This is a genomic window from Flagellimonas sp. 389, assembly GCF_018449435.1.
Classification (GTDB): domain Bacteria; phylum Bacteroidota; class Bacteroidia; order Flavobacteriales; family Flavobacteriaceae; genus Flagellimonas.
Window position 1 is genome coordinate 57,672 of sequence record NZ_JAHCMU010000013.1, and the last position, 57,671, is coordinate 115,342.

62 protein-coding genes (2 of these 62 cut by a window edge) are annotated in these 57,671 nt (G+C 37.4%); 37 read left to right on the forward strand and 25 right to left on the reverse strand.

The features are described 5' to 3' along the window. The 5 genes from KIM67_RS12310 to KIM67_RS12330 all read left to right on the forward strand — a co-directional run. Positions 1–162: the 3' portion of a phosphoribosylanthranilate isomerase gene (locus KIM67_RS12310; RefSeq protein WP_213831764.1), read on the forward strand. The gene continues 537 nt to the left of window position 1, outside the view; 162 of the gene's 699 nt are visible here — the last part of the coding sequence; its start codon lies off the left edge, out of view; it ends in the stop codon at positions 160–162. Further along, positions 159–1,340, forward strand: coding sequence for a tryptophan synthase subunit beta (gene trpB, locus KIM67_RS12315; RefSeq protein ID WP_213831765.1), 1,182 nt, complete (start codon positions 159–161; stop codon positions 1,338–1,340). Before KIM67_RS12310 ends, trpB begins: the two co-directional genes overlap by 4 nt. A gap of 192 nt (positions 1,341–1,532) precedes the next feature. Next, positions 1,533–2,294 carry a tryptophan synthase subunit alpha gene (trpA, locus tag KIM67_RS12320; protein WP_213831768.1) on the forward strand — a complete coding sequence of 254 codons (762 nt, stop codon included), beginning with the start codon at positions 1,533–1,535 and terminating at the stop codon, positions 2,292–2,294. 32 nt (positions 2,295–2,326) lie between these two features. Next, on the forward strand, positions 2,327–3,820 hold the full coding sequence (locus KIM67_RS12325; RefSeq protein WP_213831770.1) for a M20/M25/M40 family metallo-hydrolase: 1,494 nt from the start codon (positions 2,327–2,329) through the stop codon (positions 3,818–3,820). A gap of 183 nt (positions 3,821–4,003) precedes the next feature. Further along, positions 4,004–4,429 (forward strand): LytTR family DNA-binding domain-containing protein, encoded by a 426-nt coding sequence (locus tag KIM67_RS12330; RefSeq protein ID WP_213831772.1) that lies wholly within the window; start codon positions 4,004–4,006, stop codon positions 4,427–4,429. Between the two features lie 4 nt (positions 4,430–4,433). Here KIM67_RS12330 and KIM67_RS12335 read toward each other — a convergent pair whose 3' ends face one another. The 5 genes from KIM67_RS12335 to KIM67_RS12355 all read right to left on the reverse strand — a co-directional run bounded on the left by KIM67_RS12335 (position 4,434) and on the right by KIM67_RS12355 (position 10,328). Next, positions 4,434–6,992, reverse strand: a complete 2,559-nt coding sequence (locus tag KIM67_RS12335; protein ID WP_213831773.1) for a phosphoenolpyruvate carboxylase — start codon at positions 6,990–6,992, stop codon at positions 4,434–4,436. A gap of 122 nt (positions 6,993–7,114) precedes the next feature. Further along, positions 7,115–7,804 (reverse strand): uracil-DNA glycosylase family protein, encoded by a 690-nt coding sequence (locus KIM67_RS12340; protein WP_213831775.1) that lies wholly within the window; start codon positions 7,802–7,804, stop codon positions 7,115–7,117. A gap of 55 nt (positions 7,805–7,859) precedes the next feature. After that, a complete protein-coding gene (gene yaaA, locus KIM67_RS12345; protein WP_213831776.1) occupies positions 7,860–8,621 on the reverse strand; it encodes a peroxide stress protein YaaA in 762 nt (253 codons plus the stop codon). A gap of 88 nt (positions 8,622–8,709) precedes the next feature. Beyond that, positions 8,710–9,738, reverse strand: a complete 1,029-nt coding sequence (locus tag KIM67_RS12350) for an RluA family pseudouridine synthase (protein ID WP_213831778.1) — start codon at positions 9,736–9,738, stop codon at positions 8,710–8,712. Positions 9,739–9,740: 2 nt separating this feature from the next. Next, entirely contained in the window at positions 9,741–10,328 is a 588-nt protein-coding gene (locus KIM67_RS12355; RefSeq protein WP_163416124.1) for a PASTA domain-containing protein, read from the reverse strand. A gap of 79 nt (positions 10,329–10,407) precedes the next feature. Between KIM67_RS12355 and KIM67_RS12360 the strand changes: the two genes are divergently transcribed. The 5 genes from KIM67_RS12360 (at position 10,408) to KIM67_RS12380 (ending at position 16,121) form a co-directional block, all read left to right on the forward strand. Further along, positions 10,408–11,382 (forward strand): D-alanine--D-alanine ligase, encoded by a 975-nt coding sequence (locus KIM67_RS12360; protein WP_213831780.1) that lies wholly within the window; start codon positions 10,408–10,410, stop codon positions 11,380–11,382. 32 nt (positions 11,383–11,414) lie between these two features. After that, a complete protein-coding gene (gene coaD, locus KIM67_RS12365; RefSeq protein WP_163416127.1) occupies positions 11,415–11,873 on the forward strand; it encodes a pantetheine-phosphate adenylyltransferase in 459 nt (152 codons plus the stop codon). A 198-nt stretch (positions 11,874–12,071) separates the two neighbouring features. Further along, positions 12,072–13,898, forward strand: a complete 1,827-nt coding sequence (locus tag KIM67_RS12370; protein WP_213831781.1) for a PAS domain-containing protein — start codon at positions 12,072–12,074, stop codon at positions 13,896–13,898. Beyond that, on the forward strand, positions 13,891–14,304 hold the full coding sequence (locus KIM67_RS12375; RefSeq protein ID WP_213831783.1) for a two-component system response regulator: 414 nt from the start codon (positions 13,891–13,893) through the stop codon (positions 14,302–14,304). Before KIM67_RS12370 ends, KIM67_RS12375 begins: the two co-directional genes overlap by 8 nt. 71 nt (positions 14,305–14,375) lie before the next feature. After that, a complete protein-coding gene (locus KIM67_RS12380) occupies positions 14,376–16,121 on the forward strand; it encodes a M14 family metallopeptidase (RefSeq protein WP_213831785.1) in 1,746 nt (581 codons plus the stop codon). 11 nt (positions 16,122–16,132) lie between these two features. Here the strand turns inward: KIM67_RS12380 and KIM67_RS12385 are convergent, their stop codons facing one another. Continuing rightward, on the reverse strand, positions 16,133–16,741 hold the full coding sequence (locus tag KIM67_RS12385) for an NUDIX hydrolase (RefSeq protein ID WP_213831787.1): 609 nt from the start codon (positions 16,739–16,741) through the stop codon (positions 16,133–16,135). Between the two features lie 7 nt (positions 16,742–16,748). On the opposite strand from KIM67_RS12385, the gene pyrE reads away from it, so the two are divergent. Next, the gene (gene pyrE / locus KIM67_RS12390; protein ID WP_213831788.1) at positions 16,749–17,387 is read left to right on the forward strand and encodes an orotate phosphoribosyltransferase; all 639 of its coding nucleotides are present in this window, start codon (positions 16,749–16,751) and stop codon (positions 17,385–17,387) included. A gap of 7 nt (positions 17,388–17,394) precedes the next feature. Then, a complete protein-coding gene (locus KIM67_RS12395; protein ID WP_213831790.1) occupies positions 17,395–17,790 on the forward strand; it encodes an SRPBCC family protein in 396 nt (131 codons plus the stop codon). Here KIM67_RS12395 and KIM67_RS12400 read toward each other — a convergent pair. Continuing rightward, positions 17,787–18,530: a biotin--[acetyl-CoA-carboxylase] ligase gene (locus KIM67_RS12400; RefSeq protein WP_250149254.1), complete on the reverse strand. Its 744-nt coding sequence runs from the start codon at positions 18,528–18,530 to the stop codon at positions 17,787–17,789. The two genes, KIM67_RS12395 and KIM67_RS12400, sit on opposite strands and share 4 nt — an antisense overlap. An 81-nt stretch (positions 18,531–18,611) precedes the next feature. Between KIM67_RS12400 and rsfS the strand changes: the two genes are divergently transcribed. From rsfS to KIM67_RS12430, 6 genes are read left to right on the forward strand one after another with little or no spacing between them, the layout of a single operon-like run. Beyond that, positions 18,612–18,989, forward strand: a complete 378-nt coding sequence (rsfS, locus tag KIM67_RS12405) for a ribosome silencing factor (protein WP_213831792.1) — start codon at positions 18,612–18,614, stop codon at positions 18,987–18,989. A 5-nt stretch (positions 18,990–18,994) separates the two neighbouring features. Continuing rightward, positions 18,995–20,935 (forward strand): ATP-dependent zinc metalloprotease FtsH, encoded by a 1,941-nt coding sequence (ftsH, locus tag KIM67_RS12410; RefSeq protein WP_163416158.1) that lies wholly within the window; start codon positions 18,995–18,997, stop codon positions 20,933–20,935. A 54-nt stretch (positions 20,936–20,989) separates the two neighbouring features. Then, a complete protein-coding gene (locus tag KIM67_RS12415; RefSeq protein ID WP_213831794.1) occupies positions 20,990–21,598 on the forward strand; it encodes an LUD domain-containing protein in 609 nt (202 codons plus the stop codon). Between the two features lie 4 nt (positions 21,599–21,602). Continuing rightward, positions 21,603–22,406 (forward strand): phosphatidate cytidylyltransferase, encoded by an 804-nt coding sequence (locus tag KIM67_RS12420; protein WP_213831795.1) that lies wholly within the window; start codon positions 21,603–21,605, stop codon positions 22,404–22,406. Further along, on the forward strand, positions 22,396–23,064 hold the full coding sequence (locus KIM67_RS12425) for a phosphatidylserine decarboxylase family protein (protein WP_213831797.1): 669 nt from the start codon (positions 22,396–22,398) through the stop codon (positions 23,062–23,064). Before KIM67_RS12420 ends, KIM67_RS12425 begins: the two co-directional genes overlap by 11 nt. Further along, positions 23,054–23,317: an acyl-CoA-binding protein gene (locus KIM67_RS12430; protein WP_213831799.1), complete on the forward strand. Its 264-nt coding sequence runs from the start codon at positions 23,054–23,056 to the stop codon at positions 23,315–23,317. Before KIM67_RS12425 ends, KIM67_RS12430 begins: the two co-directional genes overlap by 11 nt. A gap of 80 nt (positions 23,318–23,397) precedes the next feature. Here the strand turns inward: KIM67_RS12430 and KIM67_RS12435 are convergent, their stop codons facing one another. The 7 genes from KIM67_RS12435 to KIM67_RS12465 form a co-directional block, all read right to left on the reverse strand. Further along, positions 23,398–24,666 (reverse strand): sterol desaturase family protein, encoded by a 1,269-nt coding sequence (locus KIM67_RS12435; RefSeq protein WP_213831801.1) that lies wholly within the window; start codon positions 24,664–24,666, stop codon positions 23,398–23,400. A 51-nt stretch (positions 24,667–24,717) separates the two neighbouring features. Next, positions 24,718–25,557, reverse strand: coding sequence for a sugar phosphate nucleotidyltransferase (locus KIM67_RS12440; protein WP_250149255.1), 840 nt, complete (start codon positions 25,555–25,557; stop codon positions 24,718–24,720). A gap of 2 nt (positions 25,558–25,559) precedes the next feature. Next, a complete protein-coding gene (locus KIM67_RS12445; protein WP_213831802.1) occupies positions 25,560–26,615 on the reverse strand; it encodes a GHMP kinase in 1,056 nt (351 codons plus the stop codon). Between the two features lie 7 nt (positions 26,616–26,622). After that, positions 26,623–28,011, reverse strand: a complete 1,389-nt coding sequence (locus KIM67_RS12450) for a Gfo/Idh/MocA family protein (RefSeq protein WP_213831803.1) — start codon at positions 28,009–28,011, stop codon at positions 26,623–26,625. Positions 28,012–28,051: 40 nt separating this feature from the next. Beyond that, complete coding sequence (locus KIM67_RS12455) at positions 28,052–30,373, reverse strand: FdhF/YdeP family oxidoreductase (protein WP_313788440.1); 2,322 nt, start codon at positions 30,371–30,373, stop codon at positions 28,052–28,054. A gap of 231 nt (positions 30,374–30,604) precedes the next feature. Beyond that, positions 30,605–31,120, reverse strand: a complete 516-nt coding sequence (locus tag KIM67_RS12460) for a PepSY domain-containing protein (RefSeq protein ID WP_213831804.1) — start codon at positions 31,118–31,120, stop codon at positions 30,605–30,607. Between the two features lie 161 nt (positions 31,121–31,281). Continuing rightward, positions 31,282–33,906 carry a valine--tRNA ligase gene (locus tag KIM67_RS12465; RefSeq protein WP_213831807.1) on the reverse strand — a complete coding sequence of 875 codons (2,625 nt, stop codon included), beginning with the start codon at positions 33,904–33,906 and terminating at the stop codon, positions 31,282–31,284. 197 nt (positions 33,907–34,103) lie between these two features. Between KIM67_RS12465 and KIM67_RS12470 the strand changes: the two genes are divergently transcribed. After that, a complete protein-coding gene (locus KIM67_RS12470; protein ID WP_371815745.1) occupies positions 34,104–34,490 on the forward strand; it encodes a DUF1573 domain-containing protein in 387 nt (128 codons plus the stop codon). Between the two features lie 57 nt (positions 34,491–34,547). On the opposite strand, the gene KIM67_RS12475 is transcribed toward KIM67_RS12470, so the two are convergent. Next, positions 34,548–35,849: an aspartyl protease family protein gene (locus KIM67_RS12475; protein WP_213831809.1), complete on the reverse strand. Its 1,302-nt coding sequence runs from the start codon at positions 35,847–35,849 to the stop codon at positions 34,548–34,550. A gap of 186 nt (positions 35,850–36,035) precedes the next feature. Between KIM67_RS12475 and KIM67_RS12480 the strand changes: the two genes are divergently transcribed. The 9 genes from KIM67_RS12480 (at position 36,036) to KIM67_RS12520 (ending at position 44,842) form a co-directional block, all read left to right on the forward strand. Next, positions 36,036–37,226 (forward strand): pyridoxal phosphate-dependent aminotransferase, encoded by a 1,191-nt coding sequence (locus KIM67_RS12480; RefSeq protein WP_213831811.1) that lies wholly within the window; start codon positions 36,036–36,038, stop codon positions 37,224–37,226. After that, positions 37,226–38,242, forward strand: a complete 1,017-nt coding sequence (murB, locus tag KIM67_RS12485; RefSeq protein WP_213831814.1) for a UDP-N-acetylmuramate dehydrogenase — start codon at positions 37,226–37,228, stop codon at positions 38,240–38,242. Before KIM67_RS12480 ends, murB begins: the two co-directional genes overlap by 1 nt. Positions 38,243–38,446: 204 nt before the next feature. Then, positions 38,447–39,013, forward strand: a complete 567-nt coding sequence (locus KIM67_RS12490) for an RNA polymerase sigma factor (protein WP_213831816.1) — start codon at positions 38,447–38,449, stop codon at positions 39,011–39,013. Beyond that, the gene (locus KIM67_RS12495) at positions 39,010–39,768 is read left to right on the forward strand and encodes an anti-sigma factor (protein WP_213831818.1); all 759 of its coding nucleotides are present in this window, start codon (positions 39,010–39,012) and stop codon (positions 39,766–39,768) included. The genes KIM67_RS12490 and KIM67_RS12495 overlap by 4 nt, the downstream gene beginning before the upstream one ends. 75 nt (positions 39,769–39,843) lie before the next feature. Beyond that, entirely contained in the window at positions 39,844–40,029 is a 186-nt protein-coding gene (locus KIM67_RS12500) for a membrane or secreted protein (protein WP_163416191.1), read from the forward strand. Positions 40,030–40,086: 57 nt separating this feature from the next. Then, entirely contained in the window at positions 40,087–40,647 is a 561-nt protein-coding gene (locus KIM67_RS12505; RefSeq protein ID WP_213831819.1) for an RNA polymerase sigma factor, read from the forward strand. Positions 40,648–40,710: 63 nt separating this feature from the next. Then, a complete protein-coding gene (gene lipA / locus KIM67_RS12510; protein WP_213831820.1) occupies positions 40,711–41,586 on the forward strand; it encodes a lipoyl synthase in 876 nt (291 codons plus the stop codon). A 26-nt stretch (positions 41,587–41,612) separates the two neighbouring features. Continuing rightward, positions 41,613–42,623 carry a type I glyceraldehyde-3-phosphate dehydrogenase gene (gene gap, locus KIM67_RS12515; RefSeq protein ID WP_213831821.1) on the forward strand — a complete coding sequence of 337 codons (1,011 nt, stop codon included), beginning with the start codon at positions 41,613–41,615 and terminating at the stop codon, positions 42,621–42,623. 38 nt (positions 42,624–42,661) lie between these two features. Beyond that, on the forward strand, positions 42,662–44,842 hold the full coding sequence (locus KIM67_RS12520) for a response regulator (protein ID WP_371815747.1): 2,181 nt from the start codon (positions 42,662–42,664) through the stop codon (positions 44,840–44,842). Here KIM67_RS12520 and lpxK read toward each other — a convergent pair. Further along, complete coding sequence (lpxK, locus tag KIM67_RS12525; RefSeq protein ID WP_213831822.1) at positions 44,839–45,834, reverse strand: tetraacyldisaccharide 4'-kinase; 996 nt, start codon at positions 45,832–45,834, stop codon at positions 44,839–44,841. The two genes, KIM67_RS12520 and lpxK, sit on opposite strands and share 4 nt — an antisense overlap. Positions 45,835–45,891: 57 nt before the next feature. On the opposite strand from lpxK, the gene KIM67_RS12530 reads away from it, so the two are divergent. From KIM67_RS12530 to KIM67_RS12555, 6 genes are all read left to right on the forward strand, one after another. Further along, positions 45,892–46,986, forward strand: a complete 1,095-nt coding sequence (locus KIM67_RS12530) for a Nif3-like dinuclear metal center hexameric protein (RefSeq protein WP_213831934.1) — start codon at positions 45,892–45,894, stop codon at positions 46,984–46,986. 3 nt (positions 46,987–46,989) lie between these two features. Next, positions 46,990–47,769, forward strand: coding sequence for a zinc ribbon domain-containing protein (locus KIM67_RS12535; protein WP_213831823.1), 780 nt, complete (start codon positions 46,990–46,992; stop codon positions 47,767–47,769). A 67-nt stretch (positions 47,770–47,836) separates the two neighbouring features. Then, positions 47,837–48,220, forward strand: a complete 384-nt coding sequence (locus KIM67_RS12540; protein WP_213831824.1) for a DUF4174 domain-containing protein — start codon at positions 47,837–47,839, stop codon at positions 48,218–48,220. Between the two features lie 140 nt (positions 48,221–48,360). Continuing rightward, complete coding sequence (locus tag KIM67_RS12545) at positions 48,361–48,855, forward strand: DUF2391 family protein (protein ID WP_213831826.1); 495 nt, start codon at positions 48,361–48,363, stop codon at positions 48,853–48,855. A 172-nt stretch (positions 48,856–49,027) separates the two neighbouring features. Continuing rightward, positions 49,028–49,360, forward strand: a complete 333-nt coding sequence (locus tag KIM67_RS12550; protein WP_213831828.1) for a YtxH domain-containing protein — start codon at positions 49,028–49,030, stop codon at positions 49,358–49,360. A 5-nt stretch (positions 49,361–49,365) separates the two neighbouring features. Continuing rightward, entirely contained in the window at positions 49,366–49,704 is a 339-nt protein-coding gene (locus KIM67_RS12555; RefSeq protein WP_213831831.1) for a phage holin family protein, read from the forward strand. 123 nt (positions 49,705–49,827) lie between these two features. Here the strand turns inward: KIM67_RS12555 and KIM67_RS12560 are convergent, their stop codons facing one another. From KIM67_RS12560 to KIM67_RS12575, 4 genes are all read right to left on the reverse strand, one after another. Continuing rightward, positions 49,828–50,193, reverse strand: a complete 366-nt coding sequence (locus tag KIM67_RS12560) for a phosphatidylserine/phosphatidylglycerophosphate/cardiolipin synthase family protein (RefSeq protein WP_213831839.1) — start codon at positions 50,191–50,193, stop codon at positions 49,828–49,830. Between the two features lie 34 nt (positions 50,194–50,227). After that, complete coding sequence (locus tag KIM67_RS18805) at positions 50,228–50,434, reverse strand: PLDc N-terminal domain-containing protein (RefSeq protein WP_213831841.1); 207 nt, start codon at positions 50,432–50,434, stop codon at positions 50,228–50,230. A 103-nt stretch (positions 50,435–50,537) separates the two neighbouring features. After that, positions 50,538–50,753: a hypothetical protein gene (locus tag KIM67_RS12570; RefSeq protein ID WP_213831842.1), complete on the reverse strand. Its 216-nt coding sequence runs from the start codon at positions 50,751–50,753 to the stop codon at positions 50,538–50,540. Positions 50,754–50,767: 14 nt separating this feature from the next. Further along, a complete protein-coding gene (locus tag KIM67_RS12575; RefSeq protein WP_213831844.1) occupies positions 50,768–50,929 on the reverse strand; it encodes a DUF1328 family protein in 162 nt (53 codons plus the stop codon). Positions 50,930–51,225: 296 nt separating this feature from the next. On the opposite strand from KIM67_RS12575, the gene KIM67_RS12580 reads away from it, so the two are divergent. From KIM67_RS12580 to KIM67_RS12590, 3 genes are all read left to right on the forward strand, one after another. Further along, a complete protein-coding gene (locus KIM67_RS12580; protein WP_213831845.1) occupies positions 51,226–51,735 on the forward strand; it encodes a Dps family protein in 510 nt (169 codons plus the stop codon). A gap of 46 nt (positions 51,736–51,781) precedes the next feature. Further along, positions 51,782–52,261 carry a hypothetical protein gene (locus KIM67_RS12585; RefSeq protein WP_213831848.1) on the forward strand — a complete coding sequence of 160 codons (480 nt, stop codon included), beginning with the start codon at positions 51,782–51,784 and terminating at the stop codon, positions 52,259–52,261. Positions 52,262–52,450: 189 nt separating this feature from the next. Beyond that, positions 52,451–53,089 carry a helix-turn-helix transcriptional regulator gene (locus tag KIM67_RS12590; RefSeq protein ID WP_213831850.1) on the forward strand — a complete coding sequence of 213 codons (639 nt, stop codon included), beginning with the start codon at positions 52,451–52,453 and terminating at the stop codon, positions 53,087–53,089. Between the two features lie 129 nt (positions 53,090–53,218). On the opposite strand, the gene KIM67_RS12595 is transcribed toward KIM67_RS12590, so the two are convergent. From KIM67_RS12595 to KIM67_RS12615, 5 genes are all read right to left on the reverse strand, one after another. After that, entirely contained in the window at positions 53,219–53,737 is a 519-nt protein-coding gene (locus KIM67_RS12595) for a hypothetical protein (protein ID WP_213831851.1), read from the reverse strand. 242 nt (positions 53,738–53,979) lie between these two features. Then, complete coding sequence (locus KIM67_RS12600; protein WP_213831852.1) at positions 53,980–54,327, reverse strand: porin family protein; 348 nt, start codon at positions 54,325–54,327, stop codon at positions 53,980–53,982. A 132-nt stretch (positions 54,328–54,459) separates the two neighbouring features. Then, the gene (locus KIM67_RS12605) at positions 54,460–55,128 is read right to left on the reverse strand and encodes a hypothetical protein (protein ID WP_213831853.1); all 669 of its coding nucleotides are present in this window, start codon (positions 55,126–55,128) and stop codon (positions 54,460–54,462) included. A gap of 566 nt (positions 55,129–55,694) precedes the next feature. Further along, positions 55,695–57,038, reverse strand: coding sequence for a DUF3526 domain-containing protein (locus tag KIM67_RS12610; protein ID WP_213831854.1), 1,344 nt, complete (start codon positions 57,036–57,038; stop codon positions 55,695–55,697). A gap of 2 nt (positions 57,039–57,040) precedes the next feature. Beyond that, positions 57,041–57,671: the 3' end of a DUF3526 domain-containing protein gene (locus tag KIM67_RS12615; RefSeq protein ID WP_213831855.1), read on the reverse strand. Its footprint extends 821 nt past the window's final position; only the last 631 of its 1,452 coding nucleotides appear in the window; its start codon lies off the right edge, out of view; it ends in the stop codon at positions 57,041–57,043.

Sequence of the window (57,671 nt, forward strand, 5' to 3'; positions counted from 1 at the left end):
TCCCTTCGATTATTTCTAGATAGTCCAGCATCCAAAATGTGCTATGCCATTGATGTAAACAGTAAATTTGAGTCCAAACCCGGCTTAAAAAAAATTCAAGGACTAAACAAATTCAAAAAGTTGTTATCCAATAACTTTCAACTTAAATCTAACAACTCATGAGTTACAATGCTAATGAAAAAGGCTATTACGGAGAATTTGGAGGAGCGTTCATTCCAGAAATGCTCTATCCCAATACAGAAGAGCTTCGTCAAAATTACGTTCGTATCATGGAAGAAACTTCTTTTAAAGAAGAATTCCACCAATTGCTCAAAGATTATGTAGGTCGCCCTACACCGCTCTATTTTGCAGAAAGACTATCCGCCAAATACAAAACCAAAATTTATCTGAAACGAGAGGACTTATGCCATACCGGTGCGCATAAAGTCAATAATACCATTGGTCAGATTTTAATGGCAAAGAGGTTGGGCAAAAACAGAATCATTGCTGAAACAGGAGCAGGGCAGCATGGTGTAGCCACTGCTACCGTTTGCGCCTTAATGGGCATTGAATGCGTGGTGTACATGGGGGAAATCGATATTGCACGCCAAGCTCCAAACGTAGCACGAATGAAAATGTTAGGTGCAGAAGTAAGGCCTGCACTGTCTGGCAGTAGAACCTTAAAAGATGCCACCAACGAAGCTATTCGAGATTGGATAAATAATCCGGTCGATACACATTATATTATAGGTTCGGTTGTTGGACCCCACCCATATCCAGATATGGTAGCGCGGTTCCAATCCGTAATTTCCGAAGAAATCAAGATGCAGTTATTGGAAAAAGAAGGAAAAGAAAATCCAGATTATGTGGTAGCATGTGTCGGTGGTGGTAGTAATGCCGCAGGAGCTTACTATCATTATTTGGATACTCCAGAAGTAGGAATCATAGCCGTAGAAGCAGCAGGGAAAGGAGTAAATTCGGGTGAAAGTGCCGCCACCTCAGCTTTGGGCAAAGTGGGCATTATACACGGAAGCAAAACCTTGCTCATGCAAACCGATGATGGACAAATCACAGAACCTTATTCCATTTCGGCAGGGTTGGATTACCCCGGAGTCGGCCCTATGCATGCTCATTTATTTAAATCGGGACGTGGGGAATTCATTTCCATTACCGATGATGAAGCTATGACAGCAGGATTGGAAGTTTCGCAACTTGAAGGAATAATCCCTGCCATAGAAACCTCACATGCTTTCGCCATTTTTGATTATAAAAAATTTGAAAAAGATGATATCGTAGTCTTCAATCTTTCGGGTAGGGGCGACAAGGATTTACAGACCTATATTGATTATTTTAAACTGTAAATGGCAGTAGTTAGTACTGAGATGTAAGTATTGAGTAGTCGGTTTAGCTACTAACCCTATATCTTTTTTATAAAATGAAACAACAAAACCTAAAGACTTACATTAACGTTTGAATTTTTAACAAATAGCTTTAAAATGAAAACAAATTCTACACATCTTAATACTAACATCTAATATCTCAATACTAGATACATGAATAGAATAAAAACCAAACTACAGGAAGACAAAAAATTGCTGTCCATATATTTCACTGCAGGTTATCCTGATCTAAGCGATACTGTACAGGTAATTCAGGATTTGGAAAAACATGGGGTGGATATGATTGAAATTGGTCTCCCATTTAGTGACCCTTTGGCAGATGGTCCTACCATACAGGAAAGTTCTACCGCAGCACTTAAAAACGGCATGCATACCGAACTACTCTTTGAGCAGTTAAAAGATATTCGAAAAAGCGTCTCCATCCCATTGATTGTAATGGGCTATTTTAATCCTATGTTTCAATATGGTGTAGAGGCGTTTTGCAAAAAATGTCATGAAATAGGCATAGATGGGCTTATTATGCCAGACCTTCCCTTAGATGTCTATAAAAATGAATATGAGGAAATCTATAAAAAATATGGCTTGATCAATGTCTTTTTAATAACGCCACAAACGAGTGATGAACGTATAAGGGCCATTGATGCTGCGTCCGATGGTTTTATTTATATGGTGAGTTCAGCCAGCACAACTGGAGCAAAGCAAGGATTTTCAGACGATACCGAACAATACTTTGAAAGAATCTCCGAAATGAACTTGAACAATCCCCAGATTGTTGGTTTTGGTATTAGCAATTCAGAAACTTTTGACCAAGCTACCAAAAGAGCCAAAGGTGCTATAATCGGTTCGGCATTTATAAAACACCTGACTAAAAATGGAGTTGAAAACATTGGTGGTTTTGTGAAGGGAATTCGCTAAATTAGACTTCAAAACAAACCTAACTCCCTTTCATGAAGAAGTCATTCTTTTTACTTTTTTCAATTTCCTGTTTTTCGATTTTTTCTCAAGATTCCACTGCCATTAAATCTCATGTGGCGCATGCAATAAATGAACTTAAAGATTTTGTTGCCATCCCTAACGATGCTTTAAATGCCGATGATATAGATGACAACATCCTTTGGTTAAAAAAGAAGTTTGGAGAGCGAGGCTTCAATACAGCAGAACTGGAAACCGATAATCTGCCCCTGTTTTTTGCTGCTTTACCTATGGAGGATTCTAAACCGACCATGCTTATTTATATGCATTTTGATGGACAGTCCGTAGATGCATCCAAATGGGACCAACCCGATCCGTACGAAACTGTTTTGAAAAAGCCAATTGAAAATGGTTTTGAAGCTATATCCTTTGATGCCCTAGATGACGATATTAACTACGATTGGCGCCTTTTTGGTCGGTCAACTTCCGATGACAAAGGACCAATTGTCATGCTCTTAAATGCAATTGATTTGCTTAAAGAAGATGGAAAGGAAATTCCATTTAACCTTAAAGTAATTTTAGATGGAGAAGAAGAAAAAGGAAGCAAACCCTTGCCCGATGCGGTAAAACAATACAGGGAACTTTTAAAAGCTGATTTTCTGGTCATAAATGATGGTCCGGTTCATTCATCGGGTAATCCAACCGTGATTTATGGCTGCCGTGGCATTACTTCCATGACCTTAACAACCCATGGCCCAGCAAAACCACAGCACAGTGGGCACTATGGCAATTACGCACCAAACCCTGGTTTCCAATTGGCCCAATTGCTTGCAACCATGAAGGATAAGGATGGTCGGGTGCTTATTCCCGGGTATTACGATGGTATTGCTATAGACGATACAGTAATGGAAGTTCTTAAGAGTGTACCGGACAATGACACTGCCATATCTGAAAAATTACAGTTCAGAACAGCAGAAAAGGTAGGGGGTTTTTATCAAGAAGCGCTGCAGTATCCTTCTTTAAATATTAGAGGTTTGGGTTCTGGTTGGATTGGTAAAAAAGCACGTACCATTATTCCTGAAAGTGCTACGGCAGAACTCGACTTACGATTGGTTCCCGAAAGTGATGGAATACGGTTGAAAAAACTGGTCAAGGACCACATAAAAAAACAGGGATATGTTGTTTTAGACCACACTCCGTCTAAAGAAGAGCGTATGGCACAAGATAATATCATTACCGTAACCGAAGGAAGTGTTACGGATGCGTTTCGAACAGACCTCAACAATCCTTACGGTGATTTTTTAACCAAAACCCTGCAAGACACTTTTAAAAAAGATGTAGTCCGCATTCGAATTATGGGTGGTACCGTACCTATTGCTCCTTTTATCAATGAATTGCAAATGCCAGCTTTTATTGTTCCAATGGTAAATTCGGATAACAACCAACATAGTCCTAATGAGAATTTAAAAATTGGACAGTTGGCATATGGGATAAAAGTGTTTTTCAATATTTTAAGTACTCCTTACTAATTATGAGCATAGCATATTGATGCTCTTTAAACTGCAATTAACATCGACAAACTAAACGGTTTAGCTGACCAAATTTCAAAAACTACATTTTAATCTAAAAAATCGGTTACTCAACTTACTTATAATGAAATAACTATGTAGGCAAACTATTTTTGGCCCAAACTAACCTACTACTTATTATCTATGAAATATAAGGCCATCGTCATCGACGACTCAACAATTCAATGTTTAGCTACAAGCGTATTAGTAAAAAATCATCCCCAGTTAGAATTTGCAGGTTGTTACAATGATCCTTATGAGGGTATAAAGACCATTTATGACAATAAAATAGACATTGTCTTTTTAGATGTTTTAATGGAAAAAGTTGATGCCTTTGAACTAATGGACAACGTTGAGATTAACTCAGCAATAATTTTAAATTCTACATGGAGCCGTTTTGCCGTAAAAGCATTTGAATATGGTGTAAATGATTTTTTGATAAAGCCCTTACCCAAAGCAAAGTTTTACAAATCGGTTGAAAAGGTCATCCAACAGATAGAATCAAAAAAAGCCTTTGAGAAAAAAATTGAAACATATTTTTTTTCTGAAACTTTATCCAATTTAACGTAAAAAATCAGGCAGAATTCCTACTCGCATTAATGTTACCGTATAAAGATCTTGTGACAATTTTTTCATAAAGCGCTTTATATTCGGAATTTTGTGTGATATGGTACAAGGCATTTTGCTGAATCACCAATAAGGGTAAGACTATCTTCTCACGAATCTTAACGGATTCTCGCGATACCGCCTCGTCTTCCATCAGGATTTTATGCCCAGAAATTTCCAAAAGTAATCTTTTGGATAATTGATATTCATCATGCAAAATAGTCCAGAAATCACCATATTCCTTATCATGCTTCATGTAGCTGGTCAGCTCAAAGTTGGTCTTTGCCAATGACATCATACTGTTGTGCATTAATGCCCTAAAAAAAGGAACATCTTTGTAAAGCTTTTTTACCTCTTTTAGTCGACCCTGTTCCTTAAGCGTGGAAATAGCAGTTCCCAATCCAAAATAACCTGGTACGTTTTGTTTTAACTGGCTCCATGAACCCACAAAAGAAATTGCCCTTAGATCTGATAGTTCCAATTGTTTCTTACTACCCCGTTTACCAGGTCTACTCCCAATATTTGCTTTGGTATAATACTTTAATGTACTACGATGTTCCAAATAGGGAATGAATTTTTCATGCTTTTTTAAAGCGTCGTACTTGGTAAAACTTAATTCGGACAATTCTTCTATCAACTTGCGTTGTGAAGCAGAAATCACATGCTCTTTTCCGTATAGATTATTACTCAAACCAGCTGTAAGCAATTGTTCCGAATTATGTATGAACTGTACCTTCGTACCATAGGTACTCGTTATGGTCTGGCCCTGAATGGTAAGTTGTATTTCATGATTGGCAACATCTTTGGTCTGTGCTGCATAGAAACGGTGTGTTTTTCCACCACCTCTTGCTGGTGGCCCTCCCCTGCCATCAAAAAAGATGGCCTTTATGCCATTTCTTTTACAGACTTTGCTCAAAACTTCTTTGGTCTTTAAAATCGACCAGTTGGCTTTAAGGTATCCACCGTCTTTTGTACCATCCGAAAAACCGAGCATTATCGTGTGTGCATTTCCTCTATACTCCAAATGCTTTTGATATGTAGGATTATCGAATAACGTTTGCATCACTTCTTCCGCAGCATCCATACCTTTCATTGTTTCAAAAAGTGGTACAATGTCGAAAGTAATCTCATCTTGGTTCCAACCGCACCATCTAAACAATCCAAAAACGAACAATACAGAAAAAATGTCCTCTGAATTACTGATAATGTAACGATTGCAACCGTCTTCCCCATTGGTATCTTGAATACCTTTTAATTGTTTGATATTAGTAATGGTCTCTTTAACGATATCCTCCTCAAAATCGTTTGGATTCAGCGATACCTCTTTTTTAAGCAACCAATTTATTAATTCATCTTCCGACAACTCATCCAGGCCATTCTTTATAGCCCCGTGTTTTTTAAGTACAGATTCTACAACTTGGTAATGTTTGCTATGATCCTGTCTTATATCCAATGTCGCAAAGTGCGTTTTAAAAATATGCACCTTATCCATCAGTTTGTTCAAGTCATTTAGATACAATCCATGATAATTGGTTAATAAATCCTCCTTGATACTATTTAGAACCGTAATTATCTCCGAATAACTGACAGTAAAGTTTACATCGAACATGGCGCGGTACAACTTATCGCTCAAATCGTTCAAGACTACTTGAAGTCCTTTAAAAGTCATCTTTTTTCGTAGTTCTTTCAACTCATTGTAATAGCATTTCATTAAAGTGAGCCGTAGTTCGTCTGCTACCTGCTTTGTGATTTTGGCCGTTACAAAAGGGTTTCCATCTCGATCCCCTCCCGGCCAAAAACCAAGTTTCATAATATCGTAGTTTGAGAAATCCTCATTGCCAATGTTGGTCTTTATGTACTGAAAAAGTTCACCAATGGCATCATAATATTTATGCCTAAGAATGTAGATGATATTTTTTGCTTCGTCTAAAGGTGTTGGTTTTTTAAAGTTTATCAATGAGGTAAGACCCAGTTGTTGCATCGTGGTATCAATAGCATTGACCTTATTGTCATTGATCAACAACTGTAGTTCCGAAATAATGTTCAATATTGCGGGAGTGTAGAACTGTGTTGGGTGTGCCGTTAGTACTATTCGTGCACTGAACGTAGACAACTTTTTCGCTATTTTATCCCAATTCTTGTCTTGCCCTACCATATCAAAATAATCTTTTATGGAAAGGGAGTTACTATATTGCTGTAATCTTGAAAATGCTGCATCCTCCACACTATCATAGAGTACCACCTGTCTTTCGACATATTGAATTATCTTGAACATGAAATCCAAACGCTCCCGTTCGCTTTCAAAATCAGTGTAGTTTTCAAAAAACTTTTCTAAAATATCTTGAGGGGTTTTACCAGCTTTCAGCCCTTTTTCGCACTGTTCAAGAAGCAGCGGCACCAACATGGCAACATTCTGAATATTGCGATAGGGCAACGAAAGGAATAGACTGTTATAGATATTGAATTTGTTGGTTATAGACTTTTTAAACTCATCCAGTCGTTTTTCTTGCAGTAAAGAGTTACTCATTGGAAAGGGTTTTAATGGTTTAGCTCAAAGCATCAAAGATCGTGATAAAACCTTAATATCCTATGCTATTTTAACTTCCTCACAATTTGAAGAAGTGTTAACCGAATCATAACAAAACATGTTTAGAAAAAATCCTTGTATTGCAGTACTCTATAATCAAACGTAGTAAAACTTGGATTGCTTTTTTTTAAGGCTTTATAATCTTCTAAACTCCCAACTGCTCGGTTGGCTGCCCCGGATGGCGCAGTCAAGGATATTGTTTTTATGACTCGTTGGCTATTTGATTTTTCAGAAGTAATAGATAAGTCAAACCGATGTATTCGAGGTACCACTGCTGATACCACTTCCAATGGTATTCCATTTGCCTTTAACTGCTTCCGAAAGAAATATTCCGGTCCATTTTTACTGTTACCACCTGTGAACAAGAGTGTTTTTATATTCGGATATTTTTTTAGGTATCCCAACAAATCCCGAAGCTGAACATTTTGCATTCCCAAATCAGAGGCATCTACTTTTTCCCGTTCGGCACGCGCTACAATATCACAGATGCCTATTTTACGCTTACGCAAAAAGTTTTTTCGCTGTTCAACGGCTTCATGGGTAGTTTCAAACTTGAGTCCCAATCCAAAAATCGTATCTAAAATTGGCCAAAGCTGACCGTCTCTACTGCCGTAACAAAAATCAACATCACCTTCTTTCAACGTTTTTGTAGTGAATCTAGGTGGTGGCAATGTACCTACAATAAGCTTTGTAGCCTCTGGAAAGAGAAAAGGCTCGTAAGGATGCGTATGGTCAAAGCGTTTTTGGTTCAAAGTCGAGACTACTATTCAATGCAATCAACCCAAACTTAACATTTATAACCTAAACCTATCTAATAAATACGGGCTGATTTTCCTTAAGGGTATGTTCTGCACTAAAAACATAATCATCACGGTCAAAACCCTTTACATCATCAAGCGTTTTTGCCTTTGTATCCAAAATGTAGCGTACCATGGAGCCTCTGGCCTTTTTTGCAAAGAAACTGATCACTTTTAATTTGTCGTTTTTCCAATCTTTAAAAATTGGGGCAATCACCGGAACTTTTAACTTTTTTTCATCTATAGCACCAAAATACTCGTTGCTTGCTAAATTTATGAACAGTTCGCCATCTTCAAGTTCAGAGTTCAAGTGCGCTGTCAATTGGTCTTTCCAGAATTCATAGAGGTTTTTTTTGCGCCCAACTTTTAGCTGTGTTCCCATTTCCAACCGGTAGGGTTGCATCAAATCCAAAGGCTTCAAAATCCCATATAGGCCCGATAATATACGAAGTGTATTTTGAAGTTTTTCCAGCTTTTCTTCGGGAATGGTATACGCATCAAGCCCCTGATAGACATCGCCATTGAATGCATAAACCGCAGGTCTTGCATTATCTACGGTAAACGGTGTTGAAAATTGTTGATTTCGCTCCCAATTAAGTTGAGCTAAATTATCCGAAATGGACATTAGCTCTGATAGTGCCTTTGGTTTTTTCTTCGCCAATATCGTATTCAGTTTTTTGGATTGTTCCAAAAATTGCGGCTGACTGAATTTAGATGTTGGCATAGCCGTTTCATAATCTAACGACTTTGCTGGAGAGATTACAATTTTCATAAAAATTACTTTTACGTAAAAATAACTAGGAATTTGGTTTTTTCCACCATCCAACAAAAGGTGTTCTCAATATTTGGATTGCTAAAAACTATGGCTCGTTATGCTTTGCGTAACCCCGCCATTTTTCTATGCAATCGGCCATATCTTGGGGCAACTCGGAATCAAATCGCATAAACTTTCCCGTATTTGGATGTTCAAAACCCAAAGTCTTGGCATGCAATGCCTGTCTAGGTAAGATTTTAAATGCATTTTCTACAAACTGTTTGTACTTGGTAAAAGTCGTTCCCTTCAAAATCTTATCGCCCCCATAGCGTTCGTCGTTGAAAAGCGTGTGCCCTATATACTTCATGTGCACTCGAATCTGGTGGGTTCTTCCCGTTTCCAATTTGCAGGATACCAATGTAACATACCCTAGGCGTTCCACAACCTTATAATGCGTTATCGCTTCTTTCCCCTGGTCACCTTCCGGAAAGACCATCATTTGCAAACGGTTCTTTGGGTTTCTGGCAAGATGTCCTTCCACAGTTCCCTCATCATCGGCAACATTGCCCCAGACCAATGCCAGATATTCCCGCTCGCTGCTCTTGTCAAAAAACTGTTTTGCCAAATGGGTCATTGCCGCTTCAGTTTTGGCTATAACCAAAAGTCCAGACGTATCCTTATCGATTCGGTGTACCAATCCAGGTCGTTCAGAGCTATTATTCGGTAGATTATCAAAATGATGGACCAGAGCATTGATCAATGTTCCCGAATAATTTCCATGTCCGGGATGTACCACCATACCAGCAGGTTTATTGACCACCAAAAGAGCTTCGTCTTCGTGCACGATATCCAACGGAATCGCTTCAGGCGTCAATAGAAATTCGTAAGGAGGATGTTCGAACATGACTTTTACATCGTCCCCAGCCTTTACTTTATAATTCTGCTTGACTATTTTGTCATTTACCCAGATATGACCTTGTTTTGCCGCTTGTTGAATCTTATTTCGGGTAGCATTTTCTATAAAGTTCATCAAGAACTTATCTACCCTAAGGGGCTCTTGGCCTTTAGAAGCTGTAAATCTGTGATGTTCAAAAAGTTCGTCCTGAGAAAGTGCTTGGTTTTCCGAAGTATCCATGCCTAATTGGAATCTGCCTGTACACGTGCACTTCCCGTAATGGTCCCATTACCGCATACCAACTCTATTTTTGAGGTCTTGGGCAATTTATCGCCTGGTTTAAGATATTTACCTTTATGCTTCATACGGTAAACCATATCTTTTCCCAACTCGTCTATATAGGTTACGCGCTGTACATCCAAACCTACGGCCCTAAGCATTGAAGTAGCATTTCTTTGGGTAACTTGAATGATATCTGGAACGGTAACTTTTTTATAGCCCGATGGATTTACGGTAAAATATATTTTTCGATTGGATTTTACCTTGTTACCGGCCGGAGGGTTCTGTTCAAGAATCGAAAATCTCGGATATTCCGGATTGTAATTGGAAGAATCCAACACCTGATAGCGCAGCCCTTCTTGTTCCACTACTTTGCGCATTTCCATAACCGACATCTTTGAAAAATCTGGAACTTCAACAAATTCTCCATGATTGGTAGAACCCTTGAGCCATTTCAATGCCAAAAAACAGAGCACTACCACAGCAACCAACGCCAATCCCAACTGAATCAAGAAAACTTTACTCTTTAAAAAGCTTAAAAAATGTTTCATGCTTATTTCCTTATCCAAGCAAATATAGGAAAGACAGTCCTTTTTTCTTTACTTTGACACTTTGATATTCGACAAGCTGATGAAAAAAAATATCGCCATCATCATGGGTGGCTATTCAAGTGAACGTGATATTTCAATAAAGAGCGGTACCGTGGTCCATTCATATTTGGACAGAAATCTTTATAACCCTTACCGGATTCTTATCTCCAATGATGAATGGATATGTCTGGGTGACAATGATGAACGATTTCCCGTTGACAGGTCAGATTTCAGTGTATTTATTTCTGGTAAAAAAATCAATTTTGATTGTGTTTTCAATGCGATTCACGGCACTCCAGGAGAGGACGGTTTAATGCAGGCGTATTTTGAATTGTTGCACATACCTCAAACGGCATGTGAGCATTACCAAGCGGCGCTCACGTTTAACAAAAGAGATCTATTAAGTACGCTCAAACCGTATGGAATCCTTTGTGCTGAATCGTATTACTTGAATCTTGGCGATACCATAGACGAAGAAAAAATCATAAAAAAAGTGGGACTTCCCTGTTTTGTAAAAGCCAATAGGGCCGGGAGTAGTTATGGCATATCCAAGGTCCACAAAAAAGAAGATTTAAATATAGCTATTGAAAAAGCCTTTGCCGAAGACAATGAAGTTATCATAGAATCTTTTTTAGATGGAACCGAAGTATCTGTTGGAGTAATTACCTATAATGGCGAAGTAATCGTTCTGCCCATTACAGAAATAGTCACAGAAAATGATTTTTTTGATTATGAAGCCAAATACGAAGGAAAGTCAAATGAAATTACTCCAGCTCGTATCTCTGAAACCCAGAAAAATAACGTGGACAAAAGAGCAAAATACATCTACACCGCTCTAGGATTGAAAGGCTATACACGCAGTGAATTTATATTTATTGGGGACGAGCCTTATCTCTTGGAAGTAAATACCACACCTGGACTAACGGAAGAAAGTATTCTGCCCCAACAGGCGAAAAAGGCAGGAATACCATTAAAAGATTTGTTTGGCAGTGCCATAGAAAACGCATTACGATAGAAAACCCTTATTTTTAGATAAATTCCAGCTTTATGAGACGTGCTATTTTTCCAGGTTCTTTTGACCCATTAACACTTGGACATTCTGATATCATAAAAAGAGGGATAACGCTATTTGATGAACTGATCATTTCAATTGGCATAAATGCCGATAAAAAATATATGTTTTCCCTAGAGGAACGAACCCAATTCATAAAAGAAGCTTTCAAGGATGAACCAAAAATAAAAGTGGTTACCTATGAAGGCTTAACGGTCGACTTTTGTAAAAAGGTAAATGCTGATTTCATTTTAAGAGGACTGAGAAACCCAGCGGATTTTGAATTTGAAAAGGCTATTGCCCATACCAATAGAAAACTTTCAGAAATTGAAACTGTTTTCTTATTGACATCTTCGGGAAAATCATACATCAGTTCTTCTATAGTGAGAGAAGTCATTAGAAATGGCGGTGATTACACCAGTTTGGTTCCAGATACTGTTGTAGTAAAACCGTAAATCACCTACTCCAACACAACTAATTTCTTAAAAAATCCTTGATTTCTACCTTGGTGAACGCATAGTAGATACATGCTTTCCCTCTAGAAACAACAGATTTTAGCGTATTCACAACAATAAATAATTCAAAAGAGCGAATACTTATATTTTAGTGTGAAATTTCTTATACGCCCCAACATCTTAACCTAACCCCGCGCATTGAAAACAATCGAAAAGACCCATACACAATATCTTTTAAAGCAATTGCCAAAAGCTACTGTTTTAGTGGGTAAAAACCATGAGGTCATTGATTTTTCAGATTCTTGGTTGGCCATTTTCAACTTGAAAGCCAAAGATGCTGTGGGAGCTTCTATTTTTCAACTTATTCTTGACGACAATACCGAATCTCATGAGCAATTAAAGGATTGTCTGTTAAAAAATAGAACAACTACGCTACGGCACAAAAAAGAAAATACACAGTGGCTGGAAAGTGCATTTGCCCCATGGTTCGATGAAAAGGAAAACATTCTTGGAACCATAATACAGACAACTGATATAAGTGGGGAGGTTGAAAAGGAACTGGAGCTTGAAAGAATAAAGACCATGCTCCAAGCTAAATCTGAAATAGCAAAAGTTGGTAGCTGGGAGTATACACTTGAAACAGAGAAACTTGTTTGGTGCGATGTTACCAAAAGGATGCACCATGTTGATGAAGATTTTGAACCTTCTGTAAATGAAGGTATTGAATTTTACAAACAAGGTTACAGCAGGAATAAGATTTCCATGTTATTTCATAATGCACTTCAAAATGGAATTGCTTTCAACGAAAGGCTTATCATTCAAACGGCAACGGGAGAAGAAAGATGGGTCATGGCAGGTGGAAAACCCATCTATGAACATGGAAAAATAACCAAATTGCTTGGAACTTTTCAGGATATTCATGATCAAGTGATTGCGGAAACAAAAATCAAAGAGAGTAAACAACTGCTCACCACACTGATTGAAAATCTTCCGATAAATGTCTTTTTAAAAGACAAGGAATCTAGAAAAATTCTTGTAAACCGTTCAGAATGTGAATACATAGGAGCAAGTGCAAATGAGATATTAGGAAAAACGGACTTTGATTTTTACGATGAGAAAGTCGCCCAAATTTCAAGGGATGAAGACCTTGAAGTAATGCGAACCTTTAAATCCATTTTAGGCAAAGAGACTATATGCGTTAAGAAGGATGGTACTACCACAAACTTTCTAACCTCTAAAATCCCACTTATCAATTTAGAAGGACAGGCTTATGGTATTATTGGGATGAGCATGGACATTACCCATATAAAGCAAAAGGAGGATGAATTAAGAAACTTGATAAACATAACTGCCGTACAAAATAAAAAACTTGTCAATTTCGCCCATATTGTTTCCCATAACCTTAGATCCCATACCGCAAACTTTTCAATGCTTTTAGACTTTCTTGTCAAAGAAATCGATGAAAAAGAGAAAGAGCGGATTATGGAAATGTTGTTACATGCTTCCGACAACTTATTGGAGACACTCGAAAACCTAAATGAAGTAGTGGAAATAAGTACTAATATTAACCTGGACAAAAAATCTTTAAACCTCAACGAAAGTGTCATTAAAGTCCAACAGAATCTTTCCGCACTTCTACAAAATAATAAGGTAGAAGTTCTCAACGCTGTTCCCAAGGGTATATTTGTAATGTGTGTTCCCGCATATTTGGAAAGTATTATTCTAAATCTACTTACCAATGCGGTCAAATACAAAGACCCCAATAGAAAACCAAAAATTGAATTACGTGCAGAAAAACAGGATAAGGGTGTATTGTTCCGTATTTCTGATAATGGTTTGGGAATAGACTTAATAAGATATGGAGGTAAAATATTTGGAATGTACAAAACTTTCCATAACAATAAAGATGCCCGAGGACTGGGCCTTTATATCATAAAGAATCAAATTGAAGCCATGGGGGGGCATATATCCTTAAAAAGTGAAGTTGGCAAGGGCACTACTTTCAATATTTTTTTCAATGAATAAAGTTAACAGCATATACATCATAGATGATGACCCCATAACTATTTTTGGCATTAAAAAAATGCTAAAAACAACAGCTGTATGCAATGATATTCAGGCTTTTGAGAATGGGAAAGTTGCCATAGACGATTTAAGAAAAAGAATACGGGAAGGCACACGCTTACCAGAAGTAATCTTTTTGGATATTAATATGCCCATTATGGATGGATGGGAATTTTTGGACGAATTTATCGCTTTGGAACTAAAAGAAAAGGTTATTATCAATGTCATTACTTCTTCCATAGATCAATATGATTATCAAAAATGGAATGACTTTAGACTAAACTGCCAACATTACTTAAACTTCAAGAATAAGCCTATCTATAAAATCGAGCCTACCGATCTGAATAGGCTCGATATGGTATCCTAAATCATTTTATTACTTATTTTTACACTGCCGAAGGTTTTCTAACTGTCTAATGTTCCTTAAATTCATTCCTATTGAAATACCTCATTATTATTATATGTGCTTTTCTTTTTTTCACTTCATGTGAAACCAAAACAGAAGATACGGTAGATTCTTACCAGACCTGTTATGAAATATCCAACCAAACAGAAACTCCTACTTACGAAGAGACCATTGCTTTTTACATAAAACTTGCTAAAGACTTTCCAGAAATAAATATACAGACCATTGGTGTCACGGACAGTGGTTTCCCTCTCCACATAGTCACTTTTAATACCAATGGAGATTTCAATTTTGAAAATGTAAGGGAAGAAAACACTGTCATTCTTATCAACAATGGTATACATCCCGGAGAAAGTGATGGTATTGATGCCACTATGCTTCTTTATCGCGATTTAGCACTAAAAAAATTGGATCACCCAAAACAAACAATTCTGGTTACGATACCCATATACAATGTTGGTGGTGCTTTACAGAGGAATTCAACGACCAGGGCAAACCAAAATGGTCCATTGGAATACGGTTTTCGTGGAAATGCACAAAACTATGACCTTAACAGGGACTTTATTAAAATGGATACAAAAAACGCCCAGACTTTTTCCAAAATATTCCATTTGGTAAAACCAGATATTTTTATTGACAACCATGTGAGCAACGGAGCTGATTATCAATATACCCTTACCCATTTATTTACGCAACATAACAAACTAGGTGGAGAAATGGGTAAATATCTTCATACGGAATTTATGCCCAATGTAGAAGAATCGTTACGCAAAAAAAAGTGGGATATTACCCCATATGTCAATGTCTTTAACAAGCCTCCAGAGATGGGCTTTGACCAATTTATGGACCATCCCAGATATTCAACAGGCTACACAACCTTATGGAACACTTTGGGCCTTATGGTAGAAACCCATATGCTCAAACCCTATAATGAAAGGGTTGAGGGTACGTATCAATTGATGCAAAGTGTGATTTCAGTCACAGAAAAAAACCATGACAAAATAAAATCCGTACGGAAAAGTTCATTGGAAAAAAACTTGGAACTTTCAAAGTACTATTTCAATTGGCAAGTGGACACTACTCAAAACACCACACTCAACTTTAAAGGGTTCGAAGCCGAAATTGTTGATAGCGAAGTAACTGGGCTCACAAGATTAAGATATAATAAGAATAGACCTTTCACCAAGAAAACCGTTTATTATAATTACTTTTTCCCAAAGGATACCATTAAAGTTCCATCTGCTTATATCATCAAAAAAGGTTGGCATAAGGTGATGGACAAGTTAAAAGCAAACAACATCCAATTTTCTGAAATTGAAGAAGATACAACGATGACTGTTGGCGCATATAAAATTATTGATTTTGAAACACGAAAATCACCTTACGAAGGGCATTATCTGCATTCCAATACAAAAGTCAAAAAAAGTCAAGGCAGAGTTGCCTTTAGGGCTGGTGACTTCCTAATACCCACCGATCAACCCGGTATCAGATATATTTTGGAGACTTTAGAACCACAGGCAGCTGATTCTTTTTTCAATTGGAATTTTTTTGATACCGTTCTCCAACAAAAAGAAGGGTTTTCACCTTATGTTTTTGAGGATGTGGCACTACAAATGCTACAAAAGGACTCCACATTGCGGAATATGTTTACCACAAAAAAGAAACTGGACAAAGAATTCGCAGAAAATTGGTACGCTCAATTAGACTGGCTGTACCAAAGGTCAGAACACAAGGAAGAATCCTACATGAACTATCCCGTGTACCGTATTGAAAAATAGTTGGGAATCAGTTAAGGCTTTGCTTCAGTTGGCCAATTTTCAAATAGAATCTTGATATTAAAGTAGGAGTTTTTCAAAGCCTTTTTCACTTTCTTTGGACCTTTCCATTTTACTTCTAAGATTCCCTCTTCTTTTTGCCCGGTCAATTTTCCGCTATACGTAGTGGACATTGCAAACCAATGTACCTGTTTTAATCTGTACTCGCCATTTCTTCTGAAAACGTGGTACGTAGTCTTCAAAAACTTATCGATTATCAAATCCCGAACACCAGTTTCCTCTTCTACCTCTCGTATAGCTGCTTTTTCAATGGACTCTCCTTTGTCTACCTTTCCTTTAGGCAAGTCCCATTTGTCATTCCTGTAGATAAACAGCACTTTGCCCTTGGGGTTGGTGACGAATCCGCCACCAGCTACCACCACAGGTATTTTATGCATAAAAACATCAAGAATTTTTTCCTCATCGGGATGATAGATATAGGCTTCTTGAAGTCTACCTTTTGCTAAAGAGTCAATGGCCATCATCATGGAATCACCATCCAGCGAAAATAAATTTCCATTGGAATTATCTTGTCGCTCATTTGTTAAAATCAGTGGGGACTCATTAACAAAAACTTTATACATTTGCGCAATGGTTTTAAACAAGGATACTGCAAAAAAAACTGCCGAACTGTTGCTGCAAATTAATGCAATTAAGTTGGAACCAGAAAATCCTTTTACTTGGGCTTCTGGTTGGAAATCTCCTATTTATTGTGATAACAGAGTACTACTTTCTTATCCTGATATAAGAAACTATGTGCGTGAGGAAATGGCAAGACAAGTTGAAATACTTTATGGCAAACCAGATGTTATTGCAGGGGTGGCAACAGGAGCTATCGGAGTTGGCGTACTGGTTGCAGAAGCGCTGGGCCTTCCGTTTATTTATGTTAGGCCAGAACCAAAATCCCACGGACGGCAAAATCAGATTGAAGGGTATTTGGAGGCCAATCAGAATGTAGTTGTTATAGAAGATTTGATAAGCACGGGCAAAAGTAGCCTGAATGCTGTCAAGGCTTTAAAAGAACAACAAGCCAATGTCAAGGGAATGATAGCAATATTTACGTATGGATTTCCCGTGGCCACAACCAATTTTGAAAAAGAACATGTTGCCTTGCATACGCTCTCGGATTATGACCATCTAATTGAGCAGGCTTCAGAAACCAATTATATAAAAGAATCTCAGCTACAAACCTTATTGCAGTGGAAATCGAATCCACAGCAATGGAAATAATCCCAATATGCACATAGAAGTTCCAAAAAAGAAAGTATCTAAAAGTTCAAAAGAAGTTTTTGAGTTTTTAACAGAAATCAAAAATTTTGAAATACTTATGCCGGATAACATAGATAAGTTTGAGGTTTTAGATGAAAAAACCTTCAAATTTGCGTTAAAAGGAATGCCCGAAATCATTTTAAGACTTAAAGAGCAATTCCCAAACGAAAAAGTGATTCTTGGTGCAGCAAGTGATAAATTACCATTTACTTTGACAGGCAACATTGAATCTATGGGAGAATCCGAAAGTGAAGTTGGACTAAGTTTTGAAGGAGAATTTAATGCCATGATGGCGATGATGATAAAAACGCCCATCACTAATTTTATGCAAACACTCTCATCAAATTTGGATAAAATAAGCTAGTACAACAAGGTTATTTCTTTTAAGCCAAACGTCTTAAGAATATTATCTTCCAATTCAACAACAAGTTTTCCATCAGTAGAAACCCCACGGATAAAACCCATAAACATGGTATTCGTAGTATCTCGGAACGTAGAAGGCTTGTCCTTTCTAAACAATAGTTGCTCGTATTGAGAAATCATTTCTGTATTTTTTTCTTTTTCCAGCTCCAAAAAGTAAAACTTGAAGCTTTCCAATATTTTATTTAGCAACTCGTCCAAATCAAAAAGCTTTCCGCTAATCGATTTTAAAGAGGCAACCTTATCAAGATTTTCAAACGAAGTTTGATTCACATTCAGTCCTACTCCAATGATTGAATTTTTAATTGCTAGTCCTTTTAAAACATTTTCTATTAAAATACCGCAGATTTTAGAAGAACCTGACATAATGTCGTTGGGCCATTTCACCTTCAAATCTGGTAAGGACAACCCTTGTACAACATCATAAATTGACAGCGAAACACATATGTTCAAAATAAACTGGTCATTGACATCAAGAAATCCATGATTTTTCAATACGCTAAAAGTCAAGTTCTTACCTTCTTCAGACTGCCAAACGGTGCCCATTTGCCCCCTCCCCTTTAATTGTTTTTTGGCAACAATTGTTGTGTAATCCTCCAAATCCTCAGAAAGCAACAAACGCTTTAAATGAAGATTTGTAGAATCCGTGGCATCAAGTTTGAGTATTTGTATTTGTTCTCCCAAAGTGGTATGTCCAATGATATGTTAAATTCTAGGGCTAAGAAAACAAAAAAAATATAACTTTGTAGAATCTAAAATTTTTGAATGCAGAAAACGAAAGCTAGCGCAGATGAATTGATTGCCTTAATATTACACGGGATAGAAGAAGTCAAAGGAGTTGATATAAATCTACTAGACCTTAGGGAAATTGAAAATACAGTTTGCGACTATTTTATTATCTGCAATGGTACTTCCAATACGCATGTAAACGCTATTGTTTCCTCTATTCAGAAAACCGTTAGCAAAGCCATTAAAGACAAACCTTGGCATGTAGAAGGCTCTGAAAATGCGGAATGGATTTTAATGGATTATGTTAATATAGTAGTACATGTATTTCAAAAACACATTAGGGAATTCTACGATATAGAAGGACTTTGGGGTGATGCCAAAGTTACCATGGTGGAGAGTAGTTACAATTCTTAAAAAAAATGGCAAAAGAAAACAATTCCAGTACCCCAAAAAAACCTCGTTTTAGTTCCTGGTGGATTTATGGCGTAGTAATCGCCCTAATAATAGGTTTCCAATTTTTTGGAGGAAATAGTTTCTCCAGCACGGAGAAAACAACAACATCAGAATTGCAAGAATACCTGCGAAACGGAGATATTTCCGAAATTCTGATTATCACCAATACCAGACAGGCGAAAGTATTTTTAACTGAAGAAGCACTGCAGAAAGATGTGCACAGAAATGTCGCGGATAAGCCCTTCAGTTTCTCTGCAGGTAAGATTCCTCAGTACAGTTTGGATTATGGTGATCTTCAAAATTTTGAAGACGAAATAAAAAGCATAAAGAAAGAGAACAATCTTGATACCATAGTTGATTTTGATACAGAGTCTAACGTATTGGGAGATTTATTACTTTCTCTGCTTCCCTTCGCTTTGATCATAGGGATATGGATTTATTTAATGCGAAGAATGTCCGGTGGCGCCGGTGGTGGTGCTGGTGGGCAGATTTTTAATATCGGAAAATCAAAGGCAAAACTCTTTGATGAGAAAACAGATACTAGAACCTCTTTTAAAGATGTGGCCGGACTTGAAGGTGCAAAGGAAGAAGTAGAAGAAATTGTTGAATTCCTGAAAAATCCAGATAAATACACTTCCTTAGGAGGAAAAATACCTAAAGGAGCACTATTGGTGGGACCTCCGGGAACTGGTAAAACACTCTTGGCAAAAGCTGTTGCCGGTGAAGCAAAAGTTCCATTTTTCTCATTGTCCGGTTCGGACTTTGTAGAGATGTTTGTCGGTGTAGGAGCATCAAGAGTGCGCGATTTATTTAAACAGGCCAAGGACAAATCTCCGGCAATTATATTCATTGATGAAATCGATGCAATAGGACGTGCAAGGGGGAAAAATAATTTCACAGGTTCCAATGATGAGCGTGAAAATACATTGAACCAATTATTGACCGAGATGGATGGTTTTGGTACCAACACGAACGTTATTGTACTTGCAGCGACCAACAGGGCCGATGTCTTGGACAAAGCTTTGATGCGTGCAGGGCGTTTTGACCGTCAGATTTATGTGGACCTTCCAGATATTCGGGAAAGAAAAGAAATTTTTGAGGTGCATCTACGCCCAATAAAAACTGCAGAAACTCTTGACTTGGAATTTTTGGCAAAGCAAACGCCAGGTTTTTCAGGAGCCGATATCGCCAACGTATGTAACGAAGCTGCACTTATCGCTGCCCGTAAAGAAAAGAAAGCGGTCAACAAACAAGATTTCTTAGATGCCGTTGATAGAATTGTAGGTGGTCTAGAGAAGAAGAATAAAATCATAACCGTAGAGGAAAAGAAAACCATCGCCTATCACGAAGCGGGTCACGCTACGGTCAGTTGGATGTTGGAGCATGCAGCTCCTTTGGTAAAAGTTACCATAGTTCCTAGAGGGCAATCACTTGGAGCAGCTTGGTACTTACCCGAAGAGAGGCTTATTGTCCGTCCAGAACAAATGTTAGATGAAATGTGTGCCACAATGGGTGGTAGAGCGGCCGAGCGTGTAATTTTCAATAAAATATCCACTGGAGCACTTAGCGATTTGGAGAAAGTTACCAAACAAGCAAGAGCTATGGTTACCATTTATGGCCTTAATGAGGAACTGGGCAACATTACGTATTACGATTCGTCAGGCAACAACGAATATGGTTTTACTAAACCGTATAGTGAGGAAACAGCTCAAAAGATTGATGAAGAGATATCCAAGATTATTGAAGAACAATACCAACGCGCCATAAAATTATTGGCGGACAACAAGGATAAACTTACAGAATTGGCGGATAGACTGTTGGAAAAAGAAGTTATTTTTAAGGACGATTTAGAAAAGATTTTTGGAAAAAGACCTTTTGAAAAAGAGGAATTGGAGCCAACAAAGTAATTCAATACGTTTTCAGGTAACATTTCAACAGGATTAGCGTTCTTTATAGTATAGATGGGAGTTTTTGATAAACTTTTTGGAGGAGGAAAAAAGGTTTCCAAGGAAACTATGGAAACCAGAGGGGATCATATGCCTGATTTAAAAATTCCCGTAGACGAAAAATTTACCATTTATTTCAAAAAAAACGGAGGGAAGTTTATCTACTGTGAAAACGAAGTGGAAATTTCAGATGCACTAAAAAACATCATCTCAGAAAACAATTGGCAAAACCATCTTTTTCATACACTTGACGATCGTTTAGAAAACCGTTTTTCCTCAAAAAAAATAAAATTTACCCAAGACCGTAAACAAAGTGATATTTTATTTACCACCTGTGAACATCTTATTGCACATGACGGTTCAATTTTAGTATGTTCCAATCAAATCCAAGGAAAAAAGCTAAACGAGCTTCCTTCAAACCTTATTGTATATGCAACGACCAGTCAATTGGTCGACTCGATCAGTGAAGCCTTAAAAGTCATTAAGGAAAAGTATAAAAACAATATCCCGGACAATATTACTACCCTAAAGCATTTTGAATCCACCGCAGAAAACAAAAATGATTTCTTATCCTACGGTAGTGCTTCAAAAAATGTATATCTTTTATTGCTAGAAGACTACTGATTACATGAAAGAAATTCTTAGGCGCTCTATTACGGGGGTTATCTACGTGGTACTCCTCTTAGGAACGGTTTTTTTAAATTCGGACGCTTTTGATTTCCTTTTCATGATATTTGGACTGGCATGCCTGCATGAATATAAACGTACCGTGCAATTGAAGGGGTATTATATTTTTATTGCATATTTGGGGCTTTGGTGGGCCTTCATCTATCTTATCCACGATAACACCTTGATTACGATACTAATGTTTTTGACCATAACGGTCGATGTGGCACTACTTTTCTTTCTGTTTTCAAAAAAGCCAAAAACATTTACTGTTTTACAAAAATCTATCATTGCCGTATTCTATATTGGAGCGGGCTGTATTTTTTTGACCATGATTCCTTATAAACAGAATGACTTTGCCAAATTTTTGATTATGGGCATTTTTATTTTGATATGGATAAACGACACTTTTGCCTATTTAGTGGGAAGAACTTTAGGGCGTACAAAATTATATTCTGCCGTTTCTCCCAAAAAAACTATTGAAGGTTCTTTGGGAGGTCTTATTTTTGCATTGGTAGCCGCATCTATTTTGGCAAAATATGAAACCTCATTGACCATTTACCAATGGTTTATTCTTGCTACGGTCATCGTAGTGGCAGGAAGTCTCGGGGATTTGTTGGAATCGAAATTTAAGCGTGCTGCCGGAATAAAGGATAGTGGCGCAATATTACCGGGACATGGTGGAATCTGGGATAGATTGGACAGTCTTGTATTCGCTGCCCCTTTTGCATATTTGATACTTAATCTATTTTCTTATGTTTCATAAAGAAGGCCAAAAAATAATCATTATCACGTTTTTTATCGTGGTCGCCATTATACTTGTTGCACACTTTTTTATCCCCATTGAATGGTTACGGTTACCGCTACAAGTTTTGGCGTTGATTTTATTGATTTTGATTCTTCAATTCTTTAGAAACCCAAAAAGATATGTAAGCCCAAACTTTGATGAAGTTTTAGCCCCTGTAGATGGAAAAGTCGTAGTTATTGAAGAAGTGGAAGAACCAGAATATTTTAAAGGTAAACGAAGACAAGTTTCCATATTTATGTCCCCTTTAAATGTGCATGTCACGCGTTATGCCGCTAGTGGAACAATAACCTATTCTAAATACCACCCAGGGAAATATTTAGTAGCTTGGCACCCAAAGTCAAGTACCGAGAACGAACGTACCACAGTAGTGATACATACGCCAAAATTTGGTGAGATCGGTTATAGACAAATAGCAGGGGCACTTGCACGCCGTATTGTCAACTACGCCGAAGAAGGGGAACAAGTTGCCCAAGGAGAAGATGCCGGTTTTATTAAATTTGGTTCAAGGGTCGATTTGTTATTGCCATTGGATTGTGATATCACGGTAAAACTTGGTCAAAAAGTGGTTGGGGCCAAAACCTGTATTGCTGCCATTAGAAGCAAAGATGACAGATGAAACCCTACATAAAAAATTTGAGGAAGCTGTAGCTTATGTAAATAGCTATGAGGAACCCTTGCCTGCAGATTTTTTATTGAAGTTGTATGCCTATTTTAAAATTGCCAATAGAAATTTTGGAAACCCTGGTAGTAAAACCCCATTAATAAACGCTTTTAAAGCAAATGCACTCATCCAAGCACAAAATATAGGTAGAGAGGAAGCCATGCAAAGCTATATTGAGTTGGCGAACACACTAAAGAAGAAATCTTAATCCCCTCAACGTGGTGCTTTGTTCACTTATCCAGATATGAGAATCCTATCCTGTTGCTCTTCAAAAAAATAAGCCAAACCTCACGAAGCTAAATCCGGTGCAACGTAATTCTTTTCAACATACGTAAAGTAAAGAGCTCCAACGATAGTGACCAAAAAATAAAGACCGACCAAATAACTTCCAATGGACCAATAGGCATCAAGACCAAACCAATCCCCAGTTGCATAAATCAAGAGTAGTCCTGCAACCGATCTAAAAAGTTCTATCCAAACTGCATATGGTGCTTTATCCATTAAAGTGGTATACCCATAGATCCCAATAAAAATATAGGCTCCAAATAAGAGCAAACCGTTAAACCCAATTTCAGAATAATTGAAGAACATAAACAACATTAAACTGATATTCGCCACTAATTGAAAAATGGAATATCCCTTTAATGCGTTTGAAACTTCTGGCCGATACTTCTCGAAATTATACACATCTTCAATAACTTTGATAGGGTATTTGCTTTTAACATCCGCCGGTCTCCAACCGGTGGGCATAAACCATATTCGGAGTTTATCCCAATAACTTTTGGTTCGCCATGCATCCTTCATTAATCGCCATAGGTGTTGAAAGTTTATCAAAATAGGGTTCCAAGTACTTGCTGGCTTTAATACGCCATATTGAGGCGGAACCTCATCCAACTCCTCTTGAAACGTACCGAAAATTCTATCCCAAAAACTAAATATCTGCCCAAGGTTCTTATCCACATATTCTGGATTGATGGCATGGTGTACCCTATGCTGGGAAGGTGTGATCATCACATACTCCAACCATCCTAATTTACCTATGTGCCTTGTATGGTACCAGAACTGCGCAAACAAATGGATAGGCGCCAAAATAGCAATAACCTTGTGTGGTACGCCCAATAAAGCAGCTGGAATAAGAAGTAAGGAAAAATATCCTAACAAGTTGGAAATGGATTGGCGCAGCGCGCAGGCCAAGTTAAATTCTTCACTACTATGGTGTATGACATGTTGATTCCAAAAAAAATTGATATGATGGCTTAAACGATGGTTCCAATAACCTGCAAAATCCAAGGTCAAGAATGCGATTACCCACACCAACCAATTGGCTTTTATTTCCGTAAGTGCCAAATGCTCCAATAAAAAAGGGTACGAGACAATTATGATTCCAATACCAAGGGAATCTTTCACAACATTGGTAAGACCCGAACTTAAACTGCTTACGGTATCCATAACATTGTGCATCTGCTTTTTCACAAAATGTCCGTACAGAACCTCAAAAAGTACCAATCCAATAAAAAACGGCGTAGCATACAACAATGCCGTAGCGTATGTCTCCATAGCTCATAGAATTAATTAATACGTTTATGGGGTTAAAAATCTGTTCCCAATTTACTCCAAATTTTTGAATAACCTAATATCGCCCGCCGCGGTTAAATCTGGAATGTGCTCAGAACGAGGGATACAGACCATACTTTTTGGAAGTTCCTTAATAAGATTCGCTACTGCTTTTGGAAGTTCTTTTTCGCTCCTAACCTTATCTAAAGGGCAATTTTCGAGAAATGGATACACCTGTTCTCCAGAAAAACTAAAAATGTTCATGCTTACCCGAAGCTCATTAGTTTCATCCTTATATTTTTCAACTTCACCTGACTCTGGCTTTTCAATGATTCCTTGTAAAAAGCCATCCGAAGAAATATCCATTACGGCAAATTTCAATATGCGCTCATCGGTAAATTCGAATCCGGAACTACCATAACTGATCAAGGCATTGGGCGCATTTCTATCTGCCTTTAAATCTTTTAGAGCACCAACGGAATATAGGTTATCACCATTGCAGACCGTAAAATAACCCTCTTTAAGTTCAGGATATTGGTCCAAACATTGTTGAAGTGCATCTGCTGTACCCAAAGGTTTTTCTCTTCCGTGGGGAATGTGCTGAATTGCAAAGCGAACACTCAAATCAAATGAGAAATAATCTGCATTTACCAAATCATGGAAAGCTTTATTCTCTGGTGAAGTAATAAGGAATATTTTTTTGTATCCGGCATTGACGGCATTTTCTATCAAATAGTATAAAAATGGTCTATTATTTTTACCTACAGGGATAAGGCTTTTATGATGGGCAGTAGCAATTTTTTTTGTGCTCTCATCTAGCGTTGTGCTTTCAAGACTTCTTTTCATTCGGGAAGAAGCTCCTCCTACCATAATGATCAGACTTTCATTTTTCATGTTTATATGGTTATAAGTTTGACTTCATAAGCTGCTACAGCACCAGCATCTAAAAACGCTTGCTTCACAAGATTTTTACTAGCATCATCGACTATTGCAACCATGCAGCCACCGCCACCGGAACCAATAATTTTTGCGCCAAATGCTCCAGATTTCCTTGCTGCATCCATCATTTTTATCATTTCTAAAGGTGTGTTCTGTATTTGATTTTGGAGTATCGCTTGATGATTGTTCATTAGTTCACCGAGCTGTTTTAAATCAGGCTTAGTGTTTTGTAGTATTCTTTTCGCTTGTAATGTAATGTCATAGTTATGGATAGCTGCAAACCAATGTTCTCGATATTTATTGGGTACAACAGTTTTATAATTTTGATAATCATCTAAAGTAGCTTTTTCCATACTAAATTTTGGATTTACATTCTTTACAGCAGCAACAGCTTTTTCCGCATATGACCTAGCATTTTTAAGAACACTTAGTGTTTTTTTCGATATGCCCGATTCCGCAACGATGAGCTTACCTAAACCTCCAACAAGTCGTTCCGTCTTTCCTATTTTCGTATCTATATGGAGTAGTCCACCTTGTGCAATAGTAAACATATCCATCAAACCACCAGGTTGTCCAAAGAATTGCACTTCGGCTTTATAGGCCCATTTTCCTACTTGGATATCATCAATTTCACCAACATATTCTTGGGTTTTACTCAAAAAGCGTATCCAAGCCACTACAATAGCCGAAGAACTGGATAATCCTGCATTAATTGGAATATTACCCGAAATCTCAATATCATATCCTTGAATGAGATCAAACCCTTCTTCTTTTAGAATAGCCATTGACGACCTGTAATAGTCGTTCTTTTTAATTGCAGTTAAATCATCATCCAAAGAAATAGAAATTGTTGATTTTAAATCCAACAACTTTATATGGAACATTCTTTGCGAATTCGGTACTGCGCTTAAATGGATAAATCGGTTAATGGTTCCGGCTATCACCGGAAGCCCTAAATAATCTTGATGGTCACCAAAAAAACAGATACGTGCGGGAACTTTTACATGAACCATACAACGTTTAACTTATGATAGCCAAAGGGGCTGTTGTCTTCCAATTTCCCCTTGTAAAATCAGGGAACTTTTGTGGTTTTCCATCATTTGCCACAGAACGCTCACTTAAGGGGGCTACAGAACTCCAAAAACAACCTTCGTAAACATTTTGATCTAGTGGAAGTCCTTTTTGCAGGCACTCAACGATGCGGTAGACCATGATACCATCCATACCGCCATGCCCACTTCCCTTTGCAGCCTTATTGAGTCGAGTGTAGAGCGGATGATCATACTTTTCGTAAAGTACTTGTAGTTGTTCGCCCTGCACCCACGAATGATGGTCTTTCGTTATCCCTTCTACTCCACCCTCCAGTGCTACTCTAGTTGGATATCCTGCAAGTGTACCCTTTGTACCCTGAAGAAGGTTTAGACGTGAATAAGGTCGTGGGCTTGTCTCATCCCATTGCACCATAATGGTTCTCCCCAAGTTGGTTTTGATGATTGAAGTATTTAAATCGCCTCCTTGAAAATCGAGCTGATTCCATTTATGATCTTTGGCGTAATTTTTCTGTGCATAAGCAGCCCTACCTAGTGAAGGTGTCGAAAAAGAGACCAAACTTTTAAAGGTATCCTCACTTCTTGCCAGATTCATATACTGCGCAACAGGGCCTAGACCATGAGTCGGATACAAGTTCCCGTTACGGTTTGCATAATGATGGGTTCGCCAAGAACCAGTGCCCCGCTCCTGCTCTTCCATTTGCCAGCGCAATTCATGGATATACGCGGCTTCACCATGCAAAATTTCGCCCACAACACCTTGTCGGCACATATTCAGAAACATGAGCTCATCCCTACTGTAGTTTACATTTTCGAGCATCATACAATGCTTTTGGGTTCGTTCACTGGCATCAACAATAGCCCACATTTCTTCTATCGTTACGGCAATGGGCACTTCAACAAAGGCATGTGCTCCTTGGTTCATCGATTCAATGGCCATAGGTGCATGATTTTTCCAATTTGTAGCAATAAAAACCGCATCTGGTTTTACTTCTGATAACATTTGCTTCCAAACCTCTTCGTCTCCAGAGTATTGTTTGATGTTTTTATGCCTATCGGATGTCGATACTTCTCTGACCCAACCTACTTTTTGCTTGACCAAATCCTGATAAACATCACAAATAGCAACTACTTCAGTATTTGGCAATGCCGCCAAAAATTTTAAATGATCCCCTCCTCGTGCGCCTACACCAATAAAAGCAGCCCTCACATTTTCTAATTTTGGAGCAGCATACCCACCCATATATTTTGATTGAAAAGGTCGGTCGCTATTAGCTCTTAAATAACCGGGCGTTATGGATACTGCCGCCGCTGATAGTGAAGTTTTCTTTAAGAAATTACGTCTATTTAGGTTTTTCATTTTGGTCTGGTCAGTTGTTTTTTTAGTCGCAAACAATTAATCATACATAATTGCTTGCATCTATTTTTACGATTAAGGATTTGCTCACTGGGGTATAACTCTTGTCCGCATAAAGATCATTTGGAATCAAAACATTGGTCTCTGGAAAATAGGCACAAAGATTACCGGAAGGAATATCATACGGGATAATCTTAAACTGCTCCGCTCTTCTTTCTTTATTGGAATAATTACTGATCAAATCCACTACTTGTTTAGCTTTCAGCTGTAAACTTTCCATATCTTTTGGGTTCATAAATATTACCCTCCGCTCTCCGTAAATACCTCTATACCTATCGTTCATGCCATAAATGGTCGTATTGAACTGATCATGACTACGAACTGTCATTAAGATAAATTCATTTGTTTTCAAATCATGTTGAGGAAGTTTACAAACAGAAAATTGTGCTTTTTCACCGGGTAATTTTGAAAAGTCCGTTTCTCTCACATTGTTTGGCAGGTAAAATCCAGACCCTTTAGATTTTTTGGAGTAATTGTGATAGCCGATCAATACTTCTGACATTTTTTGCCGTAATACATTATAATCTTCGCCAAGGGTTTTCCAATCAACAGAAGTATCAGCACCAAAATAGGCACTGGCAATATTTGCTACAATTTCTGGTTCGCTCATTAGGTGTTCACTGGCAGGTTTTAACCTGCCTTGACTTTGATGCACCTTGCCCATACTATTTTCAACAGTCACAAAACGTTCTTTGTCCATTTCCGATCTTCCCAGCGTAGGCAAAATTAATGCGGTTTTACCTGCAGTAAGATGCGTACGATTGAGTTTTGTACTCACTGAAACCGTTAAATCACAATTCTGAAATGCTGTCGCGGTATACTCGGTATCCGAAGCTGCTGAAACAAGATTTCCTCCTAAAGCAATAAATACCTTGGCCTTGCCCTCATACATTGCTTTTATGCCCTTAACCGTATCGAAACCTTCTTTTTCTGGAGGGTCAAAATCGAAAGCTTCTTTAAGGGATTTATTCAAAGATTTTGAAACATAATGCATAATACCCACACTACGGTCACCCTGTACATTACTATGCCCTCTTACGGGACAGGTCCCTGCTCCTTCTTTGCCAAGACTCCCTTTTAATAGCAAGAGGTTTACGCACTCCTTAATGTTCTCCACACCGTTTTTATGCTGTGTCAATCCCATGGCCCAACAAATAATGATCTTTGATTTTTTAGCTAAAAGTGCCACAGTTTCGTCAACATAATTAGAATCAACTCCACATAAATCCAACAATTCATCTTCACTGTACTGTTGTAAATCATCTAAAAATGATTGATAACCATTAGTCTTTTCATTTATAAATTCGTGGTCAAAAACTTTTTCACCCTTTTCTTCTAATACTATCAAGCGTTTCATAATGAGCTTGAGCAACGAAACATCTTGATTGATTTTTACCTGTAAGAATACATCGGTCAATTGGGTTCCGGCTCCTAAGATTCCGTTGACCTCTTGTGGATTCTTAAAGCGGCTTAGCCCACTTTCCATGAGTGGGTTAACCGTAATGATCTTCCCACCATTTTCTTTACATTTTTGCAATGCGGTCAGCATTCTGGGATGGTTGGTGCCAGGGTTTTGCCCCATGATCATTACTACTTCTGCACTGTAAAAATCCTCTAGCAATACAGAGCCTTTTCCAATACCTAAAGTTTCTGAAAGTGCCACTCCACTGGATTCATGGCACATATTGGAACAATCGGGCATATTATTGGTACCAAAAGCACGTGAAAATAGGCCATATAGAAATGCCGCTTCGTTGCTAGAACGCCCAGAAGTGTAAAAAATAGCTTCGTCTGGAGAGTTTAAGCGATGTAAATGCTGTGAAATAACCTGAAATGCATCCGACCAAGAAATTTGTTCGTAATGAACAGCACCGGGTTTTAGGATGAAAGGTTCAGTAATGCGTCCACTTTTCCCGATTTGATAATCGCTCCAAGTTGAGATTTCTTCCACGGAAAACTTCTTGAAAAAATCCCTGTCAACGCGTTCAAAAGTGGTTTCTTCCGCTATTGCTTTGGCCCCATTTTCACAATATTCTCCAAGTTTTGATGGCGTTTCAGGGTCGGGCCAAGCACATCCAGGGCAGTCAAAGCCTTCTTTTTGATTCATATGGGAAAGCGTCTTCAACGACCTGAACAACCCGGACTCTTTACTCACATGTTCCAAGGCGGCTTTTATTCCCGGCACACCAGCAGCGTAGTCCTTAGGTTCGGTAACTTTTAGGTTTGAGAATTCAATAGTTCCCGTAACGGAGATGTTTCTTTTTTTTGGGCTTCCCATAGTGTAGCTAAATTCTCGTGTATCCAACTACAAGTTAAGGCTTGAAACCAGAAAAATCTATAGCATCGGGAAATTTATTTTAATCTGCGGATTTGTAGATAAACTCAACGACCCGGTCAGCATTTATAAAACCTTGCCCGTGGGTCTCATCCCATTCTTTGGATAAATTCATTTTTTGGACCTGTTCTAGCGAATTACCCTTAGCTTTTGCTTTTACCACGTATTTCTCTAATTCAGCGAAGTTTTCAAACAAAAACCTTACACAAATAGTAAAACCAATGTAAGAATAAGACCAGCAGCGGTAAAGAGCAATCCCTTTTTAAAAATTGTGGTTTTAGGCAAAAACATCCAGAAAGAAGAAACGACAAAAAATAGCAGCGCTAGTCCAAAAAAGATATTCAAAAAGTATAGCGGATCAGACGATTTTGCTATGTGCAAACGTGCCATTTTATCAAGTACAAAGGGTAATTTTTTTAAAGTGTACTCTACTTCCCCAGTTTTTAAATTATAGGTACCGTGCTTAAAAATCCCAATGTCTCCAGTTGTGGTCGTAAACTTCAAATTTTTAATCTTAGTTTCAGAACCTACTTGAGCAGCATTCAATCCTACTTTGAGTTGCTTTTCATAATGGTATTCTTTTTTAAGAAAATCGGTATCCCTAAAGAGAAGTACAATACCACTTATTGCATAGACAGCCATAATACCGGCCAGGAAAAAACCCAAATACCTATGATAGGTTCGTATTCTATTTGAAAAATCGCGTTGCTTGGACATTATTTAGAATGATTTTAAAAGCACGCAATTTCCAACATTTTGATGTATTCAGAAAAAAAAATTGAAACTAAATGCACAAGATTAACGCTCTACATCCATCACTCTTTGTTTTTGGCTGGGTAAAGGATAAAGAGTGATATCAATATTGATTCTCGACCAAATCAAGATAAACTTGCCAAACTCTTTTCCAAAGTTTCGATTTTAGCTTCAGCATCGGCTACCTTCTTTTTTTCCATGGTCACTACCTTTTCCGGTGCATTATTGACAAACCGCTCATTGCTAAGTTTCTTTTGTACGGATTGTAAAAAGCCCTTGGTGTATTTAAGCTCTTCTGTAATTTTCTTAATCTCTGCATCAATATCGATTGTTCCTCCAATGGGAATAAAATATTCGTTGCTCTTTACCCTAAAACTCAACGCCCCATCCAAACCCTTATCTACTATCTCTATTGAAGAAAGGTTGCCCAATTTTGAAATGATTGCATCCATCTTATCATTTTTGCCCTCACTATTGAGAATAGATAGTTCTAAAGCATCCTTTTGTGGAATATTCTTCTCTTTGCGAATAGTACGAATACCAGAAATCACGTCTGCAGCAAAATCAAAATCTTTAATTAACGTAGCATCTACATCCCCAACCTTTGGCCAGTTTGAAACAATCAATGCTTGCTCTGGTGTTCTCTGGTCGATATGTTGCCATACTTCTTCCGTTAAAAATGGCATAAATGGATGAAGTAATTTCAAGTTTTCTTCAAACAAATGGATTATAGCATCATAAGTGACTTTATCAATTGGTTGCTGATACGCCGGTTTAACAATTTCCAATAACCAGGAACAGAAATCATCCCATACCAATTTGTATATCACCATCAGTGCATCCGAAATGCGGTATTTTGAAAAGTGGTCTTCAATCTCCGCTAGGGTCTGATTAAGCTTAGCAAAATACCAGTCAATTCCAATTTTAGCAGCTTCGGGTTGTGGCAAATCGGCAACTTCCCATCCTTTTACCAACCTAAAGGCGTTCCATATTTTATTGGAGAAGTTTTTTCCTTGTTGACAAAGTACCTCATCGAACATTAAATCGTTGCCCGCTGCGGAACTCAATAAAAGTCCAACACGAACTCCATCAGCTCCAAAATCCTTGATCAATTTTAGTGCATCTGGAGAATTTCCCAACTGCTTGGACATTTTTCGACGTTGCTTATCCCTAACCAATCCTGTTAGGTAAACATTTTCAAAAGGTTGCTTTCCTCGATATTCGTATCCGGCAACTATCATTCGTGCTACCCAAAAGAACAAAATATCTGGGCCGGTCACCAAATCGCTTGTTGGATAATAGTAGTTTACCTCTTCATTTTCGGGTTCTAAAATACCTCCAAAAACACTAATTGGCCATAACCAGGATGAAAACCAGGTATCCAAAACATCTGGGTCTTGGCGTAAATCGGATGCTTGGATGTCTGGATTCTTTGCCCTTGCCATTTCAAGGGCTTCGTCCTTGGTTTCGGCAACCACAAAATCTTCCTTGTCATCACCGTAATAGTATGCAGGAATCTGTTGGCCCCACCATAACTGACGGGAAATGTTCCAATCCCTAATGTTCTCCATCCAATGACGATAGGTATTTTCGAACTTTTTAGGATATAGTTTAACATCACCAGTTTTTAGTACACTTTCAAGTGCCGGTTTTGCCAAATCTTCCATTTTAAGGAACCACTGATCTGATAACCGTGGTTCAATAACCGCCTTTGTCCGTTCCGAGGTACCTACTTTATTGAGGTGTTGTTCTGTTTTTACCAAAAAACCGTTCTCTTCAAGTTCTTTTGAGATTTCCTTACGAACTACAAAACGGTCCTTTCCTTGGTAATGAAGACCATAGGAATTAAGGGTTGCATCTTCATTAAAGATATCTACAACCTCCAAACTATGCTTTTCTCCTAAGTTCTTATCATTTTCATCATGGGCAGGAGTTACTTTTAAGCAACCTGTACCAAATTCAATGTCAACATAGTCATCTTCGATAATCGGGATAACCCGATTACAAATAGGAACAATAGCTTTTTTTCCTTTCAAATGCCGATACCGCTCATCATTTGGATTGATACAAATAGCGGTATCTCCTAAAATTGTTTCAGGTCTGGTGGTTGCTATGGTCACTTTTTCGTCAGACCCTTCGATTTGGTACGCTAAGTAATAGAGTGTTCCTTGCCTTTCTTCATAAATAACCTCTTCATCTGACAATGTTGTTTTGGCCTCTGGGTCCCAATTCACCATTCGGAATCCCCTATAAATCTTTCCTTTTTTGTATAAATCGACAAAAACCTTGATGACGGAAGCTGACATATCGTCATCCATAGTAAACTTGGTTCTGTCCCAATCGCAAGAACAGCCCAATTTTTTTAATTGTTGAAGAATTACGCCCCCGTATTCATCTGTCCAATTCCAAGCATGCTCTAAAAATTCCGCTCTGGACAAATCTGCCTTTGCAATACCTTCATCTTTGAGCTTGGCCACAACTTTTGCTTCGGTAGCTATTGATGCATGGTCCATTCCGGGAACCCAACAGGCATTCTTTCCTAAGAGCCTGGCCCTTCGGATAAGCACATCCTGTATCGTATTGTTGAGCATATGCCCCATATGCAGCACTCCTGTGACATTTGGTGGGGGTATTACGATGCTATAAGGTTCTCTATCGTCTGGTTTTGAGCTAAAAAAGTCATGCTTCATCCAGTAAGAATACCAGTGCTCCTCTACCCTATTGGGGTCATATTTTGATGGAATTTCCATTTTTCGGTATAGTTTTTGTCAATTAGCATCTCGGATTGGCGCTCTGGCAGATGCATAGTATGTAAAATTAATGCTATACTTTCTTCGAAAACCAATGCTGAAATACGAAACAAAAATAAGTAACGTTATTACATAACAAAAGAATTTTGGATGCAGGTGTGAAAACATTTACTTTTGAAGTTCACCCAAAACTAGAAATGATGAAAAAAACTGTACTCATGTTGTTTGTTGGATTTCTTTCCTTAGGGGTCTATGCACAAGAAACAGCTAAAATCGAATTTAAAAGTGAAACCGTTGATTACGGTGAGATTGAAAAAGGCAGTGATGGTGTTCGAGTTTTCGAATTTACCAACACAGGAAGCGCTCCATTGGTTATCAGTGATGTGAAGTCCAGCTGTGGATGCACGATTCCAAAAAAACCAGAAGGACCTATTTTACCAGGTAAAACAGGTGAGATTCAAGTGAAGTATGATACTAAAAGAGTTGGCCCAATTAGAAAAGCCATTACGGTAACATCTAACGCTGACACTCCTACGAAGGTTCTAAAAATTAAAGGAACCGTTAAAGGTGAAGGAGCTAAATAAAACATAGTAATTAAAAGTGGAAAGCCTTTTCTAACATGTTAGAAAAGGCTTTTTTAGTTAAAACACTTTTTTAAGCACAAAAGAGAACAATAAATCTTTGTTGTAGCGCTCTATTAAAACCTTAATGCGTTTTCCTTCTTTATCATTGAGCATTTTTAGCACTTCCTGCAACTTATACTTATAGATACGTTTCCCATTAACCGCCAAAATTACATCACCCTCTCGCAACCCAGCTTCTTCGGCAGGACTGCCCGCCCTTATACTGGAAACAATGATTTCGGGCACCAAACTCAATCTTGTCTTGTTCTCGAGTAAAATTTGTACGTTACCAAAGGATGCGTCATCATTTCTAACTACACCGTTTGCATCTGCAAGACTCTCAGCAATATATCGAAGTCCGTTGTGCTGCAATTCGATACCAGCCAAATTATATTGAAAGGGAGTTTTAAAATATCCGTTCTTTTTGAAGGTGACTTGATTTCTGGAATAATCAAAAATAATATTGAAGCGTTTTAAGATTTCGCCGCCAACACTACCATTGCGATCACCAAAATTCTTGATAAATCCAAAAGACTCCCGATAAGGAAAAGCCGCTTTGGCATCTTTAAGTTCAAAATTCCCAATTTTTATCCCATTGACTTTGGTCCGTTTTCCAAAAATGTCGCCACTCAGTCCTCTTCCTAAATAATCTTCGTAGTGTTTTTCGGGAATATCCAATCCTTTTTCCGGTGCATGAAAAAGCCAGAGTGCATCGCTGCTTCCTGTATCTACCAATAATTTAACAGGTACATCCTCTGCATTATTCATCAAAACTTTTCCCTCAACATAGGCTTTCCTTTTTTCTATGGACATTGGAAGTGTTTGTGATTTCGATTTTGCCTTATCACTGGGATTGTAACGACTAGGGTCGTACAGTTTAATATTATTAGCTTGGTAATTAACCTCAACCACAAAATCCCTGAACAGGTCGTAGCCCAAAATACCATGCACCGGTATACCTAAAGATGTGGAAAAGTTGATTCCTTTATCCAGAACTACGTATAAGTCTTGGTTGTAATTTTTAGCTTTTCCTAATTTAAATGTGTTTCCTTTGGAGCTAAGCGCTTTCATGGGCTCTCCATCCCCTAAACCTCTTATGGTCACTTCCGAAACATTGTTTATAGGTACAGAATCCTTGTCCGTTAGATTAAAAAGTATGGGTTTGCTAACGCCTGAGTCCAGCACAAACGTAAGTGCTACACCATTTACCTCTAGAGGAACAATAATAAGATTATTAATCAATTGAAACTTTACTTTCTGGAATTTTTGACTCTTGGGCAATTTGAAGCCTTGGGCCGAAACCAGAAATGGAAACAGCATCAAAAAAAGGATAAAAAGGTGTAGGTTTTTTTTCAATTTGCTTACTTCTAAACGTTTATACCTATTCAATATACAAAATAATAACAAACCTATACTTTAATTTAACATTCCCAGCACTACAGAAATAATGACATAATCTGTTGTTTTCAAGTATTGGTTTTATCATTTTTGCGTAAATTTTAAAGCATGCCAGGTATATCTACAAAAGGGAAGCAAATGCCTGCTTCACCAATACGAAAATTGGTTCCTTATGCCGAAGAGGCCAAAAAAAGAGGAACCCATGTAATTCATTTAAATATTGGACAGCCAGATATAAAGACACCTAAAGTAGCTTTGGATGCGGTAAGAAACCATACCATTGAGGTACTTGCATATAGTATGACCGAAGGCTCGGAAATGTACAGAGGCAAGATAGCCCACTATTACAGTAAAAACGATATTCATGTTTCTTCTTCGGATATTATCGTTACGACAGGTGGGTCGGAAGCACTTTCCTTTGTCATGGGTACTATTATGGATACCGATGATGAGATTATCATTCCAGAACCTTTTTATGCCAATTACAACGGTTTTGCAACTGCTTCGGGTGTAAATGTTGTTCCAATTGCATCTACCATTGAAAACAATTTTGCCCTGCCCCCAATTGCTGATTTTGAAAAACGGATTACATCAAAAACCAAGGCTATTTTAATTTGTAACCCAGGGAACCCAACCGGTTACCTCTACAGCAAAGCTGAAATAAAACAATTAGCGGAGTTGGCTAAAAAGCACAACCTCTTTTTGGTGGCAGATGAAGTATACCGTGAGTTTGCCTACGACGGTCGTGAACATTATTCTATTTTACAAGAACCTGGATTAGAAGAACATGCCATTATTGTTGATTCCGTATCCAAAAGATATAGCATGTGCGGCGCGCGTATTGGTTGTTTGGTATCTAAAAATAAAGATGTAATAGAAACTGCTTTAAAATTCGCACAAGCTAGATTGTCCCCTCCAACATTTGCCCAAATGGCCAGTGAAGCCGCTCTTGAAACACCTCAAGAATACTTTGATGCTGTCGTTATGGAATATGTGGACAGAAGAAATGTTTTAGTTGCTGAATTACAGAAACTGGAAGGCGTTAAAGTCGCAGTTCCGCAGGGAGCATTTTATTGTGTAGTTGAACTGCCCGTTGCAAATGCCGATGATTTTGCACAATGGCTCCTTGAAAAATTTGAATTGGATGGAAAGACTGTCATGGTAGCTCCAGCAGCAGGTTTTTATGCCACGAAAGGATTGGGGGAAAATCAAATCAGAATCGCTTATGTTCTTGAAAAAGAACAACTCGTTACAGCTGTACAATTATTGGGAACCGCTCTGAAAACCTACAACGCTTAGTGAACATACAGGAGAACATATCATTAAAAGAATACAACACATTTGACATTGATGCCAAAGCACGGTTTTTCATAGAAATCAATGGACTTGCCCAACTCCAAAAAGTCCTTGAGCTTGAAGCATACCCAGAAAAATTTATCATCAGTGGTGGTAGCAATATGTTACTTACCAAAGATATTGAAGCACTTGTACTTCATATTAATTTAAAAGGCATAACCATTACGGAGGAAAATGATGATGAGGTTGTTGTAAAGGTGATGGCAGGTGAAAACTGGCATGAGCTTGTACTATGGAGCTTAGAAAATGGGTATGGGGGATTGGAAAACCTATCGCTTATCCCGGGTAATACGGGTACTGCCCCAATACAGAACATTGGTGCTTATGGGGTCGAACTCAAAGATATGTTTGTACAATGTACAGCTATGGAAATAGCTAGCGGAGAATTGATTGCGTTCGACAAAGATGCCTGTAAGTTTGGTTATAGGGATTCCATTTTCAAAAATGAGGCAAAAGGAAAATATATTATTACTTCGGTAACTTTAAAATTGACAAAACGTAACCATAGTTTGAACACTGGTTACGGGGCAATAGAAGAAGAATTGGAAAATCAAGGAATTATTTATCCCACCATTCACGATGTATCCGATGCGGTGATTTCAATTCGCCAAAGCAAACTTCCTGACCCTAAGGAGATTGGAAATAGCGGTAGTTTCTTTAAGAACCCAATTGTTTCAAAAAAGACTTTTGAAAAGTTTCAAAAAAACCACCCAGGAGCACCATCTTACAAAGTTTCTGATGAATCCTATAAAATACCTGCAGGTTGGCTTATTGAACAATGTGGGTTTAAAGGAAAGCGAATTGGGGAAACCGGAGTTCACGAAAAGCAGGCTTTGGTATTGGTCAACTACGGAAATGCCACTGGAAAAGAAGTTCTTACCTTAGCGGAGCAAATACAAAAAGAAGTAAAGGATAAGTTCAATATTAGTATTCAACCAGAAGTAAATATTATAAAATAACCCCTGCACCATAATGATAACAGGGGTTATACCAAACCAAACTAACCAAAAAATTTATATTCTTAAATGTGTATTATCTCTTAAATGTTATATTTAACGCTAACACATAATCCTTTTTCTAACTTAGCGTTCTGTAGTATATACGGCGTAAAAGTTATTTTAGATTTTACCCCCCATAAAATCTTATTTTAAATAGCCCCATGAATGAGTACTTTAATTGAAAAACATATAGTTTCATTACTTGCTGAAAAAGATGATAAAGCAATTTCGTTGCTCTATGATCACTATGGTGACACACTTTACGGTGTCGCATATAAAGTCTTAAGGGATGATGATCTGGCGCAAGACGTTCTACAAGAAAGCTTCATTAAAATTTGGAAGAAAGCGGACACTTATGATGCATCCAAAGCAAAACTTTTTACTTGGTTGTTTCGGATTATCAGAAATACCGCGATTGACAAATTAAGAAGCGTAAACAATAAATCAGATAAAGAAGTCCAAATAGATGTTTCGGACGTATATAATTTAGGAGTTAACGGAATACGACCCGAATTTATGGATGTCCAGGAAAACCTGGGAAAAATAGAACCTAAATACCAAGTTGTTTTAGAAGCTTTATTTTTTCAGGGGATGACTCAGCAAGAAGCTAGTGATGAATTGGACATTCCCTTAGGAACCATCAAATCAAGATTAAAGATTGGTTTGCGGGAACTAGGCAAAATTTACGGCACATCAATGACCTTGCTCCTTCTTATAAACTTACTGTTATGAAAGAAAAAGTACGATTATTCTTGGATTCGGACATATTGGAAAAATACCTTTTGGGAGACGCTTCTAAGGAAGAATCTCTAAAGGCCGAAAGATATATTACCATGTACCCACAAGTAAGGGATACGTACATGGAGCTTCAGGAAAACTTGGAGGCATTTGCCAAGTTGTACGCAAGAAAAACCCCTGAAGGTCTTAAGCAAATCATTCTACACAGTGCCAAAAAAGAAAGAGTTGCAACCAGAAAACTGTTTCGTTATGCAATTGCAGCTAGTGTAGCTATACTTATTTTTGCAGGTTCCGCAGTTTTCTTCTGGAACCAGAACCAGAACCTTCAGCAGGAAAATACATTGGTTTCCAACAAGATGAAAAATCTTGAGGAGAATATGAGAAACCAATTGGAAGATGTAAGAAATCAGTTTATCGTACTTAACAATCCAGATACAAAGAGATATACGGTAAAGGGTAAAAAAGAAGCAAAAGAACTTAAGGCAGTTGCTTACATCAACCCTGTAAAAAAGCTTTCTTACATAAATGTGAGCAATCTTCCCGAGCTTCCAGAAAACAAGTGTTTTCAAATGTGGGCAGAGGTTAATGGTGAGTTGGTCAATCTTGGAGTAATCAAACAATTGGAAGATAAAGACAATCTTCTGGCCTTGCCTTATGCCGAAAAAGCAATAGGTTATATCACTATTGAACCAGAAGGCGGAAATACTTCTCCCACCGTACAGAATATTGTGGCCAATATTACCTATTAACAAACACCGCTAAAGTATCCTTAAACACTTCCGTTCTTAGGCAAGTAATTTGTAACTTTGTCCAAAATTTAGGATATGAAGTTAGTATTGTTGACCATTGGTATCCTAGCAATCGCATTTGCTGGAATCGCTATAAAAATATGGTCCAAAAGAGATGGTAAGTTTGCCGGTACCTGTGCTAGTCAAAACCCTTATTTAAATCAAGATGGAGAAGCCTGTGGGTTTTGTGGAAAGCTCCCTGCCGATCAAGATTGCAAATAGACCATTCTCAAATTACGCTAACCTATTTCTGAAATCCACTACCTAGAAAAAAAGTTTTTGGATAAAACGGAGGAAGTCATCAAGGAAAATATCAAAAAGGCAAAAGGTGGAAGTCAAATCGCCTTTAGTAATCTCTTGGACACTTTTTGGAACGATGTTTATAGTTTTCAACTTGTCCGTACCAAAAATGAAAATGACGCCGAGGATATCACCATCAGAACTTTTTCCAAGGCCTTTGATAAAATAGACACGTACGATGATGCTTATGAGTTCAAAACATGGCTCATTACCATATCCAAAAATCTTCATGTAGACCTTATCCGAAAAAGAAAGCGGAGTCTTTTGGATGGCATGTCAAGCCATGGGGACGATGCAAAGAAAATACTGGATGAAACTCCTTCGGTTGAAGATCAGTTGATCATTGAACAAAATCTGGCCAACCTTTTACAAGACATTAAAAAACTAAAGCCCCATTACCAGAAAGTCATCAATTTGCGGTATTTCAACGAATTAAGCTATGCAGAAATCGCCAAAGAACTCAACGAGCCTTTGAACAACATCAAGGTAAAGTTGTTACGAGCAAAAAAACTGCTTTCAGAGATTATCAAAAAAAAGTGAGTTAGTCCCCAAAATCTTATTTTCCTTAGGCGTTTTGTATCTTTGTAAACCAAAAAAAAATCTATGAGTACAGCTGTTGCTGATAACGTTCTACCTCCCAAGGGAAAACCAAAATGGCTTAGGGTAAAACTCCCAACAGGAAAAAAATATACCCAGTTAAGAGGTCTTGTTGACAAATATGACCTACATACCATTTGCACCTCTGGCAGTTGCCCAAATATGGGCGAATGTTGGGGCGAAGGAACTGCGACATTTATGATTTTAGGAAACGTTTGTACCCGTTCCTGTGGATTTTGTGGCGTAAAAACCGGAAGACCAGAAAGCGTGGATTGGGCCGAGCCCGAAAAAGTAGCACGTTCCATTAAGATTATGGAAATAAAACATGCCGTGGTCACATCAGTAGATAGGGATGACCTTAAGGATATGGGATCTATTATCTGGGCAGAAACTGTAAAAGCCATTCGCAGAATGAATCCAGAAACGACACTGGAAACGCTCATTCCCGATTTTCAAGGAATTGAAAACCACCTGGACCGAATACTCACTGTTGCTCCGGAAGTTATTTCCCATAACATGGAAACCGTAAAGCGACTGACTAGAGAGGTTCGTATACAGGCAAAATACGAAAGAAGTCTTGGTGTGTTGGAATACCTTAAAAAGAATGGAGCCAACCGTACAAAATCTGGTATCATGTTAGGATTGGGCGAATTGGAGGAAGAAGTGATACAGACCATGGGGGACCTTAGAAAAGCAGGTGTAGACGTAGTCACCATTGGTCAGTATTTGCAGCCATCCAAAAAACATTTACCTGTTAAATCGTTTATCTTACCGGAGCAGTTCAAAAAGTATGAGGAAATAGGATTGGAAATGGGCTTTAGGCACGTCGAGAGCGGAGCATTGGTCCGATCTTCCTATAAGGCTCACAAGCATATACACTAGTGGCATAAATCCTTATTCTTGATTACATGAAAAATGTTCGTATTGGCATAAATGGTTTCGGACGTATTGGAAGAACACTGTTTAGGTTGCTCCAAGACCATCCCAACATCACAGTTGTGGCCATTAACGATTTAAGTGATGCCCGTACACTGGCACATTTATTAAAGTACGATAGCATTCATGGAATTTTCAATACTGACATTAGTTCCAACGACAATGAAATCAGAATAAATGAAGAAACCGTCCATGTCCTTAATCATGGAACTCCACAAGAAATAAATTGGAAAGCCCATGATGTGGATATTGTAATCGAAGCATCAGGAAAGTTTAAGAAAAAGGAATCTTTAGAGCATCATATCAAGAATGGGGCAAAAAAAGTGATTTTAACCGTTCCTCCCGCCGAGGACGATATTAAAATGGTTGTTATCGGGGTAAATGAAGATATAGTAAATGCTAATGACCATATTATCTCCAATGCATCCTGTACTACCAACAATGCCGCACCAATGATAAAAATCATCGACGAACTATGCGGTATAGAACAAGCATATATTACTACAATACACTCCTACACCTCTGATCAAAGTTTACACGATAGACCTCATCGCGATTTAAGAAGGTCCAGGGCAGCTGGGCAATCGATTATCCCAACAACAACAGGGGCAGCCAAGGCCTTGACCAAAATTTTCCCTCATTTATCCAACGTAATTGGCGGATGCGGTATACGCGTGCCAGTTCCAAACGGTTCTTTAACAGATATTACCTTTAATGTTAAAAAAGAAACTTCAATTGAAGAAATAAACCATACTTTTAGATATCATGCTGATAATCAAATGAAAAATGTGCTCTTTTACACAAATGAGCCTATTGTTTCAATTGATATAAACAATAGTTGTTATTCTTGTACGTTTGATTCTTTAATGACCTCTGTTATAGGTAAAATGGTCAAAATTATTGGATGGTATGACAACGAAGCTGGATATAGTTCCAGAATTGTGGATTTAATAGGTATTTTTATAAAGAAAAATTACGTTTGACATATAGCTCCAAATACAAAAATATCAGCTGCTTGAAACTGGCGGTGTTGTGCGTATTCCTATGCACCAAGATTTCCTTTGGACAAAAAGACGTTAGCTCCACTTCTAAAGTACAGTCAATTTTTGACAGGTTTATGCAGTATAGGCATCAGAACAAAGTTGACAAAGCTTTGGAAACTTTAGATGAAGCCGCAGAAATTGCTGAAAATAACGAAGATGCCAAACTCTTATTAGATACCTATCACCAATACGCAAGATTATTTTTGGAAGAAGGAAATCGTGAAACCACTATTTTCTATTGGGACAGGGCGAGTATTCTTCTTAAAGACCTCTCTTATCCCTATGGACAGGCCTTTCATGACTATCTGGAAGCTGCGATTCGTTTTGATGAAGGCAACAATTTTCAAGCATTAAAATTGTTGGAAGAGTCTAGGAAATTAAGTAACAACAGAAATTTAGGAAACAATATTCTTTTACTTGAAGGGTACATCTTCACGAATATTACCAATTACGATGATGCCATTAAAAACCTACATGCCCTTATTGTTAATTCAGATGATAAGGAACGAGCTTATTTAGCAACTAAGGCTAATCTTCATTTGGCGAAAATCAGTATCGATTTGGAAGATTTGGAAGAAGGAATCATCCATTCAAAAGCTGCATTGGAACTAGCAGAAAAGCACGGTTTTTCCAAAGAAGTACAAATAGCTTACCAAAGACTTTCCCTTATTTATGAAAAGAACGAAAGCTTTGATGAGTCTCTATATTACAAAAAGAACCTAGAGCAAATAAAAGACTCTATTTTTAATATTGAAAAAGTAAAACTTGAGGCAAAGACGGCAGATCGGATACGGTTTGAGCATCAAATGAACGAAATCAATAAACTTACGGCTAAAAATGAAGAATTGAGCGAATCTAAAAATCGCTCGGAAATCACCGCAATATTGACCTCAGCCTTTTTAACCATAATTTCATTATTGGCGGTATCTCTTTTTAGAAACAATCAAATCAAACTTAAAACGAACGATCTTTTATATACAAAGAACAAAGAATTGGAGCTAGCAAGAGACTCCGCGGTATCCGCAATGGAAGCTAAAACCAATTTTCTTTCAACGGTGACCCATGAGCTGCGCACACCCTTGTATGCTGTTACGGGACTCACCCATTTATTGCTGGAGGAAAATCCAGAAGAACACCAAAAGGAACATCTAAGGTCCTTAAAGTTCTCTGGTGATTATCTGCTCAACTTTATCAATGATATTCTTCAGATCAACAAAATTGATGCGGATAAACTGGAACCATTGAACATTGAATTTAAACTGCACAAAGTTCTTGCGGACGTAGTGGATTCGCTCCAACAAAACGCCCATGAAAAGGGTACGACCTTAGTTTTGGACTATGACCCAAATATTCCCATACAACTTCTTGGGGACCCGATCAAGATATCGCAAATATTTATGAATCTGGTGGGGAACGCCCTCAAATTCACCAAAGAAGGTAAGGTCGAGGTAATCGCCAAGTTATTGAAAAAGGACACAGAAAACGTACAATTATATTTTGAGGTAAAAGATAATGGTATCGGTATTTCTGAAGACCAACAAAAAAATATCTTTGACAGTTTCGAACAGGGTTCCGTACAAATTAACAGGGAGTACGGCGGCACAGGGTTAGGATTGACCATTGTAAAAAGCTTGTTGGGCCTCTTTGACAGTAAAATACATCTGGAAAGTGAACTGGGCCACGGAAGTTCCTTCTTCTTTGAACTTGAACTAAAATATGATACCAACACTTTAGACGAAGTCGCTTTTGAGCTTGATGTTGAAGAATTCCAATTCGAAGGATTACATGTACTTGTAGTTGAGGATAATAAAATCAACCAAGTCATCACCAAAAAGATGTTGGATAAAAAGAAAATTACCTGTGACATTGCCAATAATGGCAACGAAGCAATAGACCATGCAAAAGCTAACACTTACGATGCTATTTTGATGGATATTCATATGCCTGGAATAAGTGGCGAAGAAGCTACACGCCAAATACGAAAATTTGATCAGGATATTCCAATCATAGCATTAACGGCCATCTCACTTGACGATAGCTTGGAGAGCTTCTACGAAGCTGGTTGTAACGATGTGGTGACAAAACCATTTAAACCTGAGGTCTTTTACCAAAAAATAGGTGAAAATATCTTCAAAAAGAAAATGGAAGGAACGGTCTAAATAAGTCCTTTTAACACTTGTTCTAAAACCATGCTATCATTTCCATTAAAATGATGAGCCACTTCCAGATAAAACAATTGTGGTAATTGTCCGTCCAGTCTAACGTAATCTTTTTCAGTGGTCAGTACAACGTCAAAGTCCTCAAATTTTTCAATTTCCAGTTTGGTAAAGTAGTGATGATCCGAATACTCAAAATGCTTGAATTGAAGACCTATCTTTTTTAAATGATTGACCAGAGGCATGGGAGAAGCTATTCCCGTAACCAATGCAATGTTTTTTCCTTCTAATTCAGAAAACTCAAGGCTGCCTGCATTACTGCTTAGATTAGCACCATACTTCAGGCTGCTAAAAAGTATTTTCTGATTGGAAAACTGCTTAAGCTTTTCAGAAATCATTTGCTTTTCTTCAAGCGATATCGTTTCTGGGCATTTGGTGACAATGATCATATCGGCACGTTTAGCTTCCCGCTTACTGTCCCTTAAACCACCTGTTGGCAAGTACCAATCATCTACAAACAAGTTGGTGTAAGCTGTCAATAAAATAGAAGACTTTGGTTTTACCCTTCTGTGCTGAAATGCATCATCCAAAAGAATAAGATCCGGTTGCACCAAGCCTTCAAGTTTGCTGATGCCATTTCTTCTATCTGCATCTACGGCTACGGTTACATGCGTAAATTTTTTATGAAGTTGAAAAGGCTCGTCTCCTAAATCCTCTACTGATGATTCAGGCCCTGCAAGCAAAAAACCTTTGGACTTTCGTTTGTATCCCCTACTCAAAACCGCAACCTTATGTTCGTCGAGCAAACGAACCAAATACTCGATCATCGGGGTCTTTCCAGTACCACCAACACTGAGGTTACCAATGCATAGTGTAGGTGTTTCGTAAGATACAGAGGTGAAAATTCCTTTATCGAATAAAAAATTACGAACATATACTACAATCGCATAGATCAAAGAAATTGGGAATACTATTTTACGGAGCAATTGCAACATGGAACGAAAATATAATATTTTATCTTTAGCCTTACATAACTATAGATAAATAGCATGATGACCGTAAAGGACGTTACAAACATACTGGAAGAACTTGCACCACTTGCCCATGCAGAGGAATTTGATAATGTTGGGCTATTGGTGGGAGATAACAATAGTACCGTTACTGGTGTTTTGGTTACACTCGATACCATGGAAAACGTTGTTGACGAAGCTATTGAGAAAAAATACAATCTAATCGTCAGCTTTCACCCCATCATTTTTAAGGGCCTAAAAAAACTTACGGGAGCTAATTATGTTGAACGGGTCGTGCTTAAAGCCATTACGCACAACATAGCAATTTATAGCATGCACACTGCATTGGATAATAGTAATATGGGAGTGAATGCTAAAATCTGTGAAGTGCTAGGTATCCAAAATCCAAAAATCCTGATTCCCAAAAGTCATACAATTAAAAAGTTGACAGTATATGCCCCTTTTTCAGATACAGATGTCATAAAACGCGCTTTATTTGAAGCTGGTGCAGGGGAAATTGGTAATTATAGTAATTGTAGCTTTGTTACCGAAGGTGTTGGCAGTTTTAAGCCAGGTAAAGGCTCTAACCCTAAACAAGGAGCGGTTGGTAAAACTCACTTTGAAAAAGAAGAACAAATCAATGTCATTTATTCCTTTGAAAAAGAAAAGCAAATTTTGGATGCTTTATTCAAAGCCCACTCTTATGAAGAGGTAGCTTATGAAATAGTTTCATTGGAAAACACCAATCAAGGTATTGGCATGGGCATGGTAGGTACCCTTGAAACTGAAATGGATGAAACACTGTTCTTAACCATGATTAAGGAAAAAATGAGAGTATCTCTGGTTCGACATTCAAAATTATTAGGAAAAAAGGTCAAAAAAGTTGCTGTATTGGGTGGTAGTGGTGCTTTTGCTATTTCGGCCGCAAAAAGAGTAAAAGCTGATGTTTTTATTACTTCTGACTTAAAATATCACCAGTTTTACGAGGCCGAAGAACAACTTGTTTTAGCTGATATTGGGCACTTTGAAACTGAGCAGTTTACAAAAGATTTATTGGTTGATTATCTTATCAAAAAAATTCCTAATTTTGCAATCTCTTTATCGGAGAGCATAACAAATCCCATCAAGTATTTATAATTTATGGCGAACAAAAAAGAAAACACCGTGGAAGAAAAATTGAGAGCACTGTACGATTTACAGTTAATCGATTCCAGGGTTGATGAAATACGTAATGTTAGAGGTGAATTACCTTTAGAAGTACAGGACTTGGAAGATGATGTACTAGGTCTTAAAACACGTATGGATAAACTGAAGACAGATGTTGAGACGGTTAATTTTGAAATTGCCGCCAAGAAAAATCTCATTGAAGAATCCAAGGTGCTGATCAAAAAATATGCCGATCAGCAAAAGAACGTAAGAAATAGTCGTGAGTTCAATTCGTTGAGCAAAGAAGTTGAATTCCAGGAATTGGAAATTCAATTGGCCGAGAAGAACATTAAGGAATTCAAGGCGCAGATAGAACAGAAAAAAGAGGTAATTGCCTCGACCAAAGAAAAACTTTCAGAGAGAGAAGGACATTTGAAGCACAAAAAGGGTGAATTGGATGCTATTCTGGCTGAAACTGAAAAAGAAGAAAAGGCACTTTTGAAAAAATCAGAAGAATTCGAAGAAAAAATCGAAGACCGATTGATTCAGGCTTATAAAAGAATACGCCATAATGTAAAAAATGGTTTAGCTGTTGTAGCTGTGGAAAGAGGTGCTTCTGGTGGTTCTTTCTTTACAATTCCACCTCAGGTTCAAGTTGAAATCGCTTCAAGGAAAAAAATCATTACCGATGAACATAGTGGTAGAATTTTAGTAGACCCACTATTGGCAGAGGAAGAACAGGTGCGTATGCAAGCGATGTTCGCAAAGATTTAAACGGATACTATTTCCATAAAAAAAGACCATCTTAAAGATGGTCTTTTTTTATTCTGTAATTTTAAGGATGAAACTTTTAGTAACGCTCATACTAATCTTTACATTATCCAACATGTCATCCCAAAAACTTGCTGAATACAAGTGGCAAAATAGGTTGGTCATTCTCGTTAGCTTGGATTTAGAATCCGAATCTGTGAAAAAACAGGGAAAGCAATTCCATGATGCCAAAAAAGCAATAAAAGAGCGGGAAATGTTAGTACTACGACTATCTCCAAAATCTGAGGCACTGAAAGCATATAACATATCACAGAATTATGAGGGAGTTTTGCTTATAGGCGAAGATGGTGGGCTAAAAGCAAAGCATGATTTTTTAGTTGCTCCTTCCATTGTTTTTGAATTAGTGGATAGTATGCCAATGCGTAGGGCAGAAATACGGAGTAAAAATGATTAACCAATCTAGTTTGAGGAAATATTGCAGTTAATAATCAAAATCATGTAAAGTAACAGAAAACTTTTGTGTTCTGAGGCAGTTCTTAAGAACTGTCTTGGGTCTCATACTTTTTTAATCAAGGTATATTATCTTTAAGTACTATGGAAGATCAAAAGATCTTTACAAAACGAATTGGGGGCTATCTGCACAAGATGGTTCCCATTACCGATGCAAGTGGAAAATTGCTCCACTATGTTACAAAACCTTTGATGGTAGAGCTTAAGCCCAGGGATATTATGCAAATAATAATAGGCTCCACCATCTTGGCACTTCCGGTTACCTATACCGAAGAAGCTTGGAAGCTCGGTGAAGAACTACCATTGTTGAACGTAGGGTTACTTTCCCTGATATCATTAACCTTTATTGCTCTCTTTGTCTACTTCAATTTCTACAGGTTCAATATCAAAGGACATTTGTTCAACTATATTAAAAGAGTATTGGCAACATATCTTATTTCCATATTGGTTGTAGCGGTACTTCTTACCATAATCCAAAGGTGTCCTTGGCAAGAAGATTCTTTATTGGCGATAAAGCGCATAGTAATTGTCTCCTTTCCTGCTTCAATGAGCGCTACAATAAGCGATGTCATAAAATAGGTCCTAGCTCACTCTCGGTATTGACTAATCTGTACCATACAAATGTCATTTCAATTTAGCATTTCGGCTAAGGTTTTAAGCATTTGAGTCAAGGTAAAACCCTGAATATCATGAAATTTGTATGGTATTCCTTTGAATACTTAAAAGAAATATTAATCTAAAAACATTTATTATGAGCAATAGTTCAAACATAATTTTAGGGGTGCTTGCAGGTACAGCGGTCGGAGCAGCTTTAGGTATTTTATACGCACCAGATAAAGGAGAGAACACAAGAAACAAAATTTCTGAAAAAGCCTCGGCCACTAAAGACACTTTGGCACAGAATGCATTGGAGTTAAAAGATAAAGTGGCAAATACCATAGCGTCAGAAAAAGAAACATTGGACAATAGAGTAGAAAACATTCTTTCTGATGTTAGCTACAAAACCGAAGATGTTATCACAACGTTGGAAACCAAGCTAAAGCAGCTTAAAGCTAAAAATAGAAGCTTACAAAAAACATCATAAATCTTATGGATTCCCTGAAAGAAAGTAGTAAATACGTTGCACAGACCAGTGAACGCTTTTTAACTGCGAATAAAAAGTACTATGAGTTAAAGATATTTCAACAGATTGCCGTTGCCACTACTTCGTTTAGCAAGATTATAGTAATTGGAAGTCTAATGGGACTTGGGTTGATTTTTTTATCTTTTTCCGCTGCTTTTGCTTTGGGGGAATATTGGAACAGCACCAATTTAGGTTTCTTGGCTGTAGGAGGCTCTTATGTACTTATCGCTATTGGCAGTTTTATACTTAGAAATCGGTTAGAGCAAGTGATTATCCAAAAATTATCTAAAACATTCTTTGATTAAATGAAGACCTATAGAACACTAAAAGAAATCGATCACGATTTAAAGGTTTATAACCTAGAACGTCAAATTGCTTTAGAGCAACTTAAGGCCGTGAAATATGATATTGAGTCTTCGCTTCAACCATTAAACTGGATACGTTATGTTTCCAAAATTATAAGTAAATACGGACTGATGCTTTTTGTAAAAAAAATCTTGAAATAGCTTATCATAAATCAATCTAACCTCAAACCCTTCTTTTGTTTTTCTTTTTAATATTTCATAAAATTTTTCTTGAAGCTCACCTTGCTCAAAAGCATAGTACTGTATGTGTATAAACTTTTTTGCTTTATCTAAAACCTCAAATATAGTATCAAAGGTCTCATCGCCGTCATCCAATACTTTGACTAGATTTCCGCTATATGGAAGAGTATGTCCGCTATTGGCAATAAGTTGCGATAATCTTTTATAGTTACTTGACAAAGATTTTTCAATCAACTTTGAATCTGTCAATTCATGATACCTGGTGTCATATAATCTTCTTTTTTTAACCTGTTTTAAAGTAAAAAGGCTTAAACTTTCGCCGGTTGACCCCAAAAAGGTAGTACAGCAAAACACCGGCAAATGGAAAGATCAATACCGTGAACACCCAACTTATGGATTTAGTAGGTCTGTTACCATGTAATAAAATGCTGGCAATGGCCCAAAGACATGTTAGCGCGTATATTATTATTAAAATTGTGTTTAATCGCATGGAATAAAAAACAATGATTATTTATTGTTTTGCAATGTAAAGGTATTATAACAAAAAACGGATGCCCTATGAGCATCCGTTTTTTGTTAACTATTAGATGTAGTTAGTTATCATCGCTGTTCCCATCCAGTTCTTCCTTTACATCGTCAGCGGCATCTTCAATTTCATCTCCCACATCTTCAGCAGCGTCTTCGATTTCTTCTGCCGTGTTTTCAATTGCATCTTCAGCTTTTTCCTTGTCAGATTTGGTTTCTCTGCAGCTTAAGGTGGTAAAGATCAACCCTAGAACTATAATAAATGATATTAATGACTTTTTCATAATGTGTTTTTAAGTTATATTTTTTTTCTTCCTGTTATCAATGAAATAATAAATAGAACGATAAATAAAAAGAATAGAATTTTTGCAATACTAGCAGCTCCAGCCGCGATGCCGCCAAATCCAAATATTCCGGCAATAATGGCAAGTATTATAAATGTAATTGTCCAACGTAACATAGTATTTTGTTTATAAGGTTAATAATTTGTTTAATTAGCTTCTATTTGCTAACACTACAAAAGTCGATTAAAGCTATTCTTTTGGTTAACGATATCCATTCAGAGATTAACTCAATACCTAAATAATTAGTTTTCAGCGAGAAGCATTCTTTCTATTTCTCGGTGCATAGATTTTTTTAGAGATAACGTTAAGATGTTTTCCATATGAGCAAATCCGAACTAGCTAACCGAACTAGTTTTGTGATAGACCTTAAAAAAATGTGAAAGCCACATTAGTAATTATAAAACAATTCATAATGAATTATCTGAATATAAACGACAAGAATTTACTGCTTGTAAATAAGGATTTAAACCAACTATTGGCAGATTATAGTGTTTACTACCAAAAATTAAGAAGTTTCCATTGGAACGTATTGGGAAAAAGCTTCTTCGACCTTCATGAAAAGTTTGAGGAACTGTACAATGATGCCAGAATTAAAATTGATGAAATCGCAGAACGTATTCTAACATTGCGTTTTCATCCTATAAGTAAAATGAGCGAGTACTTAAAATTGGCCAATGTGGATGAGGTATCTGCCATGATTACAGACGGGGAAATGGTTTTGGAAATACTAAAGGACCATAAAAAGCTATTGTTGCAAATGAAAAGTGTTATAAGTACAGCAGAAAAAGTTGGGGACGAAGGAACTGTAGATATGATGGGTTCTTACATTGCCCAATTGGAAAAATCGAGCTGGATGTTAGATGCATGGTCGAAAAATACAAAAGACCAATTAAAGTCTGTAGAAATGGAAAAAGTGTCCTAAGAAAAGGATATGGAGTTCAAAAGAATTATTAATTAAAAACATAAAAATGAAAAATTTAAAAACAATAGTTACATCACTCTTACTCTTGGGAGTTTTTACAAGTCAGGCCCAAACAAAAGAGAATCTTGATGGAAAGCTAAGTAAAGTGACAAAGAAAACGTTCACATTTGATAAGAATGGAGCAAAGATAGGGTATGATGTAACCATACAGGAAAGACGAGAGTACCTAATGAAATTTGATGAAGCTGACAAAGGAAAAATAGACCAGAATAGAAAAGATGCACCGGCCATGGTCACAAAACTAATAACCGTTAAAAGTGATATAGACAGCACTTACAATAGATTTATAGTCTTGAGCTATAGAAAAGAGCCTCATGATTCATTTGAATTAGTATCTACTGGTAAGGGATTTGCAGTAAATGTTGACAACAATACCATGGAATATATAATGGGAGAAGGCATCTACTATGCTCCGACACAAGATGGCGATTTTTTCTTTGTTGAAGAATTTGATATGATTCAATAATTATATCATTTTTTGATTGTTTGGTTGAGCCCCTCTTATGAGGGGTTTTTGCGTTAATACAAGTATTGAAAAATGTTTTTAATAAAAACTTACATAGATGTTCCCTAAGACTTTTCAATGCGTTTAACGGTTACATATATTGCTTGTGATACTAAATGTCCATATTAGTATTGTGCTTTAAAAAGAGTAATGATGAAGACACAAATAATAAGGAGACAATTTCTAAAACAACGACTCAATAATGTAGAAGAACTCAATCGAAAACTTTATGAAGTTTTTTTAGATACAGACCATGAAAACACCTTTGCTTTTTATGGAAGTTATAACTTGAAAATTGCTGATAAAATAGGTGTCCTAAGAAAAGTGAAGAGCAAAGGGATGATTCGGATCATGCAAATACAAGGACTTGTATATCAGATTTTATCCATGCACATACTTGGGCACGACAAAGTGTTGAAACATAAGAAACCTCCAACCACTTTACTAAGACGAGAATTAAAAATAGTACGCGAGATTGCTAACAAAATTGTCAAAGACGTATCAAAAAATTACTCTTTGGAACAGTTGTCCAGAGATTCGGGGCTTTCGCAAGCTAAGTTACAAGAGGGTTTTAAATTACTGTATACAAAGACCGTTACAGAATATATAAGGCATGCTCGTTTGGAGCATGCTAGAGATTATATAAATACCACAGAAATGAGTATTTCTGAAATTGTTTACACCATTGGTTTCAGTAGTAGAAGTTATTTTTCAAAAATATTTAAGGATAAATACGATATTAGTCCAAGTGAATTCAAAGAAAACGTTGTAGCAAGGATATCGGCATAAAAAAATCCGCTTAAAGCGGATTTTTTTTACACAGAATAGATTTTATATAACTTATAAAATCTAATTGTTTACCCCTATTATAAAGTTATGGGGCCTTTCAAATTTTATGTGGCACGTTTAAAACAGTTCTTAGAACCGTGCTTTTAAAAAAAAGGTGCTTTCTCTATTGCTGATTATATTTTCCAATACATCAGAGTTGGGTGTACCGATCATTGGTTTATACCCCAACTCTATTCTTAAATTGCCTTCTGACTTATAGCCCATACCAAAATTCGTACGCATCAATTCTCTTTGTGGAAAGCCAGCGTTATTCGTATTAATATCGTATTGTATTTCACTTCCCGTAATCAGATAGAGCTCTTTGTTTAAAAAGTATTTGATCGCAAAACCGGCACTCAACTGCTCTTGGTCTCCAAACTTGGTGTAAAAACGTTCTACACGCACCGCCATATCCTTGGTCATTGGAATATCTACAAGACCATGAGCAAATTGTTCCGCATTGACACCTATTGGAAAGTCCATATTGTATTGTAAAATCTGGTTGTTATAATTTCTATCTGGGGCCGTAGGTTTTTCAACGCCCTCCTTCTGTGCAAGCATAGTAGTGCACATCAAAATACCTAAACCAGAAAGTAGCAACTGTTTCATACCAGTTAAAGCAAATAAGCCCTGCTATAAACCTAGAAAAAGAAGTAACCAATAGAAAGTTGGGCTACACCATTTCTAATTTTAGCATCAAGACCGTCTCTATCATTAATATCGGATAATCCTACGATATACCGAACATTAAAATTGAGTCCATTCTCAAATTTATAACCTAAACCTAGATTTAATCCTAAATCAACACTACCAAAAAAATCTTTAACATCTGTATTATCTTCTTCTTCGGCTTAAAGTAACAGGCCAATTTGTGGGCCAGCTTCAAGGCTCAACCCTTTTGCCACGTAATATTTTCCAAGTAACGGTACACTTAAATAATCTAGATCTACACGGTCGTCATTTAAAGTATAACCTTGTCCGGAGTACAGTACTTCTGGTTGAAGTGAAAATTTATCAGAAATAGGCACCTCTGCCACAGCACCAAAATGATACCTCGTAAGAGGACCCGTGTCTCCGGCAATATCTCCTGAAATATCCGAAAAGTCAAAACCTCTCTCGACCCCTAATCCCAATTCTTGAGAATTAACATTTGTCAGTCCAACAACTAGAATAAAAATTAGTAAAAAAAAACGCTTCATGATTTCAAATTTTTAACGATTCATTATTAGAGAAATATGTTCCACATACATTGACTTACCGCGGAAACTATATTAATAGGATACTTGGCAATTGAATATTTTCTTTTTTGGCTTCCATGCTGCTTTACACTGTTAGTCAAGTTTTTTCTTGTAACGATTCCTGCCCATATTAAAGACACCTACTTTTAAACCAAAACCGGCGGTAAAACCGTTCAACCTTTTAATTGGGCTCGTAGCTAAATTTAATTTACCGCTAAACCTATACTTTATACCAGCTTCTAGTTGCAAGTATCTTGATACATTGAAGAGGGTGCTTACACCCGGTTCAATGACCAAAACAGGATCTAAATCCTCAAATTCCCTATCCTTAAAATCTTCGTCAAAGTCTGGACCTGATAATATTCTATTCGTAAAAACACCAACTCCAACATGCAAGGGAAAGGAAAGACTGACTCTTTTCTCACTAAACATAATGGGTTCTAAATGAATACCAAGGGTTCCTCCCCCTACTACATTATCAATATCTGTATCTGGTATCAAAGGTTGATCAGACTCAAAACCGGTTATTGACAGACCTATCTCAAATCGTTGATTGGCAACATAGGCAATCTTAAAACTTGCCCCATAGACCGGTTCACCCCTAAGTTCTCCATAGTGACCATGAAGTCCTACATAAACACCATGAACATTGTTTTTTCTATCATTGAATGTTATGTATTCATCCTCACTGTCATCTTGCGCATGGACCGAAATACAACAAATTAAAGCTAGGAGAGATAACCTGATAGGCTGAATATTCATTTAGTTGAGTTTTGTCATAACATTTCTATTTGACTATTTTTTGAGATTGTTAAATATTAATATTTAACAGTAAAATTAAATTCAAATAGTACGTTCGTATTTGTCAAAAAATCAATTCTTTTAAAAAGACTTTCTTTGTAAAGAAAGACAACTCAAAAAGTAAAGGGTTGCACCATTCAATAAAAAAACGAAGTACGTTTCAAGGGGCACTTTATCTTAAATACCTAAATGAGTAAGTTCCGTGTTGCCATTCTTCTGTTGAACAGATAAATACGCGGTTAACCGCTAAAAAATGAATAGGTAGATTAAAGTTTTAGATTGATCAAAAAATGGAATGTTTTACTAATCTATTTGCCGGACTTTTAGATTAATGTTGCTACTTCAAAAAGTAATCTTACTAATGGACTGTCTCAATGGTTGCATGGAATCAACTACATTGCTTAAAAGAAAACTTTACTCAAAAGAGGATAGTTTCAAAATCACCTTAGGTTAAATTCTTAACCTCTTTCCCACAAATACATACGCATCATTTACACATAAAATCACATATAAAAATACTCCTTTCACTACAGCTTTCGGCCGATTATGGCACAACAGAAAAACATAAGAAGAGTAGCTATAAACAAAGGCCAAACAATACGCATGAGTTTTTGATCACTCTTCCCATCATCTGCATATTTTGGCGTAAATCTTGTCCAGTCCACCGCATCTGCAGATTTCTCTTCAAATATTTTAGGATAAAAAAACAACCGTAGTTCTTCATGATAATTGGCTGTTGCATCCAAAAAATTAAGGTGCTGATCTAAACTGGTTCCTGCAAGTTCATTGAATACTAATTGCAAATGCATATTTGGCAAAAATGCGGACAGTTGTTTACTAACACTTTCACGTTCGCTAATCTTTTCCCGTAACGCCTTGGTATCTGTAACAGAATCGTCATCTCCCATCTGTTGCATGGCATAATACCATGTCCAGTTGAACCCTTCAATTGGATATCCAAACTTTTGGAACTGTGGATAATGATCATAGAACTTTTGCAAAGTTTCCGTTTTATCAGTATCCCATTTGGTATGATACCCATCCCGCTGACTTATCATCGCACTCAAAGCTTCGGGAACCGGATACTTGTTGGCCAAATACGCATTCATTCCCGCCGGCAATAGTATAAGCAATACCAACCAAATGGATAGTAGTAGCAACGCATTGAACCCTGAACTCTTTTTAAAGTTGATGACAAAAAAGCATAACGCGAACCAAAATGCAACATATAACAACGACAGGAAAATCATCATCATAAAATTCATATCCAAAGGAATGGACAACACCGATTTAGCAATAGTAAAAAGTATTCCCAAGACTACATATATAAGCAGTACCCTTATAGATAATTTCGTTAATAGGTACTTCTGTTTTGATGGAGTTTGTACCGATACCAATCGCCATGTGCCCGTCTCGGTTTCTTCGGATAACAAATTGAAGGTAAAAACAATGATCAACAGTGGAAATAGGTATAGTAACACGAACGATAAGTCCAGGTTTCCCGACTGAAGATTCATAGGGTTTACCAAATCTGTATCATATCGTTGTCCCTCCAGATTTTTGATAGTGATTCGCTGCAGATTTGTGTTTATATCACTTTGTCCTATGGAAAGCCCCGAAAGGTGGGTTGGACTGTTTATGAATGCGAACTTCACATAGTACATAAGAAGCCCTAAATCATCTTTGTGCAACGTCACATTTCTGTCGATGTGATTCTGTTGATAATTTTCAACTTGGTCGATTGCCGCCTTTTTTTGAGATACAAATTGATGCCCTATACCAATACTTATTGCGCCCAACACGAGTATAAGAACCAAGCTAGCTACAACAGCCCTTGACCTTAAAAATTGTAAAAGTAGAAGTTTGTACATAGCTATATTGCTTTTGCTTTTTTTGAAAGATATCCTAAGCCCAAAAAGGATAACAAAACCCAGCCCAATAAAGAAAAAATACCTAACGATGCCTCGTTCAAAGAACTTTGTAAAGGCTGCATCTGGTGTTGAAAATCGGGGAATTCCTCCCAATGTTCATGTTCCACTACATGTTTTTTCCCTTCGGAACCACTTACTTTTTTTGTGCTGATGTATTCCATCTGGAGTTCGTTCATTTCCTGTGCCAATTGATAGCGATAGACTTCGGCCTGCTCTTGAAAATCCACGTATCCCTTGAAATCGGTTCCTGTAAATGCCATAGATATCGTTTTAATGGCCACAAAAGGATTGAGTACGGCAGTAAAACGGCTAACGTTGTTCTGTTTTTCATAGATGTGCAATAAACTATCATGGTGTTTTTTGTAAAGATTTGCACTTGTCTTCTCTCCTTCCCGCATTACAAAACCTCCATAATTAAAAGGTAACTGGGTGATGGAATCAACGCCATGAACGGCCAAAACCGAATCCCTCAACCTATTGAAATAGGGGTCATCTGGGTTGTGGCTATCTCCTTTTTTAATGACATCCCGCTCAACGCCCGATTGAAAACTCAACTTAGAGGGTGTGGGATAG

What these genes read in the sequence shown, in the direction of transcription:
- ftsH (WP_163416158.1), top strand. Translation starts at nt 18,995, where the DNA reads ATGGCAAAAGAAAACAATTCCAGTACCCCAAAAAAACCTCGTTTTAGT.
- KIM67_RS12550 (WP_213831828.1), top strand. Translation starts at nt 49,028, where the DNA reads ATGAGCAATAGTTCAAACATAATTTTAGGGGTGCTTGCAGGTACAGCG.
- KIM67_RS12350 (WP_213831778.1), bottom strand. Translation starts at nt 9,738, where the DNA reads ATGGATACTTCGGAAAACCAAGCACTTTCTCAGGACGAACTTTTTGAA.
- KIM67_RS12545 (WP_213831826.1), top strand. Translation starts at nt 48,361, where the DNA reads ATGGAAGATCAAAAGATCTTTACAAAACGAATTGGGGGCTATCTGCAC.
- KIM67_RS12500 (WP_163416191.1), top strand. Translation starts at nt 39,844, where the DNA reads ATGAAGTTAGTATTGTTGACCATTGGTATCCTAGCAATCGCATTTGCT.
- KIM67_RS12450 (WP_213831803.1), bottom strand. Translation starts at nt 28,011, where the DNA reads ATGAAAAACCTAAATAGACGTAATTTCTTAAAGAAAACTTCACTATCA.
- KIM67_RS12425 (WP_213831797.1), top strand. Translation starts at nt 22,396, where the DNA reads ATGTTTCATAAAGAAGGCCAAAAAATAATCATTATCACGTTTTTTATC.
- KIM67_RS12570 (WP_213831842.1), bottom strand. Translation starts at nt 50,753, where the DNA reads ATGAAAAAGTCATTAATATCATTTATTATAGTTCTAGGGTTGATCTTT.
- KIM67_RS18805 (WP_213831841.1), bottom strand. Translation starts at nt 50,434, where the DNA reads ATGCGATTAAACACAATTTTAATAATAATATACGCGCTAACATGTCTT.
- KIM67_RS12440 (WP_250149255.1), bottom strand. Translation starts at nt 25,557, where the DNA reads ATGAAAAATGAAAGTCTGATCATTATGGTAGGAGGAGCTTCTTCCCGA.
- KIM67_RS12575 (WP_213831844.1), bottom strand. Translation starts at nt 50,929, where the DNA reads ATGTTACGTTGGACAATTACATTTATAATACTTGCCATTATTGCCGGA.
- KIM67_RS12435 (WP_213831801.1), bottom strand. Translation starts at nt 24,666, where the DNA reads ATGGAGACATACGCTACGGCATTGTTGTATGCTACGCCGTTTTTTATT.
- KIM67_RS12360 (WP_213831780.1), top strand. Translation starts at nt 10,408, where the DNA reads ATGAAAAAAAATATCGCCATCATCATGGGTGGCTATTCAAGTGAACGT.
- KIM67_RS12490 (WP_213831816.1), top strand. Translation starts at nt 38,447, where the DNA reads ATGAGTACTTTAATTGAAAAACATATAGTTTCATTACTTGCTGAAAAA.
- KIM67_RS12445 (WP_213831802.1), bottom strand. Translation starts at nt 26,615, where the DNA reads ATGGTTCATGTAAAAGTTCCCGCACGTATCTGTTTTTTTGGTGACCAT.
- KIM67_RS12355 (WP_163416124.1), bottom strand. Translation starts at nt 10,328, where the DNA reads ATGAAACATTTTTTAAGCTTTTTAAAGAGTAAAGTTTTCTTGATTCAG.
- KIM67_RS12325 (WP_213831770.1), top strand. Translation starts at nt 2,327, where the DNA reads ATGAAGAAGTCATTCTTTTTACTTTTTTCAATTTCCTGTTTTTCGATT.
- KIM67_RS12470 (WP_371815745.1), top strand. Translation starts at nt 34,104, where the DNA reads ATGATGAAAAAAACTGTACTCATGTTGTTTGTTGGATTTCTTTCCTTA.
- yaaA (WP_213831776.1), bottom strand. Translation starts at nt 8,621, where the DNA reads ATGAAAATTGTAATCTCTCCAGCAAAGTCGTTAGATTATGAAACGGCT.
- KIM67_RS12605 (WP_213831853.1), bottom strand. Translation starts at nt 55,128, where the DNA reads ATGAATATTCAGCCTATCAGGTTATCTCTCCTAGCTTTAATTTGTTGT.
- KIM67_RS12385 (WP_213831787.1), bottom strand. Translation starts at nt 16,741, where the DNA reads ATGTATAAAGTTTTTGTTAATGAGTCCCCACTGATTTTAACAAATGAG.
- KIM67_RS12415 (WP_213831794.1), top strand. Translation starts at nt 20,990, where the DNA reads ATGGGAGTTTTTGATAAACTTTTTGGAGGAGGAAAAAAGGTTTCCAAG.
- coaD (WP_163416127.1), top strand. Translation starts at nt 11,415, where the DNA reads ATGAGACGTGCTATTTTTCCAGGTTCTTTTGACCCATTAACACTTGGA.
- KIM67_RS12535 (WP_213831823.1), top strand. Translation starts at nt 46,990, where the DNA reads ATGGCGAACAAAAAAGAAAACACCGTGGAAGAAAAATTGAGAGCACTG.
- KIM67_RS12530 (WP_213831934.1), top strand. Translation starts at nt 45,892, where the DNA reads ATGACCGTAAAGGACGTTACAAACATACTGGAAGAACTTGCACCACTT.
- KIM67_RS12555 (WP_213831831.1), top strand. Translation starts at nt 49,366, where the DNA reads ATGGATTCCCTGAAAGAAAGTAGTAAATACGTTGCACAGACCAGTGAA.
- KIM67_RS12495 (WP_213831818.1), top strand. Translation starts at nt 39,010, where the DNA reads ATGAAAGAAAAAGTACGATTATTCTTGGATTCGGACATATTGGAAAAA.
- KIM67_RS12475 (WP_213831809.1), bottom strand. Translation starts at nt 35,849, where the DNA reads ATGCTGTTTCCATTTCTGGTTTCGGCCCAAGGCTTCAAATTGCCCAAG.
- pyrE (WP_213831788.1), top strand. Translation starts at nt 16,749, where the DNA reads ATGGTTTTAAACAAGGATACTGCAAAAAAAACTGCCGAACTGTTGCTG.
- KIM67_RS12610 (WP_213831854.1), bottom strand. Translation starts at nt 57,038, where the DNA reads ATGTACAAACTTCTACTTTTACAATTTTTAAGGTCAAGGGCTGTTGTA.
- KIM67_RS12595 (WP_213831851.1), bottom strand. Translation starts at nt 53,737, where the DNA reads ATGAAACAGTTGCTACTTTCTGGTTTAGGTATTTTGATGTGCACTACT.
- KIM67_RS12430 (WP_213831799.1), top strand. Translation starts at nt 23,054, where the DNA reads ATGACAGATGAAACCCTACATAAAAAATTTGAGGAAGCTGTAGCTTAT.
- lipA (WP_213831820.1), top strand. Translation starts at nt 40,711, where the DNA reads ATGAGTACAGCTGTTGCTGATAACGTTCTACCTCCCAAGGGAAAACCA.
- KIM67_RS12480 (WP_213831811.1), top strand. Translation starts at nt 36,036, where the DNA reads ATGCCAGGTATATCTACAAAAGGGAAGCAAATGCCTGCTTCACCAATA.
- KIM67_RS12580 (WP_213831845.1), top strand. Translation starts at nt 51,226, where the DNA reads ATGAATTATCTGAATATAAACGACAAGAATTTACTGCTTGTAAATAAG.
- KIM67_RS12465 (WP_213831807.1), bottom strand. Translation starts at nt 33,906, where the DNA reads ATGGAAATTCCATCAAAATATGACCCCAATAGGGTAGAGGAGCACTGG.
- KIM67_RS12460 (WP_213831804.1), bottom strand. Translation starts at nt 31,120, where the DNA reads ATGTCCAAGCAACGCGATTTTTCAAATAGAATACGAACCTATCATAGG.
- KIM67_RS12395 (WP_213831790.1), top strand. Translation starts at nt 17,395, where the DNA reads ATGCACATAGAAGTTCCAAAAAAGAAAGTATCTAAAAGTTCAAAAGAA.
- KIM67_RS12585 (WP_213831848.1), top strand. Translation starts at nt 51,782, where the DNA reads ATGAAAAATTTAAAAACAATAGTTACATCACTCTTACTCTTGGGAGTT.
- gap (WP_213831821.1), top strand. Translation starts at nt 41,613, where the DNA reads ATGAAAAATGTTCGTATTGGCATAAATGGTTTCGGACGTATTGGAAGA.
- KIM67_RS12600 (WP_213831852.1), bottom strand. Translation starts at nt 54,327, where the DNA reads ATGAAGCGTTTTTTTTTACTAATTTTTATTCTAGTTGTTGGACTGACA.
- lpxK (WP_213831822.1), bottom strand. Translation starts at nt 45,834, where the DNA reads ATGTTGCAATTGCTCCGTAAAATAGTATTCCCAATTTCTTTGATCTAT.
- KIM67_RS12335 (WP_213831773.1), bottom strand. Translation starts at nt 6,992, where the DNA reads ATGAGTAACTCTTTACTGCAAGAAAAACGACTGGATGAGTTTAAAAAG.
- rsfS (WP_213831792.1), top strand. Translation starts at nt 18,612, where the DNA reads ATGCAGAAAACGAAAGCTAGCGCAGATGAATTGATTGCCTTAATATTA.
- trpA (WP_213831768.1), top strand. Translation starts at nt 1,533, where the DNA reads ATGAATAGAATAAAAACCAAACTACAGGAAGACAAAAAATTGCTGTCC.
- trpB (WP_213831765.1), top strand. Translation starts at nt 159, where the DNA reads ATGAGTTACAATGCTAATGAAAAAGGCTATTACGGAGAATTTGGAGGA.
- KIM67_RS12330 (WP_213831772.1), top strand. Translation starts at nt 4,004, where the DNA reads ATGAAATATAAGGCCATCGTCATCGACGACTCAACAATTCAATGTTTA.
- KIM67_RS12540 (WP_213831824.1), top strand. Translation starts at nt 47,837, where the DNA reads ATGAAACTTTTAGTAACGCTCATACTAATCTTTACATTATCCAACATG.
- KIM67_RS12375 (WP_213831783.1), top strand. Translation starts at nt 13,891, where the DNA reads ATGAATAAAGTTAACAGCATATACATCATAGATGATGACCCCATAACT.
- KIM67_RS12590 (WP_213831850.1), top strand. Translation starts at nt 52,451, where the DNA reads ATGATGAAGACACAAATAATAAGGAGACAATTTCTAAAACAACGACTC.
- KIM67_RS12420 (WP_213831795.1), top strand. Translation starts at nt 21,603, where the DNA reads ATGAAAGAAATTCTTAGGCGCTCTATTACGGGGGTTATCTACGTGGTA.